Source organism: Hymenobacter profundi, assembly GCF_019334315.1.
Lineage (GTDB): Bacteria > Bacteroidota > Bacteroidia > Cytophagales > Hymenobacteraceae > Hymenobacter > Hymenobacter profundi.
Genome location: NZ_JAHWGL010000015.1, coordinates 1 through 57671 on the forward strand (window position 1 = coordinate 1; position 57671 = coordinate 57671).

Consider the following 57671-nt stretch of genomic DNA (forward strand, 5'->3'; position numbering starts at 1 on the left):
GTATAACCGTCGTTCAAACGTGAGAAGGTCCTTCGCTGTGCTCGGGATGACAGACGCTTTTTGTTGTCTTACGGTTTACTATTTCACCTTATATAGCTTCTCGTAATACTCAGTAGCCATGCGGTTTGACCCGAACGCAGGCTCTACCTCGTGCATGGCGGTTTTCACGATTTGTAGGAATTTCTTTGGTTCCTGGTAATAGGTAGGTATAGCTTCTTGCTCTAGCACGTCGAGCAAAGCGGTAGCCTCCTGATCATCTTTCACCTTCTCCTCATTCTGCATATCAGCGTGAGGAATCACGAAGCCGTTTTCGCCGTGGCGGATAAACTCGGGAATCCAGCCGTCGGCGATGCTCAGGTTCACGGAGCCGTTCATGGCGGCCGTCATGCCGCTGGTGCCGCTGGCCTCGCGGGGGTAGCGCGGGGTGTTCAGCCACAGGTCCGAACCCTTTTTCAGCGCTGCTGATAGACCCAGCTCGTAGCCCGTGAGCACTGCGCAGTTTTTGAACTGGCGGGTGGTTTTGATGATGTTGTTGAAGATGCCAATGGCCCCGAAATCCTTGGGGTAGGGCTTGCCAGCCCAAATCACCTGAATGGGCTGATCCGTATTTTCAATAATGCTGCGGAACCGCTCGAAATCGCGCAGGATGAGATCAGCGCGCTTGTAGGCGGCAAAGCGGCGCGCCCATACCAGCGTCAGCACCTCAGGGTCGAAGAGGTTACCGGTCTGGTCGGCCACGATCTTGAACAGCTCCTGCTTCAGCTCTTTCTTACGCGCCAGTAAGGCCTCGTCGTTATCAGCTTCTAAGGCCGCGTGCAGGGCCTTGTCGCGCCAGTAGGTGCCGTTTTGGGCGTTGGTGATGGACGTGATGGGGCAGATGCCTTCATAGTGTCCCCACATCTCGTTAGCCACGTCGCCGTGCACTTTCGATACGCCGTTGGCGATGCGTGAGAAGCGGAGGGCCGTGAGCGTATAGTTGAGCTGCCCGTTTTCGGCGCCTGCCACGCGCACTACCTCCTCGGTAGGCACGGGGCCGAAGAAGCTCATTTTGGCGAGCAGCGCCACGGGGTGCTCCTCGTTACCGGCCAGTTCGGGCGTGTGCGTCGTGAACACGAGGTGCTTCTGCACTTCTTCTAGGTTACGACCAAACTTTTCGTAGAGGTAGAACGCCAGCGGCAGGCCGTGGCCTTCGTTGAGGTGATACACATCCACCTTACGCTCAATGATATCCAGCAGCTTGCCACCGCCTACCCCCAGCAGAATGCTCTGGGCCACGCGGGCAGCCGTGTCCGGGTCGTAGAGGTGGTGGGAGATGGTGCGCGAGAGGTAGTCGTTTTCCTCGATATCGGTGGTGAGGAAGAACATGGGCGCCGTGCCAAACGTGTCGGGCGCCAGGTAGAGGGCCTTCACATACACATCGGCATCGTGAATGGTGATGGGAAACACGATGCCCGTATCCTGCAAGAAGGAGTAGTACTTGTGGCGGAACTCAGCCTGCATCAGCTGGTTCTGGTCGCGGGTCTGGTCGTAGTAGCCATCCGTCCAGAGGATGGCAATGCCTACCAGGTTCTGCTTCAGCTCATACACTGAGCGCATGTGCGAGCCGGCCAGAAAGCCCAGGCCGCCAGAGTAGGTTTTCAGCGCCTGATCGAGCGCGAATTCCATGGAAAAATACGCCGCCGAAGTCTCAAACTCGGGGTTGATAGGGTACATGTTCAGGTCAAATGCCATGAAGAGAAAGTCAAGTGAAAGGAAACAGCCGCTTACCAAGCAGGATAGTTGGCGCGGCTAATATCTACAGATTCTGCCCAATAAAAAGCGGAAGCCAATCTATAGAATTGACTTCCGCTCACAACGGGAGAATAGCCTTCAAGGTTTATGGATGACTTTGGCCACCCATGCTTTTGAGCTTATCATAGGTTTGTTGCGACGTTTGATACTGACGCTCTACGGCTTGCTGTACTGGCTGGGGCAGGTCGCCGCTCTCGAAGGCTTCTTTGTAAGCTTTCAGAGCCCATTCTTCGCCGTACACGTTGGAATCGAGGATAGCCTTTTCGTCTTTACCCGTTACGGCTGACTTCACATCCATCCAGCCACGGTAGAGCTTGCCTTTGGTGGTGGTGCTGTCCTCGCCCGCGCCGCCGTAGTTGCGGGCGAAGCCATTCAGCTCGTCGGCAAACCGCTGGCTCTGGTCGGCCAGCTGCTGGTAATAAGACTTATGTTGCGCGTCTTTGGTGTCTTCGGCGGCGGTTTTATATCCTTCGATGCGGTCGTTGACAAATTCGGTCAGCTCGTTGAGCGTACTAGAAACGTTGGAATTAGAAGCCATACTAATCAGAAGGTTAGTAGTGAAAAAATCGAATTACACACTACTTCGCAAACGGCTGATACTACGGGTGGGTTGAGACAGCCCGCAATTTTGCACCTAATACAACCGCAGCCGATTTATGCTCTGTAGAGACGCTGAGGCAATGGTTGCTGTCGGTACGCTGCTTACCCTGGCATAAGGGGTAAGGCGGTACCATCAATCCGTTATTTTACATTGTAAAGCGCTTGCAGATAATGCCTTTCATAACAAAAGCATAACGTCCAACGGGTGAGGCCGGGAAAAATAGGCTGTAGTTTCGCGGCGCCGAATAGGCTTTTGCGCTCTTCTACCCTTCACTTCCTTTTCATGCACTTCTCTTTTCGCTGGCTGGCTGCTCCTGCGCTGGCTCTCTCGTTGCTGGGCTGCGCCCAGCAAGACACCGACCCTACCCCTACCCTGCTTGCCAGCGTAACGTCGGCCAACGTGGCGGCCACTGGCTTCCCCGAAACCTTCGAAACGGGCACTAAAACCGCCTACTCTACCGGCAGCGTCACGCTGGCCTCGGGTAGCTGGACGCTGAACGACGCCCTACTTGGCAACACCACCGCCGACCGCAAAACCGGCAGCCAGTCGGCGCGCGTGCGCAATACCGGCTCGCTCACCATGAACTTCAACACCACTGCCGGGGTAGGCGCCGTTACGGTGCAGCACGCCGTGTATGGCACCGATGGCAGCAGCCAGTGGGAGCTGTGGGCCAGCACTAGTAGCGGCAGCTCCTACACCAAGGTAGGCAGCACCGTCACCAGTAGCAGCACCGCCCTCAGCACCGCCTCGTTTGCCGTGAACCTGAGTGGCAGCGTGCGTTTGCAGCTGCGCAAGATTTCCGGCGGCACCAACCGTGTTAACATCGACAACATCACGGTGGAGCAGTATGGCGGCACCACTACGCCCCCGCCTACCACGGGCGGCAAGAAATTTCTGATTGATGCCTCGCACGGCGAGCTGGCCGGCAACGCCGACTGGGTGCTGGACGTGGACAACGGCGCCACACCGCGCTACCCTACCCCCGCAGCCTCGGGCATCACCAGCACCGCCGCCGAAACGTACTGGACCGGCGCTATTTCGGCCTGGGGCGTGGCCCTCGTGAAGCTGGGGCACTCTGTGGAGCAGTTGCCCACGGGTACGGGCATCACCTACGGCAACACCTCCAACCCGCAGGACCTGGCCAACTACAATGTATTTGTGGTAGACGAACCCAATATCATCTTCACGGCGGCTGAAAAAACGGCTATCCTGCGCTTTGTGCAGAACGGCGGAGGCTTGTTTATGATTTCGGACCACGACATCTCAGACCGCAACAACGACGGCTACGACTCGCCCGATATTTGGAACGATCTGATGCAGAACAACTCGGTCCAAGCCAACCCATTCGGCTTCAAGGTGAACCTCGACAACATTGTGGAGGACAGTCCTAATGTGCTCAATAGCACCACCAATCCTATTTTGCGCGGTTCGCAGGGCGCTGTGTCGCAGCTTTCTTTTCACAACGGCGCTACCATGACCCTGAGCCCTACCGCCAACAGCACCGTGCAGGGCCTGATCTGGCGCAAGAGCGTGACCCAAAACACCACCAACGTGATGGCGGCCAGCAGCACCTTCGGCACGGGCCGCGTGGTGATTATCGGCGACTCCTCACCCGCCGACGACGGCACTGGCTCGCCCGGCAACACCGTCTACGACGGTTGGCGCGAGAACGTGAGCCACGCCCGCCTGCACCTCAATGCGTCGCTGTGGTTGGCTAAGGCGCAGTAAGCTATAGCCGCTACTGTATTAAAAAGGAGTCCTGCCGAGTGGTAGGGCTCCTTTTTTTGCATCTACCTAGTAACAGATGCGTTGCTGTTGGCCATTGATAGTTGTTGGGTACCGTGAACCACAGTGGCTTTAGTGGCGCTTCTGCACACCTCTGCAGGAAGCAGTATCTTGCATTTCTTTTCCCACACTGCATGAAAATTTCCCACCTACTCCTCGCCGCCCTACTCTGTGGTAGCGCTGCCCCAGTGGCCACTGCCGCCGCTGTTCCTGTGGAAGCTGTCAAAAAGGCTGCTCCCATTGCCCGCATCGACCCTACCTTTTGGTGGGTAGGGATGAAGAACCCCAAGCTGCAACTGCTGGTGCACGGCCCCGGCATTGCCGATAGCAAAGTAGCCCTGGCCGCCTACCCCGGCGTGACGATGGACGGTTTTCAGCGCCTCGAAAGCCCGAATTACCTGCTCGTCAACCTCACCATCGGCCCCGATGCCAAACCGGGTAAGCTGAAGCTGAGCTTCGATGGCAAAAGCAAAACGAAATACGAATACGAGCTGCGCGCCCGCGAAACCGACAAAGGCCGCGTGCAGGGCGTGAATAGCTCCGATTTCATCTATTTCCTGATGCCGGACCGCTTCGCCAACGGCGATACGAAGAACGACATCATCAAAACGGAGCGCGCCCGCACCATTGCCCGCGACTCGATGTACGCCCGCCACGGCGGCGACCTGAAGGGTATTGAGCAGCATTTCGATTACCTGAAGTCGATGGGCGTGACGGCCATTTGGCCTACCCCGGTGGTGGAGAACGACATGCCCAAGGCCAGCTACCATGGCTACGCCCTCACCGACTACTACCAGGTAGACCCACGCTACGGCACCAACGAGGAGTATCGGCAGTTTGTGCGCAACGCGCACCAGAACGGCCTGAAAGTGATTCACGATGTGGTGCTCAACCACGTGGGCAGCCACAACTACCTGTTCCTCGACCAGCCGGCTAAGGACTGGTTCAACCGCTGGCCTACCTTCACGCGCAGCAACTACAACTCGCAGGCCCTCAACGACCCCTACGGCTCGAAGCGCGACCTGGACCTGTATAACCGCGGCTGGTTTGATACCACCATGCCCGACGTGAACCAGAGTAACCCGCTGGTAGCCACCTATATCATTCAGAACTTCCTGTGGTGGCTGGAGTATACGGGCCTCGATAGCTACCGCATCGATACCTACCCCTACTCCGACCCGCAGTTCCTGATGGCCTGGAACAAGGCGCTGCTGGACGAGTACCCGCAATTGGGCATGTTTGGCGAGGCGTGGGTAGGCAGCACGGCGCAGCAGGCGTTTTTTGCCCAGAACATTTTTCAGCCGGTCGATGGGTTTAAGTCGAACCTACCGGGTGTGCTGGACTTTCAATCGCAGGGCGCCATTTGGGATGCGCTCAAGGAAAAAGGCAACGTAGGCAAGCTCTACGACGCGTTGCAGGGCGACTGGATGTACCAGGATGCCACCCGCAACGTGGTATTCATGGATAACCACGACATGAGCCGCATTTACTCTGTGATTGGCGAAAGCCTACCCCGCTTGAAGATGGGCTTTGCTTGGTTGCTGACTACCCGCGGCATTCCGCAGCTCTACTATGGCACTGAGATTCTGATGAAGAACTTCTCGAACCCCGACGGTCTGGTGCGCGCCGACTTCCCCGGCGGCTGGAAAGAAGACAAGCGCAGCGCCTTCACCCAAGCCGGCCGCACGGCCCAGGAAAACGAAGCCTACGAGTACGTGCGCACGCTGGGCACCTACCGCAAGGCGCACCCGGTGCTGCAAACCGGCAAGCTGATGCAGTTCATCCCGCAGGACAACATCTACACCTACTTCCGCTACGACGACCAAGGCAACACGGTGATGGTGATGCTGAATAGCAATGAAGGCGAGAAGTCTGTGGACCTGACCCGCTTCGCGGAGCGGCTCAATGGCTATTCTGCCGCTTCGGATATTATGACAGGCACTACTGTGTCGGATTTGAAAGCGGTGAAAGTACCGGGCTACACGGCGCTGGTGTGGGAGTTGAAGAAATAAGAACGGATGCCGCAAAAGTAGAACCGCATTCTTTGACGCCACCTAATGCCCCTCACCCGTATGAAAACTATCCTGCCAGCCGTAGCCGTTGCGCTTAGCCTGGCCGCCTGTTCCGCTTCCCAATCGCCCCAAGCTACTGTACCTGCCGTGCCGAATACCACTTCCTTAGCCAACGACCCCAATACCACCGCAGAAACGCCCCAGGACCACAAGCTCATCATCTACCAGATGATGACGCGCCTGTTTGGCAATAAGAATACCACCAACAAATTCTATGGCTCGGTGGAGGAAAACGGGGTAGGCAAGTTCAACGACATCACCAACCCGGCCCTGCAAGCCATTAAGCAGCTAGGCGTAACGCACGTGTGGTACACCGGCGTATTGGAGCACGCCACCATGACCGACTACACCCGCTACGGCATCCCCCTAGACGATGCCGACGTGGTGAAGGGTAGGGCCGGCTCGCCCTACGCTATCCGCGACTACTACGACGTGGCGCCCGACCTGGCTGTGAATGTACCCCGGCGCATGCAGGAGTTTGAAGCCCTGGTGCAGCGCACCCACCAAAACGGTCTGAAGGTGCTCATCGACTTCATCCCGAACCACGTAGCACGCAGCTACAAGTCGGATGTGCGGCCGGCGGGGGTAGTAGACCTGGGCGAGCACGACGACAAAACGCAGGCTTTTAGCCCCAGCAACAACTTCTACTACATTCCGGGTCAGGCGTTTCGGGTACCGGCGGGCTACAATCCGCTGGGCGAGCTGAAAGGCCCCGGCGAGGATAAGAAGTACCAGGAAGTGCCCGCCAAAGCCACTGGTAACGACGTGTTTTCGGCCACACCGACCATCGACGACTGGTTTGAAACCATCAAGCTGAACTACGGCGTCGACTATGCCAACAACCGCCAAACGCACTTCGAGCCCATTCCGGATACGTGGATGAAAATGCGCGATATTCTGCTGTATTGGGCTAAAAAAGACGTGGATGGCTTCCGTTGCGACATGGCCGAGATGGTGCCGGTGGAGTTCTGGGGCTGGGTGATTCCAGAGGTGAAGAAGGTAAAGCCCGACATCATCTTCGCCGCCGAGATTTACAATCCCAAACAGTACCAGCACTACATCGAAGCGGGCAAGTTTGACTACCTCTACGACAAGGTAGGGCTCTACGACGGCTTGCGCCGCCTGATGTCTGGCCAGGGCACCACCGACGACATCACGCACGTGTGGCGGGAGGAAAGCCGCGGCTTTGCCGGCAACATGCTGCGCTTCCTGGAAAACCACGACGAGCAACGCATTGCCGCTAAGGAGTTTGCCGGCAACCCCCGCGCCGCTATTCCGGCCATGACCGTTACAGCTACCCTCGCCAACGGCCCCGTGATGCTCTACATGGGTCAGGAGGTAGGCGAACCGGGCCGCGGCGCCAGCGGCTTCAGCTCCGACGACGGCCGCACCACCATCTTCGACTACTGGGGCGTGCCCGAACACCAGAAGTGGATGAACGGCGGCAAGTTCGACGGTGGTCAGCTCAGTGAAAGCCAGCGCCAGCTACGCGGCTTCTACCAGCGCCTGCTCACGCTCACCAACCAGAGCGACGCCATTCGGCGGGGCCATTTCTACGAGTTGCAGCAGGCCAACCAAAGCAGCCCCGGCTACAACCCGCAGCAGCTCTACGCCTACCTGCGCTACACCGATAAGCAGAAGCTGCTGATTGTCGTCAACTTCAGCTCTAGCCAGAGCGCCCAAACGCAGGTACAGATTCCGGCGGCCGCCATGCAGGCGATGGGCCTGGAGGACAGCAACTCCTACACCTACACCGACCTGCTCAACCAAGCGCCCCCCATCGACAATCTGAAGCTGACCGTAGCTCCGCAGAGCGCCTGCATCCTCGAAATAAAAGCGAAATAATAGCTTGCTGCGCCCGTAAACCGTATGCCGGCTTCCTGTTTCAATGGCAGGAAGCCGGCATTTTTGCGTAAAGTGTGTACCTTCAAAGTTGCGTTTGCAAACGATTTCGCGCGACTTTTCAACCCGTTCAATTTTTATGGCAGGTAGCACCGTGGCGGCCCCTTCCGCTACCCACAACAAACCCCGACTCTCCTTCTGGCAAATCTGGAACATGAGCTTCGGCTTCCTGGGCATTCAGTGCGGCTTTGCGCTGCAAAACGCCAACATGAGCCGAATTTTCGAAACCATGGGCGCCAACCCCGACGACCTGGCCTTTCTGTGGCTGGCGGCCCCCATCACGGGGTTGCTGGTGCAGCCGGTTATCGGTTACGTCTCCGACCGCACCTGGAGCCCGCGCTGGGGTAGGCGCCGGCCCTTCTTTCTGATTGGGGCCGTGCTGGCCTCGCTTTCTTTGCTGGTGATGCCCAACGTATCGGCGCTGTGGATGGCTGCGGGTATGCTGTGGATTATGGATTCCAGCATGAACATTTCCATGGAGCCGTTCCGGGCCTTGGTAGGCGACTTGCTACCTTCGGAGCAGCGCACGGCCGGATTTGCGTTTCAAACGTTTCTGATTGGTATTGGGGCCATTATCGGCTCGTCCCTACCCTGGGTGATGACGCATTGGTTCAACGTATCGAACGCGCCGGTGCCGGGCCACATTGCGCCGTCGTTGAAGTACGCCTTCTACATTGGCGGCGGCATCTTCCTGCTAGCTGTGCTCTGGACGGTGTTCAACACCAAAGAATATCCACCAGAAAACCTGGCCGAATTTGAGGAAGAGAAGCGGCGCACGGCGGGCTTTGCCAACGGCTTCCGCGAATCGTTCATGGGCATTTTCAACATGCCCCGCACCATGCAGCAATTGGCCCTGGTGCAGTTTTTTACGTGGTTCGGGCTCTACGCCATGTGGATTTACACCACACCGGCCGTCACTAGCCACATCTACCACACCACCGATACCAGCTCCAAGCTTTACAACGAAGGCGCCGACTGGGTAGGCATTTGCTTCTCGGTGTATAGCGGCGTTTCGGCCATTTTTGCCCTGTTACTACCTGTGGTGGCGCGGGCTACCAGCCGTCGCTTTACGCACATGATTTGCTTGCTGGCTGGCGGCGCTGGCCTGATTTCCATCTTCTTCATTCAGAACCCTACCCTGCTCATTCTGTCGATGGTAGGCGTGGGCATTGGCTGGGCCAGTATTCTGTCGATGCCCTACGCCATGCTGGCCGGGGCGCTGCCCGCCAACCGCATGGGGTACTACATGGGCGTGTTCAACTTCTTTATTGTGATTCCGCAGAGCATTGCGGGCCTAGTGTTGGGGCCGCTCACCAAGCACTTGTTTCACGGCGAAACGGTGTATACGCTGGCGCTGGGCGGCGCATCGCTGCTCATTGCCGGCTTGCTGTCGTTGCGCGTAGATGATGCTGATGACGTGCGCGCCGTAGGCGCGGAACCCGTAACCCTACCCGCCACCGCCTATGAAGCCCCGGTAGAATTGGACCCACGCACGTAACTCGGTCGCCTCAAACAACTGTTGAGCACGGAAAAGGGCCCGGTCTTTCAATAGCTGAAAGACCGGGCCCTTTTCCGTGCTCTTGCCCTTGCAGCCCTACGGGGTAGGATGTGTCTGTTTAGCTCGTATCTTCCGACACGTTTTTACAGCAATTCATCTTTATTTTTTCCTACATGATTCGGAAACAGCTTTGGCTATTGGGCCTGGGTACTACGCTGGCTATGCAGCCCGCCGTGGCTCAGAAGAAAACGCCCGTCACGACTCCCAAACCGCCTACTGTGAAAGCGCCCGCCAAAGCTACTGCTGGCGGCGCCAAGCTGGTAGAGAAAGTGACCCGCAAAGGCAATGAGCTGGTAATTCCCTACGAGAAGTATGTGCTGCCCAACGGCCTCACGGTGGTAGTAGCCGAAGATCATTCTGACCCGCTGGTGCACGTAGACGTGACCTATCACGTGGGCTCGGCGCGGGAGCAAATTGGCAAGTCGGGCTTTGCGCACTTCTTCGAGCACATGATGTTCCAGGGCTCCGACCACGTGGGCGACGAGCAGCATTTCAAAACCGTAACGGCCGCCGGCGGTACCCTCAACGGCTCTACCAACCGCGACCGGACCAATTACTACGAAACCGTACCCAGCAATCAGCTCGAAACCGCGCTGTGGCTGGAAGCCGACCGCATGGGCTTCCTGCTGGATGCCGTGACGCAAAAGAAGTTTGAAGTACAGCGCGCTACCGTAAAAAATGAGCGTGGCCAGAACTATGACAACCGCCCCTACGGCCTGGCCCAGGAGCAGATTGCCAAAACGCTCTACCCCTATGGTCACCCCTATAGCTGGCTCACCATTGGCTACCTCGAAGACCTGGACCGCTCGGACGTAAACGACCTGAAGAACTTCTTTCTGCGCTGGTATGGCCCCAACAACGCTACCCTCACGGTAGGTGGCGACGTGAAAGCTGCCGAAGTAGTGAAGCTAGCTGAGAAGTATTTCGGCCCCATCAAGCGTGGCCCCGAGGTGAAGGAGCAGAGCTTGCCCGCTCCCGTGCTCAACCAGGACCGCTACGTGAGCTACGAGGACAACGTGCGCTTCCCGATGCTGCAAATGGTGTTCCCCACCGTGCCCCACGGTCACCCCGATGAGGTAGCGCTGGATGCCATGGCCGAGATTATCGGGGGTGGCAAAACGTCGCTGATATACAAGAACTTAGTGAAAGCACAGAAAGCCGTGCAGGCGCAAGCCTACCAGAGCAACTCGGAGCTGGCCGGCGAGTTTGTGATGCTAGCCATCAGCTACCCCGGCAAAGGGCTGGACAGCACGCAGGCAGTGTTCCGCAAAACCCTGACGGAGTTTGAGAAAACCGGTGTGACCGACGAGCAGGTGGCCCGTTTCAAGGCCAGCACCGAAGCCAACGTAGTGAACAGCCTGAGCAGCGTAGCCGGCAAGGTGAGCCAGCTGGCCGCCTACCAGACCTACGAGGGTAACCCCAACCAGCTGCCCGTGGAAATGCGCCGCCTGCGTGCTCTCACCAAAGCCGATGTGCAGCGCGTGTACGACAAGTATATCCGCGGCAAGCACGCTGTGATTCTGAGTGTGTTGCCGAAAGGCCAGATGGCCCTGGCCGCTGGCAAAGACAACTACACCGTGTCGCAGGCGGGCTACAAAGCGCCCAACTACGGGTACGAGGGCCTGAAATACGTGAAGGCCACCGACACCTTCGACCGCAACAAGCAGCCGGCCTCCGGTGCCAACCCCGTGGTGAAGGTGCCCACTATCTGGCAGGATCAGTTTGACAATGGCCTGCGTCTGATCGGCACCAAAAACACGGAAATCCCGACGGTGACCATGCTGATGACCATCCGGGGCGGACACCGCCTGGAGCAGCAGAACCGCAACAAAGCCGGGGTAGCAGCCCTCACGGCCCAAATGTTGAATGAAGGCTCGGAGAAGTATACCAGCGAGGAATTTTCGGCTGCCCTCGACCGCCTGGGTAGCACCGTGAGCGTATATTCTGGCGACGACAATACTACTGTGTACGTGCAGTCGCTCACCAAAAACTTGCCCGCTACTATGGCCCTGCTGGAGCAGCGCCTGCTGCACCCGCGCTTCGACCAGGCTGATTTTGACCGCTTGAAAAAGCAGACGCTGGAGGGCATTGCCAACCAGACCACCCAGCCCGTAGTCATTGCCAACAACGCTTATTCACGCCTACTCTACAGCCCCGGCGATATTATGTCGGTGCCGGTGAGCGGCACCACGGCCACCGTCTCGGAGCTGACGCTGGACGACGTGAAGCAGTTTTATCAGCAGAACTACGCGCCCAACGTAAGCTACGTGACGGCCGTGGGTGATGTGGACGAAGCCACCGTGGAAAAGTCATTGGCCTTCCTAAAAACCTGGCCGCGCAAAGGCGTAACCATTCCGCCCGGCGAAAGAACCCAACAGCCCGACAAAACCCGCATCTATTTCATCAATAAAGATGGCGCGGCGCAATCGGAAATTCGGGTGGGCTACCTCACCCCCCTCACCTACGACGCCACCGGCGACTACTACCGCGCCTACCTGGCCAACTACCTGCTGGGCGGCGCCTTCAACTCGCGCATCAACCTGAATCTGCGCGAGGACAAGGGCTACACCTACGGCGCCCGCTCGGGCTTCCAGGGCACGCGTTACATTGGCCCCTACACGGCCTCGGCCGGCGTGCGCGCCGATGCCACGGCGGCTTCGGTGAAGGAGTTCATGAAGGAAATCACCAATTACCGCAACGGTATTACCGACGAGGAGCTGGCCTTCCTGCAATCCTCGGTAGGCCAGAGCGACGCCCTGCGCTATGAAACCGGCCAGCAGAAAGCCGGCTTCTTGTCGCGCCTGGTAGAGTACGATCTGGCGCCCGACTACGTGACCAAGCAGAGCGAAATCCTGAAGAACCTGACCAAGGAGGATGTGCTGGCCTCGGCCCAGAAATACCTACCCGCCGATAAGATGTACATCGTAGTGGTAGGTGACCGGACGAAGGCTTTCCCTGGTCTGGCTGAGCTGGGCTACGACGTGGTAGAGCTGGACGCCAACGGCCAGCGCGTGACTCCCACTGCTACCCCCGCCCCCACCGCCGAAGCTCCGGCCACTACCGCACCGGCCGTCGATACGGACATCACCGTGAAAGAAGGTCGGCGCAAAGCCAAAGCCAAGGACGAGAAAGGCCGCAAGGTCAAAGTGAAGCACAAAGCCGGCGACGAGAAAACAGACGCCGGGCAATAAATTGCCTGTGGTTGCAAACGAAAGCGCCCGGTTTCCAAGGAAGCCGGGCGCTTTCGTTTGCAACTCGCTTGTCCCTTTCAGCGGCTGGATGACAACATAGCATCAACCAATATCTCGTAGCTTTGACGCTAAAGCGGCGCTTGACTGCTCGTCTGCTATATCTGTTCTGCCTTTCTTTATTTTGCGCGGTGTTATGAAGATTTCTATTGTTATACCTGCCTACAACGAAGAGGAAAACCTGCCGGAGGTAGCGGCTCGCATCAAGGAAAACCTAACGGGCCGATACGAGCGGGAGTTGATTTTTGTGGACGACGGCAGCCGCGACGATACCCAACAAGTTCTACGCGAGTTGCACAGCCAGGACCCTGAGATTCACTACGTAGCTCTTTCTCGCAATTTCGGGCACCAAAGTGCGTTGCGTGCCGGTCTGGACTATGCCACCGGTGACTGTATCATCTCCCTGGACGCTGATATGCAGCACCCCCCCCAGCTATTGCCCGAGCTAATTGGGCATTGGTTGGCCGGATATGATATTGTATATACTCAACGAGAAGATGACGAGAAGCTGTCGTGGTTTAAACGGAGCACGTCGAATGCTTTCTACGGCCTGATGAACTCGTTGTCGAGCGTGAGCTTCGAGCCGGGTACGGCCGACTACCGCCTCATTGACCGGCGCGTAGCCGACGTAGTGCGTAACAGCCCCGATGTGGAGCTTTTTCTGCGTGGCTTTATTCACTGGGTAGGATTTCGGCGGAAGAAGGTAGCGTACACGCCGGCGGCCCGCTTCCGGGGCAAAACAAAGTACACCCTACACAAGATGGTAAAGCTGGCCCTCAACGGGGTGACCTCCTTTAGCGTTCGGCCCTTGCACCTTGCTACTCTGGCCGGGGCAGTAGTATCAGCCTTGGCTTTCAGCTATGCCTTCTATGCCCTGTACATTTTGCTATTCACGGATGACGCTGTGCCGGGTTGGACCTCTACCCTCGTGAGCGTGTTATTTATCGGTGGCATCCAACTTCTGGTGCTAGGCATCATGGGTGAATACTTAGGGCGCTTGTTTGTGCAGTCGAAGCAACGCCCGCCTTATCTCGTGAGCGAGACGGATGGTGGTTTACCTGTACCTCCCCCTCGTGGCTCTGTAACGCCTGACACGACGCCCCGTTCTCCGCACTCTACCCCTATTTAGTTTTGGAGCTCAGAAAGCAACGTATTCATTGAAACAACTATGTGTATATTGCAACTAGTTGAAATTAAAGCATTAACACCTTTTAAAGAGTGAATTTCACGACTTAAATGAGGTAAAAGCTTATTCAATCACAAGTATCTGTATTTGCTTGTATTATGACGCAATAAGACTTGCTTACTTCCTAAGCCCCCATATTTTTACTAGTAGACTCGTTGCTCAACGTACACCTCTACTCTACAGATTTGTCATTCCGCAATGTCACATCGTCCAAGAAAATGGCTTTGTCGCCGCCAGTGCGCCATAAGTAGATCGAAAGCCGATTAGTGTCATCTGCTTCTGCTGGTATCGTAAGTTCTCTCGATACATTTACCCAACGACCATATTCCCCCTTTACTTCCTGTTGCAGATTAATTCCTTCCCAAAGCATATTTCCCGGTTTTGCGCCCTGGTTGGAAATAGAAATCACTAGTGTAGCTTGTGCCTGTGCATCGGGCACAAAGACCCATGCATTGACTTTCATTTTGCTAATGCGTGTATCGTGCAGATCACCTAGTGTGGAGCGGTAGGTAAGGCTATACTCATGTTGTGGATCAACCTTCGTTGAATACAGTCCAGAATGAGATTGTTCCCGACTCAGTAAATCACTTTGTGAGGCAGGAAGCCAGCCGTAAAGTGTTTCAAAGCTGGTAGTCATGAGTGTGCTCTCATCAACAACTGCTTTATCACTGCATCCCACCAAAGCAAATAATACTGCGCAGAAGAAAAAACGTTTCATAAGGTGAAAATAGAAGCAGAGGGAGCTTGTTGATGTAATTGTATTTGATACGTAGAGCTGGCTTACCAGAGTTCCGTCAGAGTAATGTCATCCATGTACACTGGCTGCTTCGCGTAGCCTAACCATAGATATACTACTAACTCACTATCGGCGTGAATATCAGCGGGTAAGTCTATGCTGCGACTTACCTTCTTCCATTTTTGAAAATGAATTGGGCTACTATTCGCTAAGTACACGTTTTTGGTAAAGACAGGGTGTTCTCGGTCGTTTGGAGGAGTGATGGCTACTACAATCATGGCATCATCAGCAGACCTTGGCACCCATACCCAAGCGCTGATTGTGAGGCGTCGTGGTCGGTGTTTGACTAGCGTTCCTAACGGCACTCGATACGTAGGCGAATAGGGCTCTGCAATGTTAACCCGGACAGCATAGTGCCCAGTATGTGCTTTCTCCGTCACTATTGTAGCTGGTCGCTCACCGTGCCAACCTCCTAGCTCCTCGAAGCTATTGTGCATCAACTCACGCTCCTCCAATTTCTGGCGGCCATCTTTAGGCTGACAGCTTATCAGCAGCATTACTGCTGCGAGTAATCCTATTAGCCTGTTAGTAGTGTAGTAATTTATTTGGCCGGTCATTTTTCTAAGCGTCTGCATCTATATACTGCTACCACGAACGGCTCATATCGCGGCGACGCAGTACAACACCCGGCCGCCTAGCTACTATTGTAAATTCCTGCGCCAGACCAGCATGGATAGGCGCCAGCTGCGCGTAGGTTTCCGGGCGCATGATCAGGTATTCCAGACTATCGGCGCTCATCGGATTTAGAAAGTCAGCAGGCGACAGCGCGCTCGGATCACTTGGCTTCCATGCAATGCCGCGGCGGTCGAAGTAAATCTGCGGGGTATTAACGGCTTCTTCTAGAATGAGTACTCGGGCAGTAGGTGATACTCCTGCTTGCTTCAATTCAGCTGCTCCACCCCGCATCCAGATATGTGAGTAGTAGAGAGAAAAGGGTGGGTAGTTATCACTCATGCGCCGATTAAAGCGCTTATAGCCAGACACTACAAAAAAAATCCCCAGTATTCCCAACCCGATTGATGTAGCATAGCGCATTCGTCCTACGTAGCGCCCTATATTCAGTAAGGCGACTACTAGTAGTAATACTGTCGGTGGTCCGAAGGAGCAAATCATATGATAGTCGTGTCCCCCAAGGCCGCCACCCATCACTTGTACAAATAGGTAGGCAATACCAATGGATAGTAGCAACAGCAAAGTGAGAGGTAAGTAGCGCCGTAAAGTTGGTCGTATGAAGACAAACAGTAGTACGATACAAACCGCTAGTGTAAAATAGTGTACGCGAGTGAGATACTCCGTCAACCAGTCCCTACGTATTGACTGTACGATAGCATGCCAGGCATCCGGGTCAGCAACTGGGTTGGGGTTGGCAATAAATTGCCATGACTGATAGGTAGTATTTAAGTGTTGATTATGTAGAAAAAAGAAGCCGATAAGTCCTACGCCACTTACTGCCCATATAACTAGTTCCAAGCGCTGCCGCTGCTGTAGTAGCTGCATATCTACAAAAGCCCATAGCATAGTGATGCCGACTACCGCCCCAAAATGCAGTGCCGTAGTTGTTTTAATTAAGCCCGCCAAAACAAGTAGGCTCAATGCTATGCGCAAGTCTGGAAAGCGTCGTTGCTCAAAAAAGCGCAGCCAGTAATAATAACCGATGAAGCTTAGGCTCAAACTAAACGGATCGGGCACGAAGTTGCCCGCATAAAATGCATATGTGGGCGAAGCGAATAGGAAAGCAGCCGGTAGTAGTCCAGCAACAAAATGCCCGGTCCGATCATAAATTATGCGGAATAGGTAAAAGAAGCCGACCGTTACCATTAGCACATCCAGCGTGCGAAAGCAGGCACTGATGGCATCGCGACCAAATATAACTCCGCCCAATGCCGCTAGATAGGCCGGTAGTGGAAACTCTACCCCTGTTACACCATCAATAGATGTTAGGCTGGAAGTACGTGGCGTTAAAAAATGAAAGCCGTAGTCGTAGAAATTGATGGCCAGCGCTAGCCTGTCTGACTGCGCCCATGTATGAATTCCGGTAGGCAGTTCATGCAGGTAAGGACCGTAGAAAAGGGCACTAGTTGCCAGCAATAAAACAGCGGCGGCTATATGATATGGATGCTTTAGCGCCGCTTTATTGGCAGCGGTAAAGGAAGTAAAGGCCAAAGCGGAAAGGTTATGTTAGAAGGTATCTGCAAAAATAACGATGTAGAACTAGCGTTGAAGCTATATCCTGAAAGCAGGTTTAGAGCCTTATAAACTAAGCATCATCCCAAGCAGACGACAAAGAGCAGAGAAATATTCAGCATCAAGTAGTTTAGCACTACTCTTCTTCGCTGATTATCAGATCATCTAAGTACAATGAATTATCGTTGCCATTCCGCTGCCAGAGGTATAGCTTTAATACATCATCTGATGTGAGTTGCGGACTCATCATCACTTTTTGATCCAAGTGTTGCCAGCTTTTATAACCTTTTACTGTATTAGCCAACTGAATACCCTCCCAAGATACAACGCCTTTGGAGTTAACAGCAGTTATCACTAATGTAATATTATTGGTCTCTTCCGGCACCCATACCCAAGCTTGCACTCGCAACTTTCGTGGCTTGGTGAGGCTAAGTTGGTCAAACGGTGCCGAAAAGGTTAGACTATAGTCAACGCCTGGACCAGCTTTCAGAGAAAACTGTCCGCTATGGGCCCTTTCTTGCGTTAAAGAAGCAGGATACTCTCCACCACTCCACCTCTGCAGGTCGTCAAAGTCTTGGTGTATCCATTCTTTCTGACCAGAGCCTACCGGTGGCACGTTGGCCGCACGCTTACAGCCAGCAAGTAGGCCCAGTAATCCTAGCATCAGAAGGCAATACGACGTAGACATATTAAAGCTGATGTTGTATAAAACCAGGGATAAAAAGAACTGAAATTTCACCACTTCACCGGCCGTTGCAAGGGTTGTAAGATGGCGCTTTGATCTTCTATATTCACCTCCCGGAACGGCGTCAATAAGGCTGGGTTTTGCTGCTTTATCTGGTCTAGCAGATCCCGACGCATAATTAAGTATTCTAAGCGACGGCCAGCCATTAAGCGCAATACTGTATCCGCCGTAATTTTGCCGATATCAGGGTTCCATACAATACCAGGTCGGTTGAAGTGGATAAGCGCTAGATTGGATGGGCCTTCCCCCATCACCAAAATAAAAGACGACTCCGGCACACCCAGCTTTCGTAGCTTTTCTGCCCCACCCAATTCCCATCTATACACGTAGCCCTCACTGTAAGGACTGTACGGCTCGTGCATACGAGCCCGGTGGTGGCGTAGTCCTGCCACCGTGGGAGCTACAGTTGCCACTAGCAGCAAGACTGTGATAAGCAAGCGTCCTCGTTCTCCGCTAATTCTGCATAGGATCCACAATGCGCTGCACAACACCATCATCAGCAGCGGAAATAGAGGCGCAATGATGTAGTAGTCATGTGGCACTAGCTGGATACCCAGCAGTAGATACATGATAGTGATACCGAGCAACGTTACTCCAAATAACGCCAGCAGTGGTAGGTAGGCAGAAGCATGCCGCCATTGCACTATGGCATAAACGACCAGCAGCCCCCAGCTAATTTTCAGCAAGGCATAATCGACGTGAGTGAAATATTCCGATATCCAACCAATCCATATTTTCGTCCATATGGCTCGGTGAGCGGGCCAACTACTGATAGGTAGCGTTGTATTCAGAAATAATCCGCTGCCGTACGCCTTATTCAGGTGCTCGTGGTACAGAAAGTAACCTATCAAGGCCAGCACCACTAACATTATCATTCCCAGGAACTGCACCTTCTGCCGGGCAGTGAACAAGGTAGGCCAGAAGTAGGAAATTAATACGATGACGCCGGTGAACGCGAAGAAATATACGCCGGAGGTGACCTTCACCAGCATAGCTAGTCCCGCTAGGACCGTGGCTACTATCAGATGTCGAAACTGCCGGTCGCGGTAGTAAAAACGCCAATAGTGATAAATAGCTACGAATAAAAGAGAGGCGCTGAATGGGTCGGGCGTGTAATTACCGGAGTAGTAAATAAATATGGGTGACCCTAGCAGAAACGCTGCTGGCACTAGGCTAGCCACGAAATTGCCCGTGCTTTCATACATCAACCGAAATAGGTAATAGAAACCAACTACCATCATCGCCAGATCCAAGCAACGGAAGGCCACTGTGATATGCTGCCGCCCCACCAACAGCCCAAACAAGCTGGCTATATAAGCTTGTAATGGCAATTCGGTCCCAGTTACCCGGTCTACCGTTACCAAGGATAGCGTGCGTGGGTGAAAGAAATCAAATTGGTAATCGTAATATCCTAGCGCCAGCGCTAAACGGTCTGACTGTGCCCATTCGTGTAAGCCACGAGGAAGCCAACTTAGATATGGTGCGTTAAATACCAGTGCAAGCCCGATAAAGAGACATACAGCAATGCTTTGATATAACTTTTCTTTTCGTAAGGAGTCTGTTCTCTCAGATAATAACATGTACATAAATGTTGCGTCGAAACAAATATAGGTCGATTAGCGAACTACAGGCAGTGGCTTTCAAGTAGAACCGAGTAGGAGCTTTTGCATCCTCCTATCTTTGTGATCTATACTTGGTAAGCTTGCTCCCTCATGAACCTATCGATTATCATCCCTATCTATAATGAGGAAGACAACATCCAGATACTTTACGACCGGCTGAATGGCGTACTAGCTTCACTTGGCCGTTCCTACGAACTCATCTTTGTCAACGACGGCTCCCGCGACCAGTCGCTGCGCCTGATTAAGGTTCTTACGGAGCGCGACACGCGCGTACGCTACATTGATTTCAGCCGCAACTTTGGGCACCAGATTGCCGTCACGGCCGGATTGGACTTGTCGCAGGGCGAAGCGGTAGTCATTATCGACGCCGATTTGCAGGACCCGCCGGAGCTGATTCCCCAGCTCTACCACAAAATGCACGAAGGCTACGAGGTAGTATATGCCCGCCGCCGCTCGCGCCAGGGCGAAAGCGCCGCCAAGAAGTTCACGGCCAAACTGTTTTATCGTATTCTGACCAGCATCACCAACATTTCCATTCCTGTGGATACCGGTGATTTTCGCATTGTATCCCGTAAGGTAGTGGATGCGCTCAAGCAGATGCCGGAGCAAAACAAGTTTATCCGTGGGCAGATTTCTTGGATTGGCTACCGCCAGACCTACCTCGAATACGACCGGGCCGAGCGGGCCGGTGGTGCCACTGGCTACACCTATAGCAAGATGATTCGGCTGGCGCTGGACGGCATCACGGGCTTCTCCGATGCGCCGCTTAAGTTTGCGACCATCAGCGGGTTTGTAGTATCGGGCATTGCCTTTGTGGTCGTCCTCTACACGCTATACGAGCGGTTTATAGTGCACGACTACCAACCAGGCTGGGCTTCGCTGATGGTAAGTATCCTGTTTCTGGGTGGCGTGCAGCTAATTGCTGTCGGGCTTATTGGTGAGTATTTGTCGCGGTTGTCGGCCAACGTGCGCCAGCGCCCGCTTTACATTATTTCCGATACCAATATTCCGGTTACCAACGTTGCTCCTGCCGCTAGTCCTGCTACGCATCCGGGTCCTGTTTTTCCAACGTAGCCAGTGGCTTTGGTCCGCTTTATTTTAACTCCTGTACCAGCCGCTCCAACTCGGCCAGTGTGGTTTCGCGGAAGCTAAGCGGCTCGCTGCTATGGCGCCCGGTGGTGATTTCCCGTACCGCCACATAGGGCGTGCCGCTCATATAGCGGATACCTAGTAGCACGGCCTTTTTGTTGGCAGGCACGTCCACAAAGTCGTAACCTGTGTCGGTGGGCTGGCCTAGCACAATGGTAGCCGCATCGTGTAGTACCAGCCGTACGCTGGTGTGCGTGTCGGGCTCTACGGCCGCCGTGAGGGTAGTAACGGCTTCGGCCGCGGGGCGCGGGCGGGCAGCCGCTACCCACCCCAGTTGCCCTACCCGAAATGCCTGTCGATCAGCGGCCGGTGCTTCTTCGTCAGCTACCGATGGTGTTGGCGAATCAGTTGAGTCGGCGCGGACCAGTAGGTCAGACGTTTCGGGTAGGGTGAAGCGGATGGGCACCAGCACTTTCACCTTCACAAAACGGCCTTCGCGCTGGCCGGGCGTCCAGCGGCCCGAGCTTTGCCGCACTACCCGCAGGGCCTCCACATAGAAGCTGCTACCCAAGCTGCGCAGTACCTTAGGCGTTAGCACCCGCCCTGCTTCGTCAATCACCGCCGATACGTAAACAGTGCCTTGCGTGTGGCTATCGGCCGCTGCGGCGGGGTAGCGCACGAGTTTGTTCAGGGCAGCCGGGCCACTCTCATACGCGGGCATGGGTTGCGCCTCTGGGTATATTTGGTTGTCTACTACTGCTTCCGGGCCAGCTGCCACCCACCGGATAGGTTGCCGGCGCCCGCTCCGCCCATAATATAGCGGCATTCCCGATCGGGCAGAAGCCGGAAGCTCCACCTGCACGGCGCGGCCCTCGGCTAGGCGCAGGGACTGGCCGTTGCCCGTGGCCCGCACCAATACTGCGCCACCCGGTATAAGCAGTTGGTCATCATTGGTTTCGGACACAATGTTGGAGAGCAGTACATCAGCCAGCCCGTAGCACTCTTTCAGTTCCACAAACACAGGGCCGGTTACGGGCTCCCCACGCGCGTCGACCAACGTGCCCGCCGGAATGCGTACAACGGTGCCTTCCCTACCCCGCACTTCGGCCAGTTGGGTAGGGTCTATCTTATGGTACTCGCTGGCTTTCAGGGTGAGGTCGTAGAGACGCGCTTCGGCGGGTGGCGGCGCGGTGGTGTCGCGGGGCACTATGGCGCGGCGCGCGGCTCCTGGCCGGATGAGCGGAGCATTGGCTTGGGTAGGGCGCTCTACTCGGTGCCAGGTTAGGGTATCGAGGCGGCGGGGTGTGGGGGCAGGCAGTGTGTCAACAGGTGATTCGGTTTCAGTGTCTGCTACCTCTGTATGAGCGGGCGTGTCGGACTGACAGCTGTAGAATAGGAAAGAAGCTAGGCCGCTGAGCAGCAAAAGGCGAAGGGTACGCATCGGACAAAATAACGGCTTCAGCAGCTATTCTGGTACAAATAGGGCGAAAGCATCAGCAATGGTACTAGGGTGGACGGTATGTACATCGGTTATCGATAAAATCTCCCTTCGCCTAAGCAGTTATTTATACCGCAATTGTCTTTATATCAGTCATTTAAAATATTTACTAAAACATATTTTAAATTTTGAACACCGAATCAACTTATAAATACGTTATTAAACGTATAAATACGTTATACTTACAACATGGAAGAGCTAACTAAAACGGAGGAGCGCATTATGCATGTGCTCTGGAAGCTGAAACGGGCTTTCGTTAAAGACATTATTCAGCATTTAGACGAAGATCCTGCGCCACCTTACACCACCATTTCTTCGGTGGTGCGCATTCTGGAGCGCAAGGGCTATGTGAGTTTTAAGGCTTACGGCAAGACGTATGAGTACTCGCCTGTCATCAGCAAGCTGGAATACCGTGCGGCTTCTCTTAAGCGTATGCTGACACAGTATTTCGACAATTCGCCATCGGCACTAGTGTCTTTTATGGTAGAGGAAGAAAGTCTGAGCCCTGAGGAGGTGCAGCGCCTCCGCCAACTGCTGGACCAGGCTTCCCCCGATACAGCCCCTACCGATGATGCCCACTAGCCTGCTGCTCTATCTGGCCGAGGTTAGCTTCGGCACAGTGGTCTTCGCGCTGCTTTACCAACTGGTATTTGCCCGGCTGCCCACTTTCCGCTGGAACCGTTGGTACTTGCTGGTTAGCCTGGCTGCCAGCTTTGCGCTGCCGTTGCTGGTCGGATTTGCTTCTCGGATGACCCCTACCACTGGTAGTGCCTCAAGCGGCCCGCTGCCTGCCCTACCCCTACAGTGGACGCTGGCAGCCACCTCCACCTCTCCACTTCTTGATACTCCTGATTATCTGCATAGCCTGGGGTGGGTGGTACTGGCAGTATACGCTGCTGGCGTCTGCTACCAGGTATGGCGTACGAGCCGCAGTTTGCGGCAACTGCATACGCTGGTGACTTCGCACGACAGCATTCGTCTGCCGACGGGCCGCCTGGTGCAGTTGCCTACGCAGACGTTACCAGCATTTTCCTTTGGGCCGTTCATTTTTCTTTCGTCGCTGCATAAGTCGCTTAGTGAGACAGAGCGGCAGCTGTTACTCCGGCACGAACAAGTGCATGTGCGCCAGCACCACACGTTGGATCTGCTGGGCTATGAGGTGGCCGGTTGGCTACTCTGGTTCAACCCAGCTGTGCGCTACCTAGGTCGGCAGGTGCGGCAGGTGCACGAATATCTGGCCGATGCCACTGTAGCACATCTACCCGGCATCGGGATTCGCCACTACGGCAACCTACTACTAAAGCTAGTGACTCAGCAGCCTCCCTTCCGCCTGACGCATACTTTTTCTTCTTCCATTTTAACGCAACGTATTCTTATGCTCACCACCTCTGTTCCTACCCGCTGGCAAAAACTTCGTTTTTTGCTTGTTGTCCCTGTGACCGCTATGGCATGGGCTGTTACTTCCTACGCGGGCTCTCCCTTGCCGCCTACCTCACCCTCGACAGAAACCGCTTCGTCTTCGCCTACGACCGCACAAACAGGCCCTACCATCCAGCATATTACATGGCGGGGCAATAAAGTGGTATCGTCAGCGCGCCTTACGCAGGCGCTGGGACTGGCACCCGGCGCCGCGTACGACTCGGTAGCCCTCGGCCAGCGTCTGCAATCCAATGTCACGTCGCTATACATGGACCAGGGTTATTGGTTTTTTTCAGTTGAGCCTAGCGTCGTTCCGCAGCCGAATGGCACCGTGGATTTGGTTTTTACTATTTCGGAGGGAAAGACGGCCCGACTAGGAAAGATTACGCTACAGGATACACGTACCCCTGCGGTATCTACCGCACCACTGCTGGCTCAATTGCCTCTGCGCACCGGGGACTTATTTAGCCGCAAGAAACTTTTTGAAAGTCAGAAACTGCTGGCCGAGGCTAGTCAAAACCCTGCGGCATCTGTACTTGTGAATCCCATACCCGTAATGCAGCCTAATGGACCAGCAACAGTAAATATAGAATTTGTGTTGCAGCCGAAGTAAGCGCTCCTGAAAAGACTACCCGGCCGCTTTGTGCGTTAAGGTCGGCAGGCTGGCTTCTTGCGCTATGGTAGCGTAAGTCTGCGCTCGTCTGCCGATCTTTATACCCACTATGCTTCTACGTTTTTCTTTGTGGCTGTTGTTGGGCACGCTGCTCACTGCCTGCCAGCCCGATCTGGATTCTGGGCCGTTGCTCGATTTTGTGGGGGGCTCACGCTACACTGCTTACACGCGCATTATCAACACGCCAGCCGATACACTGACGTATAAAATATTCGCAGCCACGACCAAAGCACAGAACGGAGACACAGCAGACGCGCCCAATCTGACGAAGATGCGTGTTACGGTGACGTATAATCCACGCTTAAATCCTGTTGACTACATTGGCCTATCAATTTCAGACCATTACAACACAGGCGATACGCTGGTCGTATTTGAGCGGAGTATGAAGCGGAAAACGTTCGCTTTTCAAAACACTTTCAGTACGCGCTCTACAAGCGGCCACGAAACTTGGCGATTTGAGTCTACAGATGAAGATGGTAATAAAAGCACCACCAGCTTTCGGGTTACGCTCCGCAATGCCGACTCTACGCTTGCCTACCATCGCTACACGGTAGGTTTGCAGGCACCACGCACGCCCACTAGCCGTTCCTACTTGGCATTGCTACCGGGCCTGACATTTCCGCGCTACATAGGTTTTAGAGCTGATTCTACTGGGGTTGCCTATTCAGATGTGTACGGACTGATTGATTTGATTTATGTGCCTCGCGCTGATAATGCAGCTGTACTAGCTTCGCCCTCAGCAGAGCTAGTACCGTTAAGTGCTTTATGGCCTAAAGGCAGTTCCACGCGCCGCATCACGCTCTTGCGCTCAACAAGCTTAAACGCCAGCACCTTTGCCGCCGCTGCCTCCACAGCCGACTTGACGGCAGCATATAACAATAGTACCAGCCCCATTAACCCCCAAACCGAAACCTTGAAGAAAGGCGGCGTGTATGCTTTCCGAACGCAGGAAGACAAGTTTGGGCTTATTTATGTGGAAAATTTGACTACCACGCCTATTCCATCGGCTAAGTTGCAAGTACACATTATGAGGTAGTAAACTAGCTAGACTCGATACTAAAAAACGCCGCTACGATGTTCGTAGCGGCGTTTTTATGTTGACAACGCTTACCCTAGTCCTATCCTTAAAAAGTCGTTCCGATGGTAAGGGAAGTCGTAAAGCGGTTGGAATCGATGCTTACTACTGGCTGATCACCTGCATTGAGTACATAAGGTGAGTAGTAGTTATTAGCCGACTTGTACACACCCGCTATATCCAGGAAAAAGTTTTGCTGCCGCAGACCCAAGCCCACCGTATAGTAATTCTGGGTGCGGTCGAAGTCGTTGGCACGATAAGGGTCGCCGTAGCGGGCATAGCCCAGTCGGAACCGGAAAGCCTCGTAGCGTGCCTCACCCCCAAAGCGGAGGTTCACAGTAGAGCGGTACAGGTCGCTGATGTATTGGTTCGTGCTGGAGTAGTCGTACCCAGGAGCCGTCCCATTAGCAGTAGCATTATCACGGAAGCGCGGTTGAGAATAATCCACATATTCTACGTCGCCCGTTAGGAAGCCGTACTTACCTAGCAATATTGCTACCCCTCCATTTGCCCGGAAGGGAGTAGTTAGGCTATAGGAGAATTGTTGGCTGCCCGTTTGCGCATCACCTCCATTAATTGTCTCGACTATTTGCCCTGCGTCGTCTCGTGTATATCTAGGTGGGGTGAAAGTAGAGCTTAGCTGTGTGCTATACGTGTCCGTTAGTCGGAACCAAGTAGGTGTTTGCACCGAAGCACCGATGCGTATTCTATCTGTAGCACGATAGATGGCTCCGATACGAGCATTGAATCCCGTTCCACGTGTTTGCAAGTAGTCACGTAAATACACATTCACATCACTGGTTGTCTCATAGAAATCGCGCGTCATCTCATAGCGCGTGCCCACAACACCAATGGCGCCGCCTATGTACAGCTTGTCGCGGTAGCTAGCCCCGTACGCAAAATCGTACTGCGACTGCGAACCAGTAGTTAGCATACTCTCCCGCTGCGTGATAGGTCCGTTGCGAGGGATGGTAGATACTTCGTTGCCGCCCTCCAGATTATTCAAATAGCCACCATAAGCCAGCGCGTCTAAGTCAACGTAGGCATTGTTGGCGTATTGGTCATCTATTTCCTGGTTGTCAATGCGTGGCTCCCGCAAACGCTGAAATAACGACTGCTGGTCACCAACCGTACCGGAATAAACAGAATTCTGGTTGAAGTCATTGATGCGCGTAACGCCTATACCGAAAGAGCCTGCACGCCAATCCGATGTGTTGTCACTATCGGGACGGCGGTTAGTAAAAATCAATCCTACGTTTCCAATATGTAAGCTATTACGGGAATCGGTAAGGCTACCACTCCCCTGCAAGGCACTACTCGTATTGCCAACACCAAAGCCCGGCGTGAAACTCACCTCCGAACGTTGGAACAAACCCAGGCCAGCCGGGTTGCTGCTCAAGTTACCAACGTCTGCACCTAGCGCCACGTTGGCCCCACCGATTCCGAGCGTACGGGCTCCGCCGCCAAACTGTAGTTGAGAATACCGCAAAGCATCTAGCTCACTTTGGGCAAAAGCGTGGCTGGCCCAGCCCACAAGGGCCAAGCCTAGCCAATATTTCATGTTTTTCATTCAGGAAAGAAAGGAAAATGAGACATCTACGAGCATAAGCCCGGATGCATTAGCGGACGCGTCCACGGCTGCCACCGCCACCACCGCCTACTGAGCTACCGCTGGACGAACCACCGAAGGAGCTGCGTGAGGGCGAAGGCTGGCTGTACGAACGCGAGGGTTGCTGCTGCTCGTACGAACGAGTGGGCTGGCTGTATACTTGGCGCTGCGTTGCTTGACCATCGCCACTGAATAGCCGGTTACGACGGGGCTGTGCTACATTGCCCTGGTTGCTGTATCCTTGGCTGCCAGCATCGACACTGCGCCACCGGCGCCCGCCCGAGCGGGTATCCAAGTTGGGCTGATCGGCGGGCACGTTCACAGCATTCTGGCGCTGGGGATTACCAGCGGCACCACCGCTTACAACCCGACCACGGCTCCAACCACCGTTGCTACCATTCACGACTGCACCACCCGAACCATTAGACAAGACCGCGTTGCCACCTGAGCGGCCACCACGTATACCAGTATTGGGAGCCGACGACAACGCGGCGGCACTCCGCTCGCGACGTGGCTGGTAGTTGACGCGGCTACGCGTATCGCCGGCATAGCCATAATTCCCGCCGTAGTAAGGAGAGCCATATCCTAGACCACCATAGCCTAAACCGTAGCCATATCCTAAGCCCGGTCCATAGCCATAACCTAGTCCGCCGTAACCCAAGCCACCATAACCACCATAAAAGGGGTCATATAAACCACCGTAGCCTAAGCCGCCATAGCCCAAGCCATACGGCCGATAGAGAGAGCCAAAGCCCAATCCTAAACCAATACTCAGGCCCGAGCCGTAGTAAGGCGAGTAGAAAGGGCTGTAAAGCGAGCCAAAGCCGTAGGGGCTATAACCACCATACCAAAAGGGGTCGGTATAGGCAAGGCTGGAGTAGCCCAGACCGCTGTATGTAGAGCTATTGAAACGACGCAGACGAGAGGCATAGCCATAATCGTCGTCGTAGTATTCTGTAGTTCCGGTAGCGTCCTGCATGGTGCCGTCACCGGAGTACTCGGGGTTCACATCGCCCGATACGGCGTAGCCACCGCTGGTTTGCTGTTGCCCGTAGCGGGCATCCAGCGCCTCCTGGGCGGCAGGGGTCAGTGTAGTTTTATCCTTTGAGGTATAGTACACTCCATCGTCTTCGGTAGAGGTAGTAAGGGCCGATGTGCCCGCGCACCCGCCGAGTGCTAGTGCACTCAGGGCAGATAAAATGAAGGTGGAATATTTTTTCATGGCTAAGTAGAGAAAGAGAGATACAGAAGAAGAAGCAGGCGAAGGTGGAGTGCATTTACTACCCGCTTCACCTAATCGGGAGGAATGCTTCGTTTTAATAACGTAATTTGAGGCCGAAACGGTGCCCTATTGGTAGACAAATGTTCTACCACTATTTCGGACTTTTTTTGCACTTCTACTTTCAAAGATACTCCAAAACATGAGCAAAAGTTTGCCGAAGCGCAGCGAAGATTACTCTTTATGGTACAATGAGTTAGTAAAGCGCGCAGGCCTGGCCGAAAATGCCGCCGTACGGGGTTGCATGGTCATCAAGCCATATGGCTATGCTATCTGGGAAAAAATGCAGCAAACGCTGGACGGTATGTTTAAGCGCACCGGCCACCAGAATGCTTATTTTCCGCTGTTTGTCCCTAAAAGCCTGTTCGAGGCGGAAGAGAAAAACGCGGAAGGTTTCGCCAAGGAATGCGCCGTGGTGACGCACTACCGGCTCCAAACAGACCCCGAAAGACCCGGCAAGTTGCGCGTAGACCCCAACGCCAAGCTGGAAGAAGAGTTGGTGGTGCGCCCTACCTCCGAGGCCATCATCTGGAGCACGTATAAAAATTGGATTCAGAGCTACCGCGACCTGCCGCTGCTCATCAACCAGTGGGCCAACGTGGTGCGCTGGGAAATGCGTACGCGTTTGTTTTTGCGCACAGCGGAGTTTTTGTGGCAGGAAGGCCACACCGCACACGCCACCGCCGAAGAAGCCCTGGCCGAAACCCGCCAGATGCTAGACGTATACGCCGAGTTTGCCGAGGAATGGATGGCCCTACCCGTGGTGAAAGGCGTAAAGTCGGAGAACGAGCGATTTGCCGGTGCCCTAGAAACCTACTGCATCGAGGCCTTGATGCAGGATGGTAAGGCCTTACAAGCCGGTACCTCGCACTTCCTGGGGCAGAACTTTGCCAAGGCGTTCGACGTGCAGTTTCAAACCAAGGAAGGCACACTGGAGCACGTATGGGGCACCAGCTGGGGCGTGAGCACTCGCCTGATGGGCGCATTGGTGATGGCGCACTCCGATGACGAAGGCTTGATACTACCTCCCAAGCTGGCGCCTATCCAAGTGGTGATTGTGCCCATCTACAAAACTGGTCAGCTAGATGAGCTGCTGGAGCGCATCCGCCCCATGCAGCAGGGCTTGCTGGAACGTGGTATCTCGGTGAAGGTAGACGACCGCGACACCGAGCGGCCCGGCTTTAAGTTTGCCGAGTGGGAAATGAAGGGCGTGCCTGTACGCTTGGCAGTGGGTATGCGCGATCTGGACGCCGGCACCGTAGAAGTAGCCCGCCGCGACACCAAGGAGAAAATGAACCTACCCCTGGCCGACATCGTGCAGAGCGTAGACCAATTGCTCCAGGATATCCAGACCAATATCTACAACAAGGCTATGCGTTACCGCGAGCAGCACACCACGCGCGTAACCACCTACGAGGAGTTCAAGCGGGTGCTCGATACCACTGCCGGCTTCGTGCTGGCCCCCTGGGACGGCACCCCCGAAACGGAGGAGCGCATCAAGGAGGAAACCAAAGCCACCATCCGCTGCCTAGCCCTCAACGAGCCCGATGAAGACGGGATAGACATGCTGACGGGCAAGCCCTCGGCACGCTACGCCTACTTTGCGCGGGCGTATTGATGCACTGCCGGTTACTGCTAAGTTAGGAGTTGTGTGCCCGTAGATTTTTCTAGTGGGCGCGCAACTCCTTTTTTGTTACTCACCCTTACGCTTTTGGCCTTCAGAACCTCCTATTATGCCTACTACCACTGCTCCGCGCTTTTTTTCTCGGCTGCTTAATCCGTGGCTACTAGCTTCTATAGTTATTCAATTAGTACTGGTTCTATACGGGTTCCGCACGCTCATCTTCCATCCTACCCAGTATCTAATTGTTACCCACTTCGATGGCATCAAAAGTTATTTCTCTATCGCGTCGTTTCTACGCCAGCCTCTGAGCGATGGGATGCTAGTGCGCGGACACAACTACCCGTTTGGGGAGTTCATGTACTACACTGACAGCACGCCCTTAGTAACGGAATTGCTGCATGTGCTGGTACGGGTGTTTCCTACCTTAGAGCCCTACGGATTGTACATCTACGATCTGCTTGTGCTGAGCGGGCTGGTCGTAAGTACCTTACTGCTACACAGCATTCTGCGACGCCTTGGCGTGATACCCTGGCTGACACTGCTCCTGGCGGTGGCCCTACCCTGGTTAGGACCCCAAACCCCACGCCTGTATGTAGGGCATATGAGTCTTTCCTACACGCCAGCCATACTCTTCACATTATGGATATTGCTGCGCTTGTACACTAGTTGGACGCAGGGCCGACCCGTGTGGCGTTGGTTTGTGGGGCTGGCCCTGGCAATTTTTATTATTTCTTACCTGCACTTCTATTATTTGGCTATTCTGGGCTTGTTTGCGAGTCTGTTTTTCCTGTGCTGGCTTATCCGGGAGTATCGCCAAAACCACCCCTGGCTCCAATTACTCCTTTATAGTAGCACTACGCTGCTGGCTACGCTTCTCGTTACCTGGGGCTCACTGGCGCTGCTAGATCCACGTTACAGCCTGCGACCGGAGGGAGCCAATGGTTACGATTGGATTGATTGGAAGCTGCAATTCGGGGCCTTTTTCCGGGCGTATGATTTCGACAAAGTTCGTTTCCTGTTCGAGCGAACAGCGGCAGTGCCCTACGAGTCATCAGCCTACCTGGGCGCTTTTGTTTTGTATGGCTTAGTTATAGTAGGTGTTTTATATTTTCTGAAGCGCCTACCAGCTTATCCCGAAAAAAGGGAAAACCATCAGTTTCTGCTCCTGCTACTCGTGGCAAGCCTACCAATGGTGCTTATTGCCTTAGGCGAAAAATATGAGTTAGACAACGGCGCGTATATCATACACAACTACCTGAATCCTTTTCTCTTACTACACAAAATAACCGAGCGGGTTACGCAGTTCAGAACCTTAGCGCGCTTCGTGTGGCCGTTTTGGTGGGCTCTGGTACTAGGGTGTAGCTGGTATTTTTCGCATTGGTGGCAGCACCCTAAAATGCGCTGGGTGTTAGGTATCCTGTGTTTGTTGTTGATTAAGGATACGCGTGATGCTGTGTCTGGCTATTCTAAAGAAACGCAGCGCCCGAATATACTCGCGCCCGCTCTGGGGGATCCAATGCAACAACTGGCCGGCTGGCTTGACGGCCGAAAGTACCAGGCCATCCTACCCCTCCCCTACTATCATGTAGGCAGTGAAGGAGACTACAGCTTCACGGTCGATCCGGATGACCCACACTCCAATAACGCCTACCAGTTATCAATGCTCACAAATCTACCCCTTATGTCGAATAAATCCGCCCGTACCGTTTCGCACCAAGCAGAGCTACTGTACACCATCTTCCGGCCCGAGGGTATGGCACCCGAGTTGCGCGCCAAGCTCGACCAGCGACCCATACTCGTTTACTTAGACTCAGCGTATTATGATGGACGCAATAACTACTACCCCGAAACGCTCCAGAACCGTCCTACAATGCTGACTGTGTTTGACCAAAGCCGCTCGTTTGTTCAAGACCATCACCTGCGCCTATTACGTCATCACGACGGCAGATCCTTGTATGAGTGGTATCCAAACGCACCAATATATCCAACAACACAACCAGCTCAGTGAGATTTTCACTCGCTTTAAGCTGCTAGATTGTTGTGTTATCGTCTTTTATAATCTATTCATTTGTTTACAGTTAGCTTGATGAGCAATAGATTATCAAAGCGTTGTTTTCTACGTATCTTTCCTTGTCACCCTTCTATACTTTTCTACCATGGACTGGCTCACGATTGCTACCCTTCTACTGTTCGGCTTGCTGTTTGTGGCGGCCGAGGTCATTTTTATTCCGGGTACCACGTTTGTGGGCTTTGTGGGCTTCGTGCTCCTAGCGGCAGGCATCTGGTTCAGCTACCGCGACTTGGGCACGCCCATCAGCCATTTCATTTTGGGCGGTGCGGTGTTTCTCACAGCTGTGCTGGTGTATGTTGGGTTGAAGCCTAAAAACCTGAACAAATTCGCCCTCACGGAGGTGCACGACAATTACGTGCACGATGCCCGCCGACCCGATGTGCAGCCTGGTACTACTGGTCGTACCATCTCGGCACTACGGCCGGCCGGCACGGTGCTGTTTGAGAACGACCGGCGCGAGGCCACTACCCGCGGCGAGTTTATTGCGGCTGGCACACCGGTGCGAGTACTGCGCATCGAGCAAAACCGCATTGTGGTGGAACAAGCCTGAGCGGCCGTGTCAGTTTTTAGTTGTTAGTTACATAGCCCTTCGATTTCACTCCCTTTATCCTACCCCATGGATTTTCCGATTCTACCGATTGCCGTGGCGGCCATTGTGCTGCTGGTGCTATTGTACTTCTTCCCGATTAATCTCTGGATAACAGCCATTTTCTCCGGTGTCCGCATCAGTCTGTTGCAACTCGTATTTATGCGTGTCCGCAAGGTGCCGCCGTCGCTGATTGTTAATTCTCTGATTACATCTTCCAAAGCGGGCCTGCAAATCACGCCCAACGAGTTGGAAACGCACTACTTAGCTGGTGGCAACGTGCCTAAAGTTATTAAAGCCTTGATTTCTGCCGACAAGGCCAACATCCCGCTCGATTTCAAGCAAGCCACTGCCATCGACTTGGCTGGCCGTGATGTATTCGAAGCCGTCACAACCTCCGTCAACCCAAAAGTAATCAGCACCCCCAACGTGGCCGCCGTTGCCCAAGATGGCATTCAGCTTATTGCTAAAGCCCTCGTAACGGTGCGCGCCAACATCACGCAACTGGTAGGCGGCGCCGGTGAGGAAACTATTCTGGCCAGGGTAGGCGAAGGCATCGTCACCAGCATTGGCTCGTCGCTCTCACACAAAGAAGTACTCGAGAACCCCGATAAAATATCGAAGTTGGTGTTGCAAAAGGGTTTAGATGCAGGTACCGCCTTCGAAATCCTGAGCATCGACATTGCAGATATCGACATCGGAGAGAACATTGGAGCCAAGCTGCAAACCGATCAGGCATCTGCCGACCTCAAGGTAGCCGAAGCCCGTGCCGAGGAGCGTCGCGCCATGGCTGTGGCTATGGAGCAAGAATTTCGTGCTAAAACCCAGGAAGCTAAGGCCCGGGTAGTCGATGCCGAAGCCGAAATACCAAAGGCCATGGCCGAGGCTTTCCGCTCTGGCAACCTGGGCATTATGGACTACTATAAAATGCGCAACATCCAGTCCGACACCGATATGCGCGACTCTATCGCCAATCCCGACGGACCAAAGTCTAGCTAATGATAAGCTTATAAAGTAGCTCGCCTCCTGCCTGTCATCCTGAACGCAGTGAAGGACCTTCTCACGCAAGAACGACCGTCATAAAAACGACTCGTTTCAACGTGAGAAGGTCCTTCACTGCGTTCAGGATGACAGGCAGGAGGCGTGTTACTCTACTACCCTCTTACTTCTTCGTAACCCGGAATTCTACACGGCGGTTAAGCTTGCGGGACTCCTCTTCATCGTTGCTGGCAATGGGCTTGGTATCGCCATAGCCTTCGGTGGTGATGCGGCTACCCACAATGCCCTTCGATACCAGGTACTTCTTCACTTCGTTTACGCGGTCCTGGCTCAGCTTCAGGTTCAGTGCTGGGTCGCCCTGGTTGTCGGTATGACCCTCTACTTTGATTTCCACTTCCGGATAATCCTTCAGAATGCGTACTAAACGCAGCAACTCGGGGTAGGAATTTTCGCGCAGGAAGTACTTACTCTGCGCGAAGAAGATATTGTTGAGCTTGATGGTAGAACCTACCGCAAAAGGCACCAGAAATAAATCCTGCGTCACTTCGGAGTAGTTCTGCCGGTCGGTCACGTCCAGGTTGTCGCTTTCTGCCAGATAGTTAGTAGCCTCGGCGCGGTAGCCATACTGTACACCAGAGGGTAGTACAATGGTGTAAGAACCATCCTGTGGATTCACTTCGGCTACCCCTAGCTCCTCACCAGTAAGCAGGTTTTCATAGTGAATAACGGCACCAACAGGCTTTTTGGTCACAGCATCCAGCACTTGTCCACGCACCAGCGTTACGGTTTCGGGCTTGAAGCGGGGCGTAAGGGCAATACGGAAAATATCCTTGGAACCGCCCGTACCATTGCGAGCTGAAACCAGATAGGCATCCTCGCCAGCCGCCGATACTGTATAGTAAGCGTCGAAGTCAGGAGAGTTAACGTTCGGGCCCAGGTTACGTGGCTGGCTCCACTTGGTCCAGCTATCATCCAGACGCTTGCTGTAGAAGATGTCGCTCTTGCCAAAGCCACCATGGCCTTCTGAGGCAAAGTAGAGCGTCTTGCCATCGGCAGCCAGGAAGGGGGCAAACTCGGCTTTCTTCGTGTTCACCGTAGGACCCAGGTTGCGTGGGCGGCTCCACGCTTTTCCATCTTCGTTCAGAAAGCTGACGTAAATATCCTGACTCCCCTGACCATCCTTACGCTGCACGGCCATCAGCATCACCTTGCCCGACGTGCCCAGGCAGTAATCCACATTTTCGGGGTCGTCGTTGTAATAATCCTCAATTACCACCGGCACGGGCTTGCTCCAGCCCGTTACGGTGCGGCGCGTGGTGCTAGGCCCCTTCGGCTCCAACGTACCATCAGGGCGGTATACGCCAATTACCAGCAACTGCTGCCCGTTGGCCGATACGGCCGCTACCCCATTGGGGTCTTTGGGGGTATTTACAGGCCCGCCCAGGTTCTTAGCTGGGTTCCAGGCTTTAGTAGTAGCATTGTTGAGGGTAGCATACCATACGTCCTGCGCATCGCTGGTGCCGCCGGTGTTCTGGGGGCTCTCCTGCCGGGCAAAATAGAGCGTACGACCATCAGGCGAAATAATAGGGTGCGTATCGACGTACTTAGAGTTGACGTTTGGGCCTAAGTTCACCATAGTAGAGTCGAACTTGGCCGCGTTGGGGTCGGCTTTGAACTGCTGCTTCACCATGGTTTCGGCCACGTCGGCAATACCAATGGCGTCAATCTGGTTTACCCCATTCACCTCCTTGGTATTCATCGTAACCACTACCCCGATGGTGCGGTAGGTGCCTGGCGAAAACGTCACCTGCAAGGAGCGAAAAGCTTCGCCCAGCGTGCCGGGCTTGTTGTTTTCGTACACCTGGTGCCGGCCACCGCGCGTATCGACCAACTCAATTTTGGTAACCGACCCCGGATTGAAGTTTTCCACGACCGTCACCTGCTTAGCTACCAAAGACTTCGAGAATTTCACCTCAATGAATTCGTCTTTCCCTTCTTTTTTGGGAATCCAGGCTTCATTACTGATCTGACCGAGCGGTAGCGCATTGGGCTCGCCCAGCACTTTGTCGGGAGAGAAGGCCTCTTTGCCGCTCGATTTCTGCGACGACACAGCTACTACCTTCGAAGCCCACACAGCGTGCTGTGCTTGTGCTACGCTACCAATTCCTATCACTAACCCCAAGGAAAGAAAGAGTTTCCTCATCATTCTTGTACTAAATCTGCGAATAAAGATGTATCGACCTGCCGACGTATCACCCCAACAACTCACCTGACCCAACAGATACCCCCACGGGCTGGGTAGTAGTTCCGGCGCTCCGCGAAAGCCGCGCCAAATTATTACCAAGCACGTAGTTAAATGGTTATTTTTTGAATAAAACCTAGAATAGGCCTCCCACCAACTGCATCTGTTGCTAAGGTTACAGGCAAATGATAAAAGCCCGGCCGCAACAAATGCGGCCGGGCTTTTATCATTTGCCATGGCCCTACGTTAGGGTTGCAGCGTGAATGTGCGCGTAACCGAATTGAACGGGCCTGGTATCAGGTTTCCGCTGTTATCAACCAGTTCCAGCTTCACGGTGTTCTGCCCCATTGGCAGGCCTTCCATGGTGTAAGGCAGCCATTCCGTCAGCAGGAACTCGGAGCCGTTGATGGTGGCCCGCACCTTATTGCCCTCCGGCGACAGAGTCGTATTCACCAGGTAGAAATCCAGCATCACCTTTTTGGTGTCGTTGCCAGAGTACGTGTCTTTCGGGCGGCTATAGAACATGTGCGCCGCCGACAAATCGGCGTTTAGTGGCTGCACAGGCGCCGAACCTACGTTGATAACGCGTAGGTCATAGGCCCCGCGGTGCTTCAGGCTTTCGTGGTAAGAGCGCGAAAGAAACGACAATACAACGTGCTGACCATCTGCTATGTTCTTGGTGAACTCCGTAGTATAGTGCGCCGTGTAGGGCTGGTTATCTACGATGTTGTGAATATGTTGTCCTTTTTCTGAAACGGCCATTTCGTTGCCGGTCATGCCGCTGCTCATCTTCGTGAGCACAAAGTTGGTCAGGTCGTAATCGAATGCTACAGCGCCGGAAGGTGATGTAGAGCCCGAAGGGGGCGTTTTCAGGCGCAATTGTGCTTCGGGGTATTTCGGGGAGTCGTCGAACGGAGTTAGGCGGATGCCGTTTTTCTCCATCGCCGCCATGGTCGGGGAAGTAACCGTTTCGGCCGTGCTCTGCGAAGTACCCTCCGTTTGCTGGCGAGTCGTGTCGCAGGCGCCCAATGCGAGTAACAGGGAACCGCCTAGTAGAAAAGCAGATGCTTTCATAGGTGAAATGGTAAGGATATTGAAAACTACCGAATCGTATATCCGGCTGCGCCCCACCCCGGGACGACGTGCGATTTTTTTGAGTACTTTGCGAAAGTACGTAACCATTGCTCAAAAGTATATCAATTTTCCGCTATGGACCCAACATTGCTGGAAGAAATTCCATCGCTCGACCTGGCTGATTTCCGTTCCGGCGACCCGGAGCGCAAGGCCCGCTTCGTGCAGCAGCTCGGCGAAGCCTACCAAAACATCGGCTTCGTTGCGCTCAAAAACCATGGCCTGACCGACGAACAGACCACCAAGCTGTACAACGACGTACAAGCTTTCTTTTCACTTCCCGACGAGGTGAAGCAACGCTACGAGAAGCCTGAACTGGCCGGACAGCGGGGCTACATCGGCAAAGGCAAAGAGCACGCTAAGGGCCGCAACACCGGCGACCTGAAGGAATTTTTCCACGTGGGCCAAGAGGTGGACGACCCTACCGACCCGGTAGCGCAGGAGTATCCCGACAATATCTGGCCTGCTGAAGTTCCCGGCTTTGCCCAGCACACCACAGCCGCCTATAAAACGCTGGAAGCAGCGGGCAAAGATGTACTGCGTGCCATTGCGCTCTACCTGGAGCTGCCCGAGAACTACTTCGACGACAAAGTAAAGAACGGCAACAGCATCCTGCGCCAGATTCACTACTTCCCCATCGAAAACCCCGACGCGGTACCCGCTGATGCGGTGCGCGCCGCCGAACACGGCGACATCAACCTGATTACTTTGCTGATGGGCGCCTCGGCCGACGGCCTGCAAGTGCTACGCCGCGATGGGAAGTGGATTCCTATCACGGCCCTACCCGACCAGATTGTGGTGAACGTGGGCGACATGCTCCAGCGCCTCACCAACGGCGTGCTCCGTAGCACCATCCACCGCGTGGTGAACCCGCCCCGCGAGAAGATGAACTCCTCACGCTACTCGGTGCCTTTCTTTATGCACCCGCGCTCTGAAATGAGCCTGGCTGCGCTGGAAAGCTGCGTTACGCCAGAAAACCCCAAGCAGCAACCCGACGTGACGGCTGGTGAATTCCTGAACGAACGCCTGATTGAGCTGGGCCTGAAGAAGAAGTAAACCCTTCAGGTTAGCAGAGTAGTATAGTTGCCAGTGAGCAGAGGATTACCCGCCTACTCACTGGCAACTCTTTTTTGGGTCCGGATAACTTTTCCTACCCCTATCCGAATACTGCACCACGTGTAACGCATAACCGGCACTGCATTGGAAGAGGTTCAGCTGGCACCGCCCCCACGCCGTGGCCAACGCACCCGGCGGGTACGGGGCCTTATTTTTCTGAAGGATGTAGCCGCCCTCAGCCTGTCGTCGTTTGGCGGGCCGCAGGCGCACATTGCCATGATGATGCGCCTGCTGGTGGAGAAACGCCGCTACCTTACCACCGCCGAACTGCTGGAAATATCGGCACTGTGCCAGATTTTGCCGGGTCCGGCCTCTACGCAGACTATTACGGCCATCGGATTTCGGCTAGGAGGCCCCAACCTCGCCTACCTCACGGCTTTGCTCTGGGTATTACCTTCGGTAGTCATCATGACCGTGGCCGGCATCAGCATCAGTTATCTGGACAAGAGCTTGGTCGCCAGATTAATGCAGTATATCCAGCCCGTGGCGGTAGGGTTTGTTTTTTACTCGGCCTATAAGATTGGCCGCAAGGTAGTCCAAACCAAAACTTCCACGGCCCTGATTGTAGCATCTGCGCTGATAGCCTATTTCTTTCAGTTGCCGTGGGTACTACCTCTGCTTTTACTTATTGGCGGGCTCATTACCACCTTTCGTTACCGTAACCTACCCCAGCAAGAAAAAAAGCCGCTGCAAATTGAGTGGGCCAACGGGATTCTGTGGCTAGCAGTCCTGCTGGTAGCGGCTGTCGTAGGCTCGTATACCAAGCTACTACCTGTGCGGCTGTTCGAAAATTTCTACCGCAACAGCAGCTTGGTTTTTGGCGGTGGACAGGTGCTGGCACCGCTTTTCTACGCCGAATTTGTGGAGTTTAAGCACTATTTGAGTGGTCCTGAGTTTCTTTCGGGTTACGGCCTGACGCAGGCGCTACCTGGCCCCAACTTTTCGCTGGCTGCTTACATTGGTGCTCTGGCTATGCGCACCGGAGGCTATGGCTTGAGTGGGCAGTTACTAGGAGCAGCTGTAGGAGCCGTAGGTATTTTCCTTCCCGGCACTCTACTGATTTTCTTTGCCATCCGCTTCTGGGACCACCTGAAACAGTACCGCGTGGTACAGGCCTCACTAGAGGGTATCAATGCTGTAGCGGCGGGTCTGGTGTGGGCGGCAGCCTTGTTGCTCTATCATCCCCTACCCGATACCACCATTAACATTGTGCTGGTAGTAGCGACTTTTTTAGTGCTGCTTTGGGAGAAGATACCATCCTACGTACTTGTAGGCGTTGCGCTGGTAGCAGGTGTTCTCTTTTGAAGTAGCAGATGCCTAGACTCAAAGCTATTTCGTCCAACTCAATGTAGCCACGCCTATCACAGTAGCACCTATTCCTGCTAAATACTCTATTGATAAAAAGCTATTTGAGTTAATTCCGAGTATCGTTGGATCTATGTTTATAGAAGTAAAAGCGCTACAAGCAGGTAGATACTATCAGCTTGCATGAAATCCTCCTAGATATGAAAAAAACTTCCGCTTGCTGCCACATAATGCGGTAGTAAGCGGAAGTTTTTACTTCACACAGGGCGCAGGACTACAGTAGCTCTGGCAGGTTAAGCAAGTAGTCGCCGTAGCCGCTCTTGCGCAACGGAGTAGCAATAGTACGCAGTTGTTCAGCATCGATAAAACCTTGGCGATAAGCTACCTCTTCGATAGCGCCCACCTTCAGGCCTTGGCGTTGCTCAATCACACGTACAAACTCGCCTGCCTGCATCAAGCTCTCGAAGGTGCCCGTGTCGAGCCAAGCGGTGCCGCGGCCCAGGATACCTACCTGTAGCTTACCGCGCCGCAGGTACTCTTGGTTCACATCGGTGATTTCGTACTCACCACGAGGACTAGGCTCCAGGTTTTTGGCGATTTCCACTACGTCGTTGTCGTAGAAATAGAGGCCAGGCACGGCGTAGTTGCTCTTTGGATTGGCTGGCTTTTCCTCAATGCTGAGGGCCTTTTTGTTTTCGTCGAACTCTACCACTCCGTAGCGCTCGGGGTCGTGCACGTGATAGGCATACACCACGCCGCCATCGGGGCTATTGTTCGATTTCAACAGCTCTTCCATGCCTTCACCATAGAAGATATTATCGCCTAGTACCAAGGCTACCTTGTCATCCCCGATAAAATCAGCCCCCAGCACAAACGCCTGCGCTAATCCGTTGGGCACCTCCTGCACCACGTACTCGAAACGGCAGCCAATGCTCTGGCCGTCGCCGAGCAATTTTTTGAACTGGGCCTGGTCGTGAGGCGTGGTGATAATCAGAATTTCCCGAATTCCGGCCATCATTAGCACCGACAAGGGGTAGTAAATCATGGGCTTATCATACACTGGCATCAGCTGTTTGGAAACAGCCAGCGTGAGCGGGTGCAGACGAGTGCCGGAGCCGCCGGCGAGGATAATGCCTTTCATAGTAGGTAGGGGCGCCTTGCAGGCGCTCATTGTTACTGGTGTTGTTGATAAATCATTGGTCATCGTTCAACGATTTCGTGCAACGACGTGCGCGTGCAACGCGTCCCTACGACCGTTCTGCAATAAACTCTTGGTGCGTTCTAAACCACGCTAACGTCTGCTGCAAACCTTCTCGAATACGAATCTTTGGATCATAACCGAGTAACGTTTGGGCTTTGCTGATGTCGGCCAGCGAATCGCGGATGTCGCCGATGCGGTCGGGGCCATACTCAGGAGTAATATTGGAGCCAGCTTCTTCCTTCAGAATGTTGAATAGATCATTCAAGGAAGTGCGGTCGGCTACAGCAATATTATAGACCTGGTTTACAGCCTCTTTATTATCGACCAGCGCAGCCTTGATATTGGCCTGCACACAGTTTTCCACAAAAGTGAAGTCGCGGGTTTGGCCACCGTCGCCATTCATGCGGGGTGGACGAGCCTCCAATACGGCATCAATAAACAGCGGAATTACGGCGGCATACGCTCCGTTGGGGTCCTGGCGTGGGCCGAAGATGTTGAAGTAGCGCAAGCCTATCAGCTCCATTCCGTAGGTTTTGCCAAATACATCAGCGTACAGCTCGTTCACGTATTTAGTGACGGCGTAAGGCGAGAGGGGCTTACCGATGCGGTCTTCTATCTTGGGTAGGGCCTTATGGTCCCCATAAGTCGACGACGACGCCGCGTACACAAAGCGCTTCACATTAGCCTCTTTGGCAGCTACCAGCATATTCACAAAGCCACCCACGTTCACGTCGTTGCTCGTGATGGGGTCGTTAATAGAGCGCGGTACCGAACCAAGCGCTGCCTGGTGGAGCACTATATCAATACCCTGGCAGGCGTCGCGGCAGGTTTCTGGGTCGCGAATATCGCCTTCAATGACACGCAAAGCAGGATTATCCTGAAACAGCGCCACATTCTTACGGAAGCCGTTAGAGAAATTATCCAGCACACGCACCTCTTTGGCGCCGTACTTTAGTAAGTATTCTACCAGATTGGAGCCGATAAACCCAGCGCCACCTGTTACGAGGAAGGCCAGAGTATCGAGCGGCTGGGTATGGAAAGGAGTTTCGTACATAAGGTCGTAGAGGCGCCTTGCGGGCGCCCGTCGTTGAACGATAAGGTAGGCGTCGCTCAACGAAAATCGTTCAACGACGGGCGCCCGCAAGGTGCCCCTACCGCGTATACTGCTTCAGGTAGTAGTCCTGGTATGCGCCGCTGGTCACATGGTCGAGCCATTCCTGGTTTTCGAGGTACCAGTCCACCGTTTGGCTCAGGCCCTGCTCAAACGTTACAGAAGGTTTCCAGCCCAGCTCATTCATAATTTTGGAGCTGTCGATGGCGTAGCGCAGGTCGTGGCCAGCACGGTCGGTTACGAAGGTGATGAGCTGGCGCGATGTGCCCTGCGGCTTGCCGGTTTTCTCATCCAGCGTGTCGCAGAGTAGATTGATCAGCTCGATGTTTTGCCACTCGTTCACGCCTCCAATGTTGTAGGTTTCGCCTACCTTCCCTTGGTGGAATACGGCGTCGATGGCAGTGGCGTGATCTTTCACGAATAGCCAGTCGCGTACGTTTTCGCCTTTGCCGTACACAGGCACCGGCTGCCCGGTACGGATGCGATGGATAGCCAGCGGAATCAGCTTCTCGGGGAAATGGTTGGGGCCATAGTTGTTGGAGCAGTTGCTCAGCTTCACCGGCATATGGTAGGTGTGGTGCCAAGCCCGCACAAAGTGGTCCGACGACGCCTTGCTGGCTGAGTAAGGCGAGCGAGGGTCGTAAGATGTCTCTTCGGTGAACATCTCCGGACCCATTTCCAGCGAACCGTACACCTCGTCGGTGCTCACGTGGTAGAACACGTTGCCTTCGTAGCCTTTCGGTTTCCAGAGATTTTTGGCCGCGTTTAGCAAATGCACTGTACCCAACACATTGGTTTTCACGAAGGCCAGCGGGTCGGTGATGCTGCGGTCTACGTGCGACTCAGCGGCGAGGTGAATCACGGCATCAGGCTCCTCGGTAGCAAACAGATGGTCTACAAAAGCTTGGTCCGTGATGTCGCCTTTCACTAGGCGATAATTGGGTTTGTCCTCAATATCGCGCAGGTTTTCCAGATTGCCAGCGTAGGTTAACGCGTCCAGGTTCAGAATCTGATACTCTGGGTACTTGTTTACGAACAGCCGTACTACGTGCGACCCAATGAATCCAGCTCCGCCGGTGATAATAATCTTCATGTACTTGATATACTGATTTTTGATGTGTTGATATGCTACTTCATTTGATATACTCCTGGCCGATTCTTCGTGTATAAACGACAATCAGCGCATGAGCACATTAACAAATCAACCCATTAAGCTTTGCTGCCATTTCCACGAGCTAGCCAGGGCCTCAGCTAGAGTAGCAGTGGTTTGGAACCCCAGCTCGTTAGTGGCTTTCGTTACATCGGCGTAAATGGCAGGCACGTCGCCGGCACGGGCGGGGCCAATGGTGTAGTTCAGCTTCACGCCAGTAGCCTCTTCAAACGTCTTCACCACCTCCAGCACAGAGTTGCCGCGGCCGGTACCCACGTTAAAGGTTTCCACGTTGTCGCTGGTGCCATCCAGCAAGCGTTGCACAGCTACCACGTGCGCCTTAGCTAGGTCCACCACATGCACATAGTCGCGGATGTTGGTGCCGTCGGGCGTGTCGTAGGTGTCGCCAAAAATCGTGAGCTTCTCGCGGATGCCGGCAGCGGTTTGGGTGATGAATGGCACCAGATTGTTGGGCACGCCCAGCGGCAGCTCGCCTATCTTAGCCGACTCGTGCGCACCGATGGGGTTGAAGTAACGCAACAGAATGGTGCGCAACGTGCTACCCGGCGCAGCCGCTGTATCGGTCAAGATGTCTTCGCAGATTTTCTTGGTATTGCCGTAGGGAGAGTTAGCAGGCTTGCGGGGCGTTTGCTCTGTCACGGGCAGCTCGTCGGGCACACCATACACGGTGCAAGACGACGAAAACACCAGGTTGCTGAGCCCAAACTCGGCCATCACCTGCAGCAGCGTCACCAGGGAGCCCACGTTGTTGTGGTAGTAGGCCAAAGGCTTCTGCACCGACTCGCCTACAGCTTTGAACGCCGCAAAGTGAATAATGCCTTGCATATCCTTCTCCCGGTTGAATACATCGCGCAGAGCGGCAGCATCGCCACAGTCGATGCGGTAGCTGGGAATGGCTACCCCTAGAATCGACTGGATGCCATCCAGCACCGACTCTTGCGAATTGCTAAAGTCATCGACGATAATCGGCTGATAGCCGGCATTGTACAACTCTACTACCGCATGCGAGCCAATGTAGCCCGCGCCGCCCGTTACGAGTATTTTGGTGCGCATATAATGGTGAAATGGTGAGTGGTGAAATGGTGCGTTTGATGTTTCAGTGAGTATACTCTGTTGGCAAGACTAGCCGTTTAACTTACATAAGTAAAACGTTAAACTCACCTTTTCACTACTCACTATCTCACCTTAAAGGCTCCAGTAAGTGAGTTCCTGAATTTTATTGCGGTAGAGGCCTTTGATGTCGACCAGCACAGCGTTGTCGGCGGTGATGGACTGGAAATAGGCTTCGTCTTTGGCGAGGTAGGGGGTGTGGCTAACGGCCACAATCACGCCGTCGTAGTCCTGGCGTACCTCGGCTTCGGGTGTGAGGCGGAAGCCGTATTCGTGGTTCAGCTCTTCGGAGTCGGCGTGCGGGTCTACGATGTCTACGTTCACCGAGAAGTTTTTCAACTCCTGAATGACGTCGGCTACCTTGGAGTTGCGGATGTCTTCCACGTTTTCCTTGAAGGTAGCGCCCATCACCAGCACCCGGCTTTTCGACACGTCCTTGCCCTGCTTGATCATCATCTGCACGGTTTTGCGCGCGATGTAAGCGCCCATCGTATCGTTGGTGGTGCGGCCGCTCAGGATAACCTTGGCATCGTAGCCCAGCTCTTTGGCCTTGTAGGTCAGGTAGTACGGGTCCACGCCGATGCAATGGCCGCCCACCAGGCCGGGGAAGAACTTCAGAAAGTTCCACTTGGTGCCGGCCGCTTCCAGCACCTCGTAGGTGTTGATGTTCATGCGGTCGAAAATCATCGACAGCTCGTTCATCAGCGCAATATTCACGTCGCGCTGGGTGTTTTCGATGATTTTGGCGGCCTCGGCTACCTTGATGCTGCTAGCGCGGTGCACACCGGCAGTTACCACCAGCTCATAGAGCTTGGCAATGGTATCCAACGATTCCGCGTCGCAGCCTGATACCACCTTCACGATACGGGCCAGGGTGTGCTCCTTGTCGCCGGGGTTGATGCGCTCAGGCGAGTAGCCTACCTTGAAATCCTGCGGAAACGATAGTCCCGACAGCTTCTCCATCACCGGAATGCAATCCTCCTCGGTGCAGCCAGGGTACACGGTGCTTTCAAACACCACATAATCACCCTTTTTCAGCACTTTTCCTACTGAGGTAGAAGCGCCCAGCAGGGGCTTGAGGTCGGGTTGGGCGTGCTCGTCAATGGGGGTAGGCACGGCCACGATGAAGAAGCGAGCCTCGCGCAACACATCCAGCGAATCGGTGAAGGTGATGTCGCAGCCCTCAAAATCCTGCGTCTCCAACTCCCCACTGGGGTCGATGCCGTTGCGCATCATCTCCACGCGACCGGCATTGATATCAAAACCAATTACACTGAGCTTGCGGGCAAACTCCAGCGCGATGGGCAACCCTACGTAGCCGAGGCCTATAACGGCCAGCTTAGCTTCTTTACGGAGTAGTTCGTCGTACACTCTTGAGGAATATTAAGTAGTGAATTAGTCGGAATAGTCTTCGGCCCAAACTTCCGTTTTGGCCTCATTCAACTCATAGCCCTGAAAAGACTCGGGGCACCGGGCAAAACCGCTTTGATCAAAATACAACTGGTGGCCGTGGGCACTCATCCAACCGTGTTGCCGGGCCGGATTGCCATATACCAGAGCAAACGCAGGCACATTGTGCGTGACGACGCTTCCCGCGCCCACAAACGCATAGCGGCCCAATCGCAAGCCGCATACAATGGTGCTATTAGCACCTACCGTTACGCCGCGCTCCAGCACGGTGGGTAGGTAGTGGGACTCGCCGCGGCGGGGCACAGCGCTCCGCGGATTTTTGACGTTGGTGAACACCACCGATGGTCCCAGAAACACGTCGTCGGCGCACTGCACGCCGGCGTAGAGGCTCACGTTGTTCTGCACCTTCACGTTGCGTCCCAGCGTCACGCCATCGGCAACAAACACGTTTTGGCCCAGGCTACAGGCCTCGCCCAGCACTGCCCCGGCCGATATATGCGTGAAGTGCCAGATGCGGCAGCCGGCGCCCACGCGACACCCGTCGTCGAGGACGGCGGTAGGGTGGGCGTAGTAGTCAGGCTGATCGATCATGCCAGGGGAAAGAGAAGCGCAGGATAGCAGGCGGCAAAGGTAGCGGTTTTCGTGGGCCGCTCAGCACAAACCGGGCCACGTGGCTGGTGCTACGGCACTCACAAATCGGTCTTTACCGAACAAATCGGCGTGTACGTGGGCTTGTTGATAGGCTACGGCGGCCAGCGCGGCGGCCACGGCGTGCATATACTGCTCGTTGCCTTCTACATACAACATGCCGCCGGGACGGAGCAGTTGGCACCCTACCTCGGCCAGACGGTGGTAGAATAGCAGCGGGTCATGGTCGGGAACGAACAGGGCTGTGGCGGGCTCATGCGCCAGCACGTTGGGCCGCATCAAGGTTTTCTCTTTCTCCAATACATAGGGCGGATTGCTGACCAGCACATCCAGAGAATGCGCTTCTACTTTCGGCAAATTATGCAGGATATCTACTTGCTGAAAGTCAATAGCAGCTTGATAGGTAGCGGCATTCTGACGCGCTACGGCCAGGGCTTCCGCCGAAATATCTACCGCCGTGAGGTAGGCGCCGGGCAAATGCTGGCTGAGTGCCACAGGAATGCAGCCGCTACCCGTGCCCACATCCAGAATCCGCAAACCCGGCTGCCGCTGATGAGCCCGGATGATGAGTTGGACCAACTCCTCGGTCTCGGGGCGCGGAATGAGGGTAGCGGGCGTCACGGCCAACTCCAGATCGTAGAAATGCGCCTGGCCCAGCACGTACTGCACAGGCTCGTGGCGGAGCAGGCGGGCCAGTAGGGTAGGCACTTGCTCGGCCACAGCGGCGGGTACTGGCGACTCAGCTTGCATTCGGCGCTGCAAGGGGCTAAGGTGCAGCAGGCTTTCTACCACCAGCGCGGCCATAGCCTCGGCTTCGGGCGCGGGATACAGGGCCGCAAGTTGGGCCGTGAGGTCGAGGGTGAGTTGACGGACGGTGGGAGTAGGCACAGGCAGAATACGCAGTGGGACGAGCGCAAATATCTGAAATCAAACCGGGAGGCCACCAAGCTCAACGGTAGCATCTCCGGCCGGATCTGCCTACCTTGCTTCTGTTCTCCCCGCCCTGTTTGCCACTACCCACCCTGTTGCTCATGACCACTCAGGCAGTATCTGCTACTTCTCCACCTTTCACAGACTTTGACCACCTGATGATGCGCCGGGCGCTGGACTTGGCGCGCCTGGGCACCGGCTACACCCGCCCAAACCCGCTGGTGGGCTGCGTTATCACCCACAACGGCCGCATTATTGGCGAGGGTTGGCACCGGCAATACGGCGGGCCGCACGCCGAGGTAAATGCGGTGGCCTCCGTTACGGAGCCACACTTGCTCCCACAGAGCCGCGCCTACGTCACGCTGGAACCCTGCTCGCATTTTGGCAAAACGCCGCCCTGCGCCGATTTGCTCATTGCCAAAGGCATTCCGGAGGTAGTGATTTGCAACCTCGACCCTAATCCGCTGGTAGCGGGCAAGGGCGTGGCCAAGCTGGAGGCAGCCGGCATCCACGTTAGCGCGGGCTTGCTAGCCGAGCAAGGGCGCCGACTGAACCGGCGTTTCTTCACGTTTCAGGAGCAGAAACGGCCTTATGTGGTGCTGAAATGGGCCGAAACGGCCGATGGCTTCCTGGCCGGGCGCTTTCACCAACCGGTGCAAATCAGCGGGGAGCTGGCGGGTCTGGCCGTGCACCAGTGGCGGGCCGAGGAGCAGGCCATTTTGGTAGGCACACGCACAGCTTTGCACGACAACCCCCGGCTAAACGTGCGGCACTGGCCCGGCCAAGACCCGTTGCGCATTGTCATCGACAAAAACCTGAGCTTACCTCCTACCCACCATCTACTTGACTGTCAGCAGTCTACCCTGGTGTATACCTACCGCCACCGCGACACGCGAGGCAACCTCGGCTACGTGACGCTTTCCGAGGCCGACGACCTGTTTCCGCAGATTATGCAGAACCTGTACCAGCGCAACGTGCAGTCGGTGCTGGTGGAGGGCGGCCCCACGGTGCTGGAATCGTTGTTGCAGGATGGCCTGTGGGACGAAATCCGGGTAATACGCAGTCCGAAGCAGTTGGGAGCCGGCGTGGCGGCTCCGCGCCTGGGTTTTGTGGGGCTGCACGAGCAATTTTGGCTGGGCGACGATGAAGTGTTCGTTTATTTGCGAGAGCCAAATGCCTGAACGTTGTTTCTCGCATAGGCGCTGAGGTTCGCAGAGCATAGTCAGCCTGCCTATCCATTCACAATTCAACACTTAACACTTCCAACTGTGGCTGAAGAACTTCACCTTGATACTACCCTCAGCAAAGCGGAGCAATACCGCCAACTCCTACCCCAAATCGAAGCCCTAACTACTGGCGAGCCGGACCTGACTGCCAACCTCGCCAACACGGCCGCCGCCCTGCGCCAGGCCTTCGGGTTTTTCTGGGTGGGGTTCTACCTAGTCAAAGGCGACGAGCTGGTGCTGGGGCCGTTTCAGGGGCCCATTGCTTGCACGCGCATCCGGCGCGGCAAGGGCGTGTGCGGCAGTAGCTGGGCCGAAGCCAAAACACTACTGGTGCCCGACGTGGAGCAGTTTCCCGGCCACATCGCGTGCAGTTCCGATTCTAAATCCGAAATCGTAGTGCCCATACTGAAAGACGGCCACGTAGTAGCCGTGCTCGACGTGGACAGCGACCAGCTTAACGACTTCGATCAAGACGACCAACAGGCGCTGGAGCAGCTGATGCAGCTGGCAGCTGGGTGGTTTTAATCTGTCATTCCGAGCACAGCGAGGAATCTGGGTGAACTGTCGGTGTACTTTCTAGCAGAGGTTTATCGTATTCTGAAAGAAAACGTATGCGTCGTGTCCTTCTACTACTCCTTATTCCGACTCTCGCCTGCGCGCAAGCACCTAGCATAGTCACAGGCACGGTGCAAGCAGCTGGTACCGCTGAAAAGATACCGTTTGCCGTAGTCGAAATCCCTACTCGCCACCTTGGCGTGCAGGCCGACCAGGAGGGTTATCTTTCGCTTTCCTTACCTTTTGGCCTCACCTCATCCGACTCGCTGACTGTCTCGGCGCTGGGCTACCAGCGGCGGCGCGTGGCCATGTCGGCCGCTTCGCGAATTATGTTGCAGCCCCTACCCATTACCCTGCGCGAGGTAGTGGTGCACGGCACCAAGGCGGCACCAGTGGTACTGGGACCGCAGGAGAAAGTTGGAAGCAGTGGTGGCTTTGGGCAAAGTGGACTGACTACAGGTAAGGGCACAGGCTGGCAGGTTGCTCGCTTTTTTGCGCAGCCGCCCACTGGCCAACTGACAGCAGTACGGTTTTACGTGAAGCCCAGTACTACCAGTCATTGCGCCCGCCAGCTATTGCAAGCGCCCTTCCGGGTGCGTGTATGCTGCGGATGGTCCTGCCGGCGCACCGGGCACCGACCTGCTTACGGAAACCGTCATGTCTACTGCGCAGAAGCCGGGGTGGCTGACTGTAGACCTCACTTCTTTCAATCTTCCGACCGCGACTGCTGGCTTCTTTGTGGCTATGGAATGGCTGCACACCGATGACCGCTACCTCTGCCAGACCACGGAGGTGAACCCTGCTACCAAGGAGCGTAAAGTAACCACGCACTACGGGCAGAGTTTGGGCGGCTACCATCGAGAAAAGGCTCAAGAAGCCGCTTGGTACCTGAGTACTGGCTACCCATGGCAGCAAATACGTCCTCTCGTGGCGCCCGGCAAACGCCTTGTGTTCAATGAGCCAGCCATTCAATCCGTTATTCAGCCCTAATAACAAAAGCGCCACAGCCTCCTGAAGAAGCTGCGGCGCTTTTGTTACACAGATAAAGCTACTGTGGATAATAAGTTGCTAGCATACGAAGCAGTAGAGATGCTTCAACAGGCTCAGCATGGCGTTCTACGCGTTAGCTAAACAAGCCCGGCTGCGCTACCTTCAATTGCGCAATGACCGTTTGGCCGCCTTTCACCTTTTCGCCCAGCCCTACCTTCAGCTCCGTATCCAGCGGCACGAAGATGTCGACGCGGGAGCCGAACTTGATGAAGCCGAACTCCTCGCCCTGGTTTACCTCATCGCCTTCGTTCACGTACCATACAATGCGGCGGGCCATGGCGCCCGCAATCTGCCGGAACAGCACAAACGGTCCGGCATCGGACTCTACCACCACGGTGGTACGCTCGTTTTTGGTGCTGCTCTTGGGGTGCCACGCCACCAAGTAGTTGCCGGGGTGGTAGCGGAAGTAGCGCACGATGCCCGAAATAGGATTGCGGGTGATGTGCACGTTGATGGGCGACATGAAAATGCTGATTTGCTTGCGCATGTCGTCGAAGTACTCGCCCTCGTGCACGTCCTCAATCACCACTACCTTGCCGTCGGCGGGAGCAATGAGTAGGTCTTCGTGGGTGAGCAAGTTGCGGAAGGGGCTGCGGAAGAATTGCAGCAGCAACAGGAATACAATAACGGAGATACCCGCAAAAATCTGGTTGAACAGCAGGTGACGCTCGTTCACGCGGAAGAGCAACAGGTTGACGGCCAGCAAGGCCAACAAGGTGAAGAATAGTATGCGTCGTCCTTCTTTGTGAATCTTCATATCATCGCAGATTTTGCAGATTGGCCTGATTTCGCAGCGTCGGCGTCAGTAGACCAATAAAGGCGGGCAGCGGGTGTTTTGGGTGGAAAACGAGAGAATGAGGCAAAATAGGCTAAATCCTTCACAAAGATAGCCCGACCGAAGTGGTCCGGGCTATTCTTACACACAAATATAAACGTGTGGCTATAGGGACGGCGGCGCGTCGTCGAAGGTTGCGTCTCTATTCGTAGAGGCTACTCAAGCAAGAAAACTTAAAACCAGAACGTCATTCCGAACTGGTCGAGGAATCTCGCGCGCTGACAAAAGATAGTATCCTACCTCAGCACGCGAGATTCCTCGACTAGTTCGGAATGACGTTCTGGTTTTAAACGGCTATACCTTAGTACGCGCCGCGGAATTTATACGTTTGCGCTACCTTGTCAATGGCTACCACGTAGGCTGCAATACGCATGGGTACTTCGTGCTTCTGCGCCACGGCGTATACTTTTTCGAAGGCTTCGGTCATGATGCGGCTGGCGCGTTCAATCACCATCTGCTCGCTCCACTTGTAGCCCTGGCGGTTCTGAATCCACTCGAAGTAGGAAACCGTGACGCCGCCGGAGTTGGCCAGAATATCGGGTACTACCAAGATTCCTTTCTCATTGATAATGGGGTCGGCGGAGGCGGAAGTAGGGCCGTTGGCGCCTTCCACAATCAACTTGGCCTTGATATCGTGGGCGTTGTGCTCGGTGATGACGTCCTCTACGGCGGCAGGCACCAGCATATCTACATCCGAAATTAGCAAGTCATCGGGGTCCATAGGGGTAGCGCCCGTGAAGCCTGCCAAACGACCATTGTGCGCGTTTTTGTAGGCAATGGCCTCGTCGATGTCGATGCCGTCTTCATTCCAATAGGCGCCGCTGATGTCGCTTACACCTTTGATTTTCACGCCTTTCTCGTTGAGCAGCTTCGCGGCCCACGAGCCAACGTTGCCGAAACCCTGCACAACGGCGGTGGTGTTTTCGGGCTTCATGCCCAGCTTACTCAGTGCTGCAACAGCCGATACCATTACGCCACGGCCGGTGGCCTCTACCCTACCCAACGAGCCACCCAGCACCAGGGGCTTGCCCGTAACCACGGCCGGCGAGGTTTTGCCGGAGGTCTTGGAGTATTCGTCCATCAGCCAAGCCATTTCGCGGGGGCCAGTGCCCATATCGGGGGCTGGAATGTCTTTATCGGGGCCGAAAACGTCTTTCAGGGCCAGCGTGTAGCCGCGGGTGAGGCGCTCGATTTCGCCGGCGCTCATGGTAGTCGGGTCGCAGATGATACCGCCTTTGGCACCACCATACGGAATGTCTACCACGGCGCATTTCCAGGTCATCCAGGCGGCCAGGGCCTTCACCTCATCAAGGTGCACGTGCATGTCGTAGCGGATGCCGCCTTTGCTGGGACCCAGAATGGTGTTGTGCACCACGCGGTAGCCTTCAAACACGCGCACCTGTCCGTTATCCATCGTGACAGGGATACTGACAATCACCTGCTTATCAGGCGCTTTCAGCACGTTATAAGTTTGTTCGTCGAGCCCGAGGATATTGGCCGCTACGTTGAAGCGCGACATCATGGACTCAAGCGGATTTTCGCGGTCCACAATCGGGGCCGGCTCTTTGTACACCGTGGTCAGAACTGCCATGGGGGGTGGGGAAAAAGGGTGGGTGGGTAGGAAAACGTGACGCCTCGTTGCTGGGGGCTGAGACGACACGGGGCAACAATAAGGCCGCAAAGGTAGCGGAATGATGAAGCTGTAAAAGAGATACGCAAAGTGCCGCCCGAACTGGCTGCAAACCATTTCGGGCGGCACTTTGCGTAATACGGTCTTACCCAAATAGTAGCTGCACTACTACTAATACGGGTACCACGAATAAGAAGGCATCGAACCGGTCAAGTAGGCCGCCGTGGCCGGGCATAATGCGGCCGGAATCCTTCACATCCACGCTGCGCTTGAGCATGGACTCGGCCAAATCACCCAGCGGCCCGAATATGGCTACCACGGCGGCGGCCACCAGGCGAGTAGGCAGCGGCATTTCGGGTAGCAGAAAGCCCAGCGCCCAGCCCATACCCAGTGTCAGCAGAAAGCCACCAATGGCGCCCTCCCATGTTTTGCCGGGCGAAATACTGGGCGCCAGTTTGTGCTTGCCAAAGGTCTTGCCAGCCGCGTATGCGCCAATATCGGAGCACCACACCAGCAGCAACAGGCCGAAGATGCGACGGTAATCGTAGCCCTTATCGCTGAAGGCCAATACGTTCAGCAGGCTCATGGGTAGGCTCACGTAGAGCAAACCCAGTAGGGCTACCCCTACGTTGGCAAACGGGGCTAACTCATTCTTACGCGGCCACGAATACATCTCACGTAGAATCAGAATGGTAGGCAGCAGTATAGCTAATCCTAATAGAACGTTTTGCGCAACTTTTCCTATCTGGATAGCCAGAATTATATCTCTTACGTTCCCATCAGCATGAGATGCGGTGTAATGATGTGCATCAGCTACTAAGTAGATAGCACCAAAGAGCATCAAGCTGATACCACCGCCCAACAGCGCCGCCGGCTTGTAGCCCGCTTTGCGCATCATGCGGTAAAATTCCCACAGCATCCGCATTTGCACCAGCCCGAAGAACATGGCAAACGTCCAGGCGCTGTACCAGATGCTGAACAGCAATGCCACGGCCCCCAACACACCGTACAGGATGCGTTGCGTGAGGTTGGACATCGGTTTTTTGCCGGTGGGGTTGGTGGGAGAAGGGGTAGCGTCGGCCAAGGGTAGGGAGAGGTAAGGGAGAGAATAGCCGTCGGCTAAGCAAGAATAATGCGCGAGAATAGCGCGTAACGAATATCCGGAAGATGTACTAGTCGCGGAATCGGCCTACGTCTACGCCATCGCGGCCCAGAGTGCGGGCGGCGGGAACAACGGCAGTTTCCGGCGCGCTAGCCGCTACGCCCTTGCCCCCCAGCGTACGCAGTTGGGTAGGGCCGGTTTCGGTGGTGAGGTGCTCGTGTAGCCAGTACAGTAGGCCTGCTGTGACGAGCAGGGAAGACAGCACCCAGGGCCAGGGCATGGCCTCGTTAGCATCAGGATCCAGCTCGGGGCTCACCCACTGGTTTTGCTGCCAGTAGAGTAGGAGTAGCTGGGTGAAGTTTTGGGTGAAGTGCGCCGCCATAGGCACCAGAATATTGCCGCTCCACTCATACAAATACCCCAGAAGCAGCCCCAGCACAAAGCGAGGCACGAACCCAAAGAACTGCAAGTGAATGGCACTGAAGATGAAGGCCGCCGCCCACACGCCCACGTGCCGCGATGCGAAACTCTGCACCAAATTGCGCTGTATCACCCCTCGAAATACCAGTTCCTCGCTGATGGCCGGCACTATGGCAATAACCAGCACGCCTATCCAGAAGCGCAGCGGCGAGTTGAAATTGGTGAGGGCTTTGGTGAGGGCCTGCGCCTGATCTTCCTTCTCCTTTGCCCATACCTCTACGCCGTGCAGCGCATCGGGCAGGTGCACCTGGGCATTCCAGGCAATGAGGGTCGTCATGAGGGGTAGGCTGGCAATGACCAGTAGTGCGGCCATCAGCAGCCACACGCCGGGCACCGGGCGGCGCGGGGCAAAGTACTCGGCGACATGATACCCGGTGAGCTTCACTAGCGCCAGCGCTGCCCCCGCAAAGCTCAGAAAGAGCACCAACCCTTGCGCAAACATCGACAGTGCCCACCCTTGGGGGTAGCGCTCTGGCTGCTGCATCACGTTGCCGATCTGTTGAAAGTTGATGCCAAACGCCAGGTTGCTGACCGAGGCAATGAAAAACCACGCCACGCAGAAGCCCACAAACAGTAAGACTACCAGCAGAATCAGGTTGGCAATGGGCGGCAAACGGTTGGGTAGGAAACCTTTCATAGCAGTTGGGGGTCTGGAAGTCGTAGGGGTGCCGTGCAGGCACCCGTCGTTGAACGTTTTTTAGTGCACGACGGTGGCCACTTTGCCTCCATCGCGCAACGATAGGCGCCTGCAAGGTGCCCCTACAATCCTAATAGTCGTAAATTTGCGCAAAATCCTGTTATAGCTGCCGTGGTACACATTCGCGACCTTGCCCTTCCTGACTTTCCCTTACTGCTCGCCCCCATGGAGGACGTATCGGACCCGCCATTCCGGGCCGTGTGCAAAGCCAATGGGGCCGATTTGATGTATACGGAGTTTATCTCGTCGGAAGGTCTGATACGCGACGCGGCCAAGAGCCGGCAGAAGCTGGACGTGTTCGATTATGAGCGGCCTATTGGCATTCAGCTCTTTGGCTCCGATGTGGATACCATGGGCGAGTGTGCCCGCATCAGCACCCACGCCGGCCCCGATCTCATCGACATCAACTACGGCTGCCCCGTGAAGCAGGTAGCCTGCCGCGGTGCCGGCGCCGCCCTGCTCCGCGACATTCCCAAGATGGTGGAAATGACGGCGGCCGTGGTGCGCAACACACCCCTACCCGTGACGGTGAAAACCCGCCTGGGCTGGGACGACACTACCAAGAACGTGGAGGACGTGGCCGAGCGCCTACAGGACATTGGCATTGAAGCCCTCACCATCCACGGCCGCACCCGCGTGCAGATGTATAAGGGTGAGGCTGATTGGGAGTTGATCGGCAAAATCAAGAATAACCCGCGCATTAAGATTCCCATCTTCGGCAACGGCGACATCGACTCGCCCCAAAAAGCTGTGGAGTACAAAAACCGCTACGGCGTGGACGGCGTGATGATTGGCCGCGCCAGCATCGGCTACCCCTGGATTTTCCGCGAAATCAAGCACTACATTGCCACCGGCGAGTTGATGGCGCCGCCTACCGTGGAGGAGCGCGTGGCCATGTGCCGCATGCACTTCGAGAAAAGCCTGGAATGGAAAGGCCAACGCGCCGGCATCTTTGAAATGCGCCGCCACTACGCCCAGTATTTCCGCGGCCTGGAAGGTGCCAAGCAGTGGCGCACCCGCCTAGTAGACACCAACGAGCCCGACGAAGTACGCGCCATCATGGACGAAATCATTGCCGCCGAGCCGGTTTTGGTGGGGTAGTATTTTTCGCTTCTGTCATCCTGAGCGCAACGCAGTGGAGCGAAGGACCTTATTACGTGGAACGACTTGCAGCAGATAGTATCTACTGCCTGCTTATTCTACTGTTATAAGGTCCTTCGCTCCACTGCGTTGCGCTCAGGATGACACTCTTTCCCTGTATATGCCCTCCCCTACCCCACCCGCCACCATAGCCGCCCCGGCCCCACCTGCTACCCAATCGCCGGAGCCGCCTATTCCGCTTTCGGCGTGGGTACTGTTGCTGGTGCTGGCCGCTATTTGGGGCACCTCCTTTATCTTGATGAAGAAGGGCTTAGCGGTGTTTTCGCCGCTAGAGCTGGGTGCTACGCGCGTGACGGTGGCTGCGCTCCTGCTCCTACCCTTTGCGCTGCGGCATGTGGGCAAGGTAGAGAAGTCGCGCTTCAAGTGGTTGCTGCTGAGCGGTGTGGTAGGCACGCTCATTCCCGCTTTCCTGTTTGCCTACGCCGAAACGCGGCTGGCTTCGGGGCTGGCGGGTGTGCTCAATGCCCTCACGGCGGTGTTCACGCTGGTAGTGGGCGCGCTGTTTTTTGGGCAGCGCCTCACGGGGCTGCGGGTGCTGGGCATCGGGCTGGGCCTAGCGGGCACGGTGGTGCTGATGGTGCTAGGTGGCAGCGGTGGCGCGGCTACTCCGGCCGGGGAGGGCAATGCGTGGTATGGACTTTATATCGTGCTGGCTACCATTGGCTATGGGGTGAGCGTCAACGTGATCAAGCACCATTTGCAAGGCATTCCGCCGGTGGCCGTTACGGGTTTGCTGCTGCTGTTCATCGGTGGGCCTGCCGTGGTATTTCTACTACTGGGCACCGATTTTCTGCATAAGTTAGCTACGGCACCAGGTGCCTGGACTGCCTTTGGCTATATCGCTCTACTTGCTACCCTCAGCACGGCCGTAGCGATGGTGCTGTTCAACAAGCTCATCCACCAATCCACGGCGCTCTTCGCGTCTTCGAATACCTATCTGATACCCGTTGTAGCGCTAGGTTGGGGCGTGCTCGATGGCGAGTCGTTCAACCTGTGGCACGTGCTGGGCATGGTGATTATTCTGGTGAGCGTGGCGATTATCCACCGGGCGAGGTGAAATGGTGAAGTTGTGAGTTTGTGAATACGATTGTCATCCTGAGCGGAGCGAAGGACCTTATCACGCAAGAACGACAGACGTACCAACGACTCGTTCAACGGGCATAAGGTCCTTCGCTCCGCTCAGGATGACACGCGTATTCACCACTTCACCATTTCATAAACATACGGCCAGTCGTGGAAGCGCGGGGGGAGGCGCAAACGCTGGGCGTGGTGCTGCACATAGGCGAGGATGCGGGTCAGTTCATCAGCGTCCTGCACAGGGTATTCGTAAGAACCGATTTGCCAGAAATCAGCCTCGGGTGGGAGCTGATGGCGCAGGTGGCGGCGGCACTGGGTCGCGGTACGCTGGTGTAGCAGCTTCAGGCTCTTATATATCGACAGACCACTGCCCGCCGGTAGGTGCAGCACGGCGTGCACGTGGTTGGGCAGCACCACAAAAGCCAGCGCCCAAAAACCTTGCTCCTCCAGCATTAGCAGCTCGCCGGCTACTATTTCGGCTAGCTTTTCCTTTTCCAGGTAGGTAGGGCCTACCTCCGCACGGTCCAGCTCGGCATCAAGCTGCGCGAAGAAGCGCTTCTGGGCGCGTTGGTGAGCGAGCTGCTGCTGTTCGTCGGTGAGGCCGCCGGCGCGGGACAACTCCATATTCGTCTGCAAATCAGCGTGTAGCTGGCGGCCCATGGCGTGGCACAGGGAGCCAGCCAGGCGAAAGGTGACGAAAAGCGTTTCGCCGGGAGGTAGGGCGTTCATGTGCACGGATGATTTCTCGCAGAGGTAGGCGCAGAGGCTCGCAGAGTTCGTGCTAGTTTTTCCTCAGCACGCCATTTACCTCCACCAATTCGCCTTGGGTCAGCAGGTGCTGCACGGCCCCATCTACTTGCTGGCGCATCTCATCCGATAACCGATTGAAGCCGAGCAGGCGCACGGTAGGCAGGTACACGGCTTCGCGGGGTAGGGCGAAGCTATGCGCGATGATGGTGCATATGGCATGGGCCAGCTCTTCTGGGGCAAGCAACGACAGCTTACGGGAAATGGCGGGCAGGTTGCTCCGGTCGCGCAGAGGTGGCGTTTGCATGGTGTTTTCCCACAGAA

46 protein-coding genes (1 of these 46 running past the window's edge) are annotated in these 57671 nt (G+C 55.2%); 22 read left to right on the top strand and 24 right to left on the bottom strand.

Features of this window, described 5'->3' with window-relative positions:
* Nucleotides 1-78: 78 nt before the first annotated feature.
* Both glgP and KYK14_RS05990 read right to left on the bottom strand, forming a co-directional pair.
* Nucleotides 79-1731, bottom strand: coding sequence for an alpha-glucan family phosphorylase (glgP, locus tag KYK14_RS05985; RefSeq protein WP_208309371.1), 1653 nt, complete (start codon nucleotides 1729-1731; stop codon nucleotides 79-81).
* A gap of 145 nt (nucleotides 1732-1876) precedes the next feature.
* Complete coding sequence (locus tag KYK14_RS05990; protein WP_219157793.1) at nucleotides 1877-2329, bottom strand: ferritin-like domain-containing protein; 453 nt, start codon at nucleotides 2327-2329, stop codon at nucleotides 1877-1879.
* A 345-nt stretch (nucleotides 2330-2674) separates the two neighbouring features.
* Between KYK14_RS05990 and KYK14_RS05995 the strand changes: the two genes are divergently transcribed.
* From KYK14_RS05995 to KYK14_RS06020, 6 genes are all read left to right on the top strand, one after another.
* On the top strand, nucleotides 2675-4120 hold the full coding sequence (locus KYK14_RS05995; protein ID WP_219157795.1) for a hydrolase: 1446 nt from the start codon (nucleotides 2675-2677) through the stop codon (nucleotides 4118-4120).
* A gap of 191 nt (nucleotides 4121-4311) precedes the next feature.
* Entirely contained in the window at nucleotides 4312-6189 is a 1878-nt protein-coding gene (locus tag KYK14_RS06000; RefSeq protein ID WP_219157797.1) for a glycoside hydrolase family 13 protein, read from the top strand.
* Between the two features lie 60 nt (nucleotides 6190-6249).
* The gene (locus KYK14_RS06005; protein WP_219157799.1) at nucleotides 6250-8094 is read left to right on the top strand and encodes an alpha-amylase family glycosyl hydrolase; all 1845 of its coding nucleotides are present in this window, start codon (nucleotides 6250-6252) and stop codon (nucleotides 8092-8094) included.
* Between the two features lie 136 nt (nucleotides 8095-8230).
* Complete coding sequence (locus KYK14_RS06010; RefSeq protein ID WP_219157801.1) at nucleotides 8231-9649, top strand: MFS transporter; 1419 nt, start codon at nucleotides 8231-8233, stop codon at nucleotides 9647-9649.
* Between the two features lie 173 nt (nucleotides 9650-9822).
* Complete coding sequence (locus KYK14_RS06015) at nucleotides 9823-12900, top strand: M16 family metallopeptidase (RefSeq protein WP_219157803.1); 3078 nt, start codon at nucleotides 9823-9825, stop codon at nucleotides 12898-12900.
* Between the two features lie 193 nt (nucleotides 12901-13093).
* Nucleotides 13094-14086, top strand: coding sequence for a glycosyltransferase family 2 protein (locus KYK14_RS06020; protein WP_219157805.1), 993 nt, complete (start codon nucleotides 13094-13096; stop codon nucleotides 14084-14086).
* 229 nt (nucleotides 14087-14315) lie between these two features.
* Here the strand turns inward: KYK14_RS06020 and KYK14_RS06025 are convergent, their stop codons facing one another.
* The 4 genes from KYK14_RS06025 to KYK14_RS06040 all read right to left on the bottom strand — a co-directional run bounded on the left by KYK14_RS06025 (nucleotide 14316) and on the right by KYK14_RS06040 (nucleotide 19448).
* On the bottom strand, nucleotides 14316-14861 hold the full coding sequence (locus KYK14_RS06025) for a hypothetical protein (protein ID WP_219157807.1): 546 nt from the start codon (nucleotides 14859-14861) through the stop codon (nucleotides 14316-14318).
* A gap of 663 nt (nucleotides 14862-15524) precedes the next feature.
* The gene (locus KYK14_RS06030; protein ID WP_219157809.1) at nucleotides 15525-17102 is read right to left on the bottom strand and encodes an ArnT family glycosyltransferase; all 1578 of its coding nucleotides are present in this window, start codon (nucleotides 17100-17102) and stop codon (nucleotides 15525-15527) included.
* Nucleotides 17103-17259: 157 nt separating this feature from the next.
* On the bottom strand, nucleotides 17260-17787 hold the full coding sequence (locus tag KYK14_RS06035) for a hypothetical protein (protein ID WP_219157811.1): 528 nt from the start codon (nucleotides 17785-17787) through the stop codon (nucleotides 17260-17262).
* 71 nt (nucleotides 17788-17858) lie between these two features.
* Nucleotides 17859-19448, bottom strand: coding sequence for a glycosyltransferase family 39 protein (locus tag KYK14_RS06040; RefSeq protein ID WP_219157813.1), 1590 nt, complete (start codon nucleotides 19446-19448; stop codon nucleotides 17859-17861).
* A 132-nt stretch (nucleotides 19449-19580) separates the two neighbouring features.
* On the opposite strand from KYK14_RS06040, the gene KYK14_RS06045 reads away from it, so the two are divergent.
* The gene (locus tag KYK14_RS06045) at nucleotides 19581-20564 is read left to right on the top strand and encodes a glycosyltransferase family 2 protein (RefSeq protein ID WP_219157815.1); all 984 of its coding nucleotides are present in this window, start codon (nucleotides 19581-19583) and stop codon (nucleotides 20562-20564) included.
* A 19-nt stretch (nucleotides 20565-20583) separates the two neighbouring features.
* Here the strand turns inward: KYK14_RS06045 and KYK14_RS06050 are convergent, their stop codons facing one another.
* Nucleotides 20584-22020, bottom strand: coding sequence for an energy transducer TonB (locus KYK14_RS06050; RefSeq protein ID WP_219157817.1), 1437 nt, complete (start codon nucleotides 22018-22020; stop codon nucleotides 20584-20586).
* 246 nt (nucleotides 22021-22266) lie between these two features.
* Here KYK14_RS06050 and KYK14_RS06055 point away from each other — a divergent pair, with 246 nt between their 5' ends.
* From KYK14_RS06055 to KYK14_RS06065, 3 genes are all read left to right on the top strand, one after another.
* On the top strand, nucleotides 22267-22659 hold the full coding sequence (locus KYK14_RS06055; RefSeq protein ID WP_185281952.1) for a BlaI/MecI/CopY family transcriptional regulator: 393 nt from the start codon (nucleotides 22267-22269) through the stop codon (nucleotides 22657-22659).
* Nucleotides 22646-24109 carry a POTRA domain-containing protein gene (locus KYK14_RS06060; RefSeq protein WP_219157819.1) on the top strand — a complete coding sequence of 488 codons (1464 nt, stop codon included), beginning with the start codon at nucleotides 22646-22648 and terminating at the stop codon, nucleotides 24107-24109. The genes KYK14_RS06055 and KYK14_RS06060 overlap by 14 nt, the downstream gene beginning before the upstream one ends.
* Before the next feature lie 109 nt (nucleotides 24110-24218).
* A complete protein-coding gene (locus KYK14_RS06065) occupies nucleotides 24219-25205 on the top strand; it encodes a hypothetical protein (RefSeq protein ID WP_219157821.1) in 987 nt (328 codons plus the stop codon).
* Nucleotides 25206-25293: 88 nt separating this feature from the next.
* Here KYK14_RS06065 and KYK14_RS06070 read toward each other — a convergent pair whose 3' ends face one another.
* Both KYK14_RS06070 and KYK14_RS06075 read right to left on the bottom strand, forming a co-directional pair.
* The gene (locus KYK14_RS06070; protein WP_219157823.1) at nucleotides 25294-26805 is read right to left on the bottom strand and encodes an OmpP1/FadL family transporter; all 1512 of its coding nucleotides are present in this window, start codon (nucleotides 26803-26805) and stop codon (nucleotides 25294-25296) included.
* 58 nt (nucleotides 26806-26863) lie between these two features.
* Nucleotides 26864-28075, bottom strand: a complete 1212-nt coding sequence (locus KYK14_RS06075) for a YgdI/YgdR family lipoprotein (RefSeq protein ID WP_219157825.1) — start codon at nucleotides 28073-28075, stop codon at nucleotides 26864-26866.
* 199 nt (nucleotides 28076-28274) lie between these two features.
* Here KYK14_RS06075 and proS point away from each other — a divergent pair, with 199 nt between their 5' ends.
* From proS to floA, 4 genes are all read left to right on the top strand, one after another.
* Nucleotides 28275-29750, top strand: a complete 1476-nt coding sequence (proS, locus tag KYK14_RS06080; RefSeq protein ID WP_219157827.1) for a proline--tRNA ligase — start codon at nucleotides 28275-28277, stop codon at nucleotides 29748-29750.
* 115 nt (nucleotides 29751-29865) lie between these two features.
* Nucleotides 29866-31764, top strand: a complete 1899-nt coding sequence (locus KYK14_RS06085) for a DUF6311 domain-containing protein (protein WP_219157829.1) — start codon at nucleotides 29866-29868, stop codon at nucleotides 31762-31764.
* A gap of 148 nt (nucleotides 31765-31912) precedes the next feature.
* Entirely contained in the window at nucleotides 31913-32377 is a 465-nt protein-coding gene (locus tag KYK14_RS06090) for an NfeD family protein (RefSeq protein WP_219157831.1), read from the top strand.
* Between the two features lie 66 nt (nucleotides 32378-32443).
* Nucleotides 32444-33412, top strand: coding sequence for a flotillin-like protein FloA (floA, locus tag KYK14_RS06095; protein WP_208309389.1), 969 nt, complete (start codon nucleotides 32444-32446; stop codon nucleotides 33410-33412).
* Nucleotides 33413-33575: 163 nt separating this feature from the next.
* Here floA and KYK14_RS22420 read toward each other — a convergent pair whose 3' ends face one another.
* Together KYK14_RS22420 and KYK14_RS06105 are read right to left on the bottom strand one after the other, a co-directional pair.
* On the bottom strand, nucleotides 33576-35585 hold the full coding sequence (locus tag KYK14_RS22420) for an OmpA family protein (protein WP_219157833.1): 2010 nt from the start codon (nucleotides 35583-35585) through the stop codon (nucleotides 33576-33578).
* A 315-nt stretch (nucleotides 35586-35900) separates the two neighbouring features.
* Complete coding sequence (locus tag KYK14_RS06105; protein WP_219157835.1) at nucleotides 35901-36728, bottom strand: hypothetical protein; 828 nt, start codon at nucleotides 36726-36728, stop codon at nucleotides 35901-35903.
* A gap of 135 nt (nucleotides 36729-36863) precedes the next feature.
* On the opposite strand from KYK14_RS06105, the gene KYK14_RS06110 reads away from it, so the two are divergent.
* The gene (locus tag KYK14_RS06110; protein WP_185281941.1) at nucleotides 36864-37841 is read left to right on the top strand and encodes an isopenicillin N synthase family dioxygenase; all 978 of its coding nucleotides are present in this window, start codon (nucleotides 36864-36866) and stop codon (nucleotides 37839-37841) included.
* Between the two features lie 144 nt (nucleotides 37842-37985).
* Nucleotides 37986-39206 (top strand): chromate efflux transporter, encoded by a 1221-nt coding sequence (gene chrA, locus KYK14_RS06115; RefSeq protein ID WP_246601702.1) that lies wholly within the window; start codon nucleotides 37986-37988, stop codon nucleotides 39204-39206.
* Nucleotides 39207-39480: 274 nt separating this feature from the next.
* On the opposite strand, the gene rfbA is transcribed toward chrA, so the two are convergent.
* The 7 genes from rfbA to prmC all read right to left on the bottom strand — a co-directional run bounded on the left by rfbA (nucleotide 39481) and on the right by prmC (nucleotide 46745).
* Nucleotides 39481-40347, bottom strand: a complete 867-nt coding sequence (gene rfbA, locus KYK14_RS06120) for a glucose-1-phosphate thymidylyltransferase RfbA (protein ID WP_185281940.1) — start codon at nucleotides 40345-40347, stop codon at nucleotides 39481-39483.
* 106 nt (nucleotides 40348-40453) lie between these two features.
* Complete coding sequence (locus tag KYK14_RS06125) at nucleotides 40454-41461, bottom strand: SDR family oxidoreductase (protein ID WP_185281939.1); 1008 nt, start codon at nucleotides 41459-41461, stop codon at nucleotides 40454-40456.
* A 97-nt stretch (nucleotides 41462-41558) separates the two neighbouring features.
* Nucleotides 41559-42611: a dTDP-glucose 4,6-dehydratase gene (gene rfbB, locus KYK14_RS06130; protein ID WP_185281938.1), complete on the bottom strand. Its 1053-nt coding sequence runs from the start codon at nucleotides 42609-42611 to the stop codon at nucleotides 41559-41561.
* Between the two features lie 108 nt (nucleotides 42612-42719).
* The gene (galE, locus tag KYK14_RS06135; RefSeq protein ID WP_219157837.1) at nucleotides 42720-43742 is read right to left on the bottom strand and encodes a UDP-glucose 4-epimerase GalE; all 1023 of its coding nucleotides are present in this window, start codon (nucleotides 43740-43742) and stop codon (nucleotides 42720-42722) included.
* Between the two features lie 132 nt (nucleotides 43743-43874).
* Complete coding sequence (locus tag KYK14_RS06140; RefSeq protein ID WP_208308789.1) at nucleotides 43875-45170, bottom strand: nucleotide sugar dehydrogenase; 1296 nt, start codon at nucleotides 45168-45170, stop codon at nucleotides 43875-43877.
* 24 nt (nucleotides 45171-45194) lie between these two features.
* Entirely contained in the window at nucleotides 45195-45800 is a 606-nt protein-coding gene (locus KYK14_RS06145) for an acyltransferase (protein WP_219157839.1), read from the bottom strand.
* 60 nt (nucleotides 45801-45860) lie between these two features.
* On the bottom strand, nucleotides 45861-46745 hold the full coding sequence (prmC, locus tag KYK14_RS06150) for a peptide chain release factor N(5)-glutamine methyltransferase (protein ID WP_219157842.1): 885 nt from the start codon (nucleotides 46743-46745) through the stop codon (nucleotides 45861-45863).
* A 143-nt stretch (nucleotides 46746-46888) separates the two neighbouring features.
* Between prmC and ribD the strand changes: the two genes are divergently transcribed.
* From ribD to KYK14_RS06170, 4 genes are all read left to right on the top strand, one after another.
* Nucleotides 46889-47968: a bifunctional diaminohydroxyphosphoribosylaminopyrimidine deaminase/5-amino-6-(5-phosphoribosylamino)uracil reductase RibD gene (ribD, locus tag KYK14_RS06155; protein WP_219157843.1), complete on the top strand. Its 1080-nt coding sequence runs from the start codon at nucleotides 46889-46891 to the stop codon at nucleotides 47966-47968.
* A gap of 87 nt (nucleotides 47969-48055) precedes the next feature.
* On the top strand, nucleotides 48056-48538 hold the full coding sequence (locus KYK14_RS06160) for a GAF domain-containing protein (RefSeq protein WP_219157845.1): 483 nt from the start codon (nucleotides 48056-48058) through the stop codon (nucleotides 48536-48538).
* An 86-nt stretch (nucleotides 48539-48624) separates the two neighbouring features.
* Nucleotides 48625-49335, top strand: a complete 711-nt coding sequence (locus KYK14_RS06165) for a carboxypeptidase-like regulatory domain-containing protein (RefSeq protein WP_219157846.1) — start codon at nucleotides 48625-48627, stop codon at nucleotides 49333-49335.
* Complete coding sequence (locus KYK14_RS06170; protein WP_219157848.1) at nucleotides 49313-49558, top strand: hypothetical protein; 246 nt, start codon at nucleotides 49313-49315, stop codon at nucleotides 49556-49558. The genes KYK14_RS06165 and KYK14_RS06170 overlap by 23 nt, the downstream gene beginning before the upstream one ends.
* A gap of 133 nt (nucleotides 49559-49691) precedes the next feature.
* On the opposite strand, the gene KYK14_RS06175 is transcribed toward KYK14_RS06170, so the two are convergent.
* From KYK14_RS06175 to KYK14_RS06190, 4 genes are all read right to left on the bottom strand, one after another.
* Nucleotides 49692-50375: a phosphatidylserine decarboxylase family protein gene (locus tag KYK14_RS06175; protein ID WP_185281929.1), complete on the bottom strand. Its 684-nt coding sequence runs from the start codon at nucleotides 50373-50375 to the stop codon at nucleotides 49692-49694.
* Between the two features lie 379 nt (nucleotides 50376-50754).
* A complete protein-coding gene (locus tag KYK14_RS06180) occupies nucleotides 50755-52044 on the bottom strand; it encodes a Glu/Leu/Phe/Val family dehydrogenase (protein WP_219157850.1) in 1290 nt (429 codons plus the stop codon).
* 184 nt (nucleotides 52045-52228) lie between these two features.
* Nucleotides 52229-53167 carry a phosphatidate cytidylyltransferase gene (locus KYK14_RS06185; RefSeq protein ID WP_185281927.1) on the bottom strand — a complete coding sequence of 313 codons (939 nt, stop codon included), beginning with the start codon at nucleotides 53165-53167 and terminating at the stop codon, nucleotides 52229-52231.
* Between the two features lie 88 nt (nucleotides 53168-53255).
* Nucleotides 53256-54302: a CPBP family intramembrane glutamic endopeptidase gene (locus KYK14_RS06190; RefSeq protein ID WP_185281926.1), complete on the bottom strand. Its 1047-nt coding sequence runs from the start codon at nucleotides 54300-54302 to the stop codon at nucleotides 53256-53258.
* Between the two features lie 225 nt (nucleotides 54303-54527).
* Between KYK14_RS06190 and dusB the strand changes: the two genes are divergently transcribed.
* Nucleotides 54528-55463, top strand: a complete 936-nt coding sequence (gene dusB, locus KYK14_RS06195; protein WP_246601703.1) for a tRNA dihydrouridine synthase DusB — start codon at nucleotides 54528-54530, stop codon at nucleotides 55461-55463.
* A 160-nt stretch (nucleotides 55464-55623) separates the two neighbouring features.
* Complete coding sequence (locus KYK14_RS06200) at nucleotides 55624-56580, top strand: DMT family transporter (RefSeq protein ID WP_185281924.1); 957 nt, start codon at nucleotides 55624-55626, stop codon at nucleotides 56578-56580.
* Between the two features lie 140 nt (nucleotides 56581-56720).
* On the opposite strand, the gene KYK14_RS06205 is transcribed toward KYK14_RS06200, so the two are convergent.
* Both KYK14_RS06205 and KYK14_RS06210 read right to left on the bottom strand, forming a co-directional pair.
* The gene (locus KYK14_RS06205) at nucleotides 56721-57329 is read right to left on the bottom strand and encodes a transposase (RefSeq protein ID WP_219157852.1); all 609 of its coding nucleotides are present in this window, start codon (nucleotides 57327-57329) and stop codon (nucleotides 56721-56723) included.
* A gap of 52 nt (nucleotides 57330-57381) precedes the next feature.
* Nucleotides 57382-57671, bottom strand: the 3' end of a protein-coding gene (locus tag KYK14_RS06210; RefSeq protein WP_219157854.1) for a DUF3320 domain-containing protein. 4459 nt of this gene lie beyond the right edge of the window; only the last 290 of its 4749 coding nucleotides appear in the window; its start codon lies beyond the right edge, outside the window; the stop codon is at nucleotides 57382-57384.

What these genes read in the sequence shown, in the direction of transcription:
- glgP (WP_208309371.1), bottom strand. Translation starts at nt 1,731, where the DNA reads ATGGCATTTGACCTGAACATGTACCCTATCAACCCCGAGTTTGAGACT.
- KYK14_RS05990 (WP_219157793.1), bottom strand. Translation starts at nt 2,329, where the DNA reads ATGGCTTCTAATTCCAACGTTTCTAGTACGCTCAACGAGCTGACCGAA.
- KYK14_RS05995 (WP_219157795.1), top strand. Translation starts at nt 2,675, where the DNA reads ATGCACTTCTCTTTTCGCTGGCTGGCTGCTCCTGCGCTGGCTCTCTCG.
- KYK14_RS06000 (WP_219157797.1), top strand. Translation starts at nt 4,312, where the DNA reads ATGAAAATTTCCCACCTACTCCTCGCCGCCCTACTCTGTGGTAGCGCT.
- KYK14_RS06005 (WP_219157799.1), top strand. Translation starts at nt 6,250, where the DNA reads ATGAAAACTATCCTGCCAGCCGTAGCCGTTGCGCTTAGCCTGGCCGCC.
- KYK14_RS06010 (WP_219157801.1), top strand. Translation starts at nt 8,231, where the DNA reads ATGGCAGGTAGCACCGTGGCGGCCCCTTCCGCTACCCACAACAAACCC.
- KYK14_RS06015 (WP_219157803.1), top strand. Translation starts at nt 9,823, where the DNA reads ATGATTCGGAAACAGCTTTGGCTATTGGGCCTGGGTACTACGCTGGCT.
- KYK14_RS06020 (WP_219157805.1), top strand. Translation starts at nt 13,094, where the DNA reads ATGAAGATTTCTATTGTTATACCTGCCTACAACGAAGAGGAAAACCTG.
- KYK14_RS06025 (WP_219157807.1), bottom strand. Translation starts at nt 14,861, where the DNA reads ATGAAACGTTTTTTCTTCTGCGCAGTATTATTTGCTTTGGTGGGATGC.
- KYK14_RS06035 (WP_219157811.1), bottom strand. Translation starts at nt 17,787, where the DNA reads ATGCTAGGATTACTGGGCCTACTTGCTGGCTGTAAGCGTGCGGCCAAC.
- KYK14_RS06040 (WP_219157813.1), bottom strand. Translation starts at nt 19,448, where the DNA reads ATGTTATTATCTGAGAGAACAGACTCCTTACGAAAAGAAAAGTTATAT.
- KYK14_RS06045 (WP_219157815.1), top strand. Translation starts at nt 19,581, where the DNA reads ATGAACCTATCGATTATCATCCCTATCTATAATGAGGAAGACAACATC.
- KYK14_RS06050 (WP_219157817.1), bottom strand. Translation starts at nt 22,020, where the DNA reads ATGCGTACCCTTCGCCTTTTGCTGCTCAGCGGCCTAGCTTCTTTCCTA.
- KYK14_RS06055 (WP_185281952.1), top strand. Translation starts at nt 22,267, where the DNA reads ATGGAAGAGCTAACTAAAACGGAGGAGCGCATTATGCATGTGCTCTGG.
- KYK14_RS06060 (WP_219157819.1), top strand. Translation starts at nt 22,646, where the DNA reads ATGATGCCCACTAGCCTGCTGCTCTATCTGGCCGAGGTTAGCTTCGGC.
- KYK14_RS06065 (WP_219157821.1), top strand. Translation starts at nt 24,219, where the DNA reads ATGCTTCTACGTTTTTCTTTGTGGCTGTTGTTGGGCACGCTGCTCACT.
- KYK14_RS06070 (WP_219157823.1), bottom strand. Translation starts at nt 26,805, where the DNA reads ATGAAATATTGGCTAGGCTTGGCCCTTGTGGGCTGGGCCAGCCACGCT.
- KYK14_RS06075 (WP_219157825.1), bottom strand. Translation starts at nt 28,075, where the DNA reads ATGAAAAAATATTCCACCTTCATTTTATCTGCCCTGAGTGCACTAGCA.
- proS (WP_219157827.1), top strand. Translation starts at nt 28,275, where the DNA reads ATGAGCAAAAGTTTGCCGAAGCGCAGCGAAGATTACTCTTTATGGTAC.
- KYK14_RS06085 (WP_219157829.1), top strand. Translation starts at nt 29,866, where the DNA reads ATGCCTACTACCACTGCTCCGCGCTTTTTTTCTCGGCTGCTTAATCCG.
- KYK14_RS06090 (WP_219157831.1), top strand. Translation starts at nt 31,913, where the DNA reads ATGGACTGGCTCACGATTGCTACCCTTCTACTGTTCGGCTTGCTGTTT.
- floA (WP_208309389.1), top strand. Translation starts at nt 32,444, where the DNA reads ATGGATTTTCCGATTCTACCGATTGCCGTGGCGGCCATTGTGCTGCTG.
- KYK14_RS06105 (WP_219157835.1), bottom strand. Translation starts at nt 36,728, where the DNA reads ATGAAAGCATCTGCTTTTCTACTAGGCGGTTCCCTGTTACTCGCATTG.
- KYK14_RS06110 (WP_185281941.1), top strand. Translation starts at nt 36,864, where the DNA reads ATGGACCCAACATTGCTGGAAGAAATTCCATCGCTCGACCTGGCTGAT.
- rfbA (WP_185281940.1), bottom strand. Translation starts at nt 40,347, where the DNA reads ATGAAAGGCATTATCCTCGCCGGCGGCTCCGGCACTCGTCTGCACCCG.
- KYK14_RS06125 (WP_185281939.1), bottom strand. Translation starts at nt 41,461, where the DNA reads ATGTACGAAACTCCTTTCCATACCCAGCCGCTCGATACTCTGGCCTTC.
- rfbB (WP_185281938.1), bottom strand. Translation starts at nt 42,611, where the DNA reads ATGAAGATTATTATCACCGGCGGAGCTGGATTCATTGGGTCGCACGTA.
- galE (WP_219157837.1), bottom strand. Translation starts at nt 43,742, where the DNA reads ATGCGCACCAAAATACTCGTAACGGGCGGCGCGGGCTACATTGGCTCG.
- KYK14_RS06145 (WP_219157839.1), bottom strand. Translation starts at nt 45,800, where the DNA reads ATGATCGATCAGCCTGACTACTACGCCCACCCTACCGCCGTCCTCGAC.
- ribD (WP_219157843.1), top strand. Translation starts at nt 46,889, where the DNA reads ATGACCACTCAGGCAGTATCTGCTACTTCTCCACCTTTCACAGACTTT.
- KYK14_RS06165 (WP_219157846.1), top strand. Translation starts at nt 48,625, where the DNA reads ATGCGTCGTGTCCTTCTACTACTCCTTATTCCGACTCTCGCCTGCGCG.
- KYK14_RS06170 (WP_219157848.1), top strand. Translation starts at nt 49,313, where the DNA reads ATGGAATGGCTGCACACCGATGACCGCTACCTCTGCCAGACCACGGAG.
- KYK14_RS06175 (WP_185281929.1), bottom strand. Translation starts at nt 50,375, where the DNA reads ATGAAGATTCACAAAGAAGGACGACGCATACTATTCTTCACCTTGTTG.
- KYK14_RS06180 (WP_219157850.1), bottom strand. Translation starts at nt 52,044, where the DNA reads ATGGCAGTTCTGACCACGGTGTACAAAGAGCCGGCCCCGATTGTGGAC.
- KYK14_RS06190 (WP_185281926.1), bottom strand. Translation starts at nt 54,302, where the DNA reads ATGAAAGGTTTCCTACCCAACCGTTTGCCGCCCATTGCCAACCTGATT.
- dusB (WP_246601703.1), top strand. Translation starts at nt 54,528, where the DNA reads ATGGAGGACGTATCGGACCCGCCATTCCGGGCCGTGTGCAAAGCCAAT.
- KYK14_RS06200 (WP_185281924.1), top strand. Translation starts at nt 55,624, where the DNA reads ATGCCCTCCCCTACCCCACCCGCCACCATAGCCGCCCCGGCCCCACCT.
- KYK14_RS06205 (WP_219157852.1), bottom strand. Translation starts at nt 57,329, where the DNA reads ATGAACGCCCTACCTCCCGGCGAAACGCTTTTCGTCACCTTTCGCCTG.